The organism is Staphylococcus arlettae, assembly GCF_002902345.1.
Taxonomy (GTDB): domain Bacteria; phylum Bacillota; class Bacilli; order Staphylococcales; family Staphylococcaceae; genus Staphylococcus; species Staphylococcus arlettae.
On the sequence record NZ_PPQB01000015.1, the window covers coordinates 1 to 40507 of the forward strand.

40 protein-coding genes are annotated in these 40507 nt (G+C 33.4%); 18 read left to right on the forward strand and 22 right to left on the reverse strand.

Annotation, left to right across the window (positions count from 1 at the left end; all coding sequences use genetic code 11):
* Positions 1-345 precede the first annotated feature (345 nt).
* The 9 genes from ilvA to ilvD all read right to left on the reverse strand — a co-directional run bounded on the left by ilvA (position 346) and on the right by ilvD (position 11297).
* Positions 346-1614 (reverse strand): threonine ammonia-lyase IlvA, encoded by a 1269-nt coding sequence (ilvA, locus tag CD036_RS07655; protein ID WP_002509093.1) that lies wholly within the window; start codon positions 1612-1614, stop codon positions 346-348.
* Positions 1615-1649: 35 nt separating this feature from the next.
* Positions 1650-2225, reverse strand: coding sequence for a 3-isopropylmalate dehydratase small subunit (leuD, locus tag CD036_RS07660; protein WP_103388372.1), 576 nt, complete (start codon positions 2223-2225; stop codon positions 1650-1652).
* Position 2226: 1 nt separating this feature from the next.
* Positions 2227-3597: a 3-isopropylmalate dehydratase large subunit gene (gene leuC / locus CD036_RS07665; protein WP_103388373.1), complete on the reverse strand. Its 1371-nt coding sequence runs from the start codon at positions 3595-3597 to the stop codon at positions 2227-2229.
* Between the two features lie 15 nt (positions 3598-3612).
* Positions 3613-4653, reverse strand: coding sequence for a 3-isopropylmalate dehydrogenase (leuB, locus tag CD036_RS07670; protein ID WP_103388374.1), 1041 nt, complete (start codon positions 4651-4653; stop codon positions 3613-3615).
* The gene (locus tag CD036_RS07675; protein ID WP_002509097.1) at positions 4650-6185 is read right to left on the reverse strand and encodes a 2-isopropylmalate synthase; all 1536 of its coding nucleotides are present in this window, start codon (positions 6183-6185) and stop codon (positions 4650-4652) included. Before CD036_RS07675 ends, leuB begins: the two co-directional genes overlap by 4 nt.
* A 101-nt stretch (positions 6186-6286) precedes the next feature.
* On the reverse strand, positions 6287-7291 hold the full coding sequence (ilvC, locus tag CD036_RS07680) for a ketol-acid reductoisomerase (protein WP_002509098.1): 1005 nt from the start codon (positions 7289-7291) through the stop codon (positions 6287-6289).
* 49 nt (positions 7292-7340) lie between these two features.
* The gene (gene ilvN / locus CD036_RS07685; RefSeq protein WP_002509099.1) at positions 7341-7814 is read right to left on the reverse strand and encodes an acetolactate synthase small subunit; all 474 of its coding nucleotides are present in this window, start codon (positions 7812-7814) and stop codon (positions 7341-7343) included.
* The gene (gene ilvB, locus CD036_RS07690) at positions 7811-9574 is read right to left on the reverse strand and encodes a biosynthetic-type acetolactate synthase large subunit (RefSeq protein ID WP_002509100.1); all 1764 of its coding nucleotides are present in this window, start codon (positions 9572-9574) and stop codon (positions 7811-7813) included. The genes ilvN and ilvB overlap by 4 nt, the downstream gene beginning before the upstream one ends.
* A 34-nt stretch (positions 9575-9608) precedes the next feature.
* Entirely contained in the window at positions 9609-11297 is a 1689-nt protein-coding gene (gene ilvD / locus CD036_RS07695; RefSeq protein ID WP_103388375.1) for a dihydroxy-acid dehydratase, read from the reverse strand.
* 475 nt (positions 11298-11772) lie between these two features.
* Between ilvD and tsaE the strand changes: the two genes are divergently transcribed.
* The 5 genes from tsaE to CD036_RS07720 all read left to right on the forward strand — a co-directional run bounded on the left by tsaE (position 11773) and on the right by CD036_RS07720 (position 14882).
* Positions 11773-12234 carry a tRNA (adenosine(37)-N6)-threonylcarbamoyltransferase complex ATPase subunit type 1 TsaE gene (tsaE, locus tag CD036_RS07700; RefSeq protein WP_002509102.1) on the forward strand — a complete coding sequence of 154 codons (462 nt, stop codon included), beginning with the start codon at positions 11773-11775 and terminating at the stop codon, positions 12232-12234.
* Complete coding sequence (gene tsaB / locus CD036_RS07705) at positions 12215-12880, forward strand: tRNA (adenosine(37)-N6)-threonylcarbamoyltransferase complex dimerization subunit type 1 TsaB (protein WP_021459242.1); 666 nt, start codon at positions 12215-12217, stop codon at positions 12878-12880. Before tsaE ends, tsaB begins: the two co-directional genes overlap by 20 nt.
* Before the next feature lie 11 nt (positions 12881-12891).
* Positions 12892-13317, forward strand: a complete 426-nt coding sequence (gene rimI / locus CD036_RS07710; RefSeq protein WP_489337028.1) for a ribosomal protein S18-alanine N-acetyltransferase — start codon at positions 12892-12894, stop codon at positions 13315-13317.
* Positions 13310-14335, forward strand: a complete 1026-nt coding sequence (gene tsaD / locus CD036_RS07715; RefSeq protein WP_021459243.1) for a tRNA (adenosine(37)-N6)-threonylcarbamoyltransferase complex transferase subunit TsaD — start codon at positions 13310-13312, stop codon at positions 14333-14335. Before rimI ends, tsaD begins: the two co-directional genes overlap by 8 nt.
* Before the next feature lie 121 nt (positions 14336-14456).
* Positions 14457-14882, forward strand: coding sequence for a VOC family protein (locus tag CD036_RS07720; protein ID WP_002509106.1), 426 nt, complete (start codon positions 14457-14459; stop codon positions 14880-14882).
* Positions 14883-14945: 63 nt separating this feature from the next.
* Here the strand turns inward: CD036_RS07720 and CD036_RS07725 are convergent, their stop codons facing one another.
* Positions 14946-16544, reverse strand: coding sequence for a MutS-related protein (locus CD036_RS07725; protein WP_002509107.1), 1599 nt, complete (start codon positions 16542-16544; stop codon positions 14946-14948).
* Positions 16545-16862: 318 nt separating this feature from the next.
* Positions 16863-18782 carry an ABC-F family ATP-binding cassette domain-containing protein gene (locus CD036_RS07730; RefSeq protein WP_103388376.1) on the reverse strand — a complete coding sequence of 640 codons (1920 nt, stop codon included), beginning with the start codon at positions 18780-18782 and terminating at the stop codon, positions 16863-16865.
* A gap of 157 nt (positions 18783-18939) precedes the next feature.
* Here CD036_RS07730 and CD036_RS07735 point away from each other — a divergent pair, with 157 nt between their 5' ends.
* The 6 genes from CD036_RS07735 to CD036_RS07760 all read left to right on the forward strand — a co-directional run bounded on the left by CD036_RS07735 (position 18940) and on the right by CD036_RS07760 (position 25164).
* Complete coding sequence (locus CD036_RS07735; RefSeq protein ID WP_021459247.1) at positions 18940-19581, forward strand: redox-sensing transcriptional repressor Rex; 642 nt, start codon at positions 18940-18942, stop codon at positions 19579-19581.
* A 279-nt stretch (positions 19582-19860) separates the two neighbouring features.
* Positions 19861-20955 (forward strand): YeeE/YedE family protein, encoded by a 1095-nt coding sequence (locus tag CD036_RS07740; RefSeq protein ID WP_002509110.1) that lies wholly within the window; start codon positions 19861-19863, stop codon positions 20953-20955.
* A gap of 20 nt (positions 20956-20975) precedes the next feature.
* A complete protein-coding gene (locus tag CD036_RS07745; protein WP_002509111.1) occupies positions 20976-21200 on the forward strand; it encodes a sulfurtransferase TusA family protein in 225 nt (74 codons plus the stop codon).
* Between the two features lie 478 nt (positions 21201-21678).
* Positions 21679-22638, forward strand: a complete 960-nt coding sequence (locus tag CD036_RS07750; protein ID WP_103388377.1) for a LacI family DNA-binding transcriptional regulator — start codon at positions 21679-21681, stop codon at positions 22636-22638.
* An 82-nt stretch (positions 22639-22720) separates the two neighbouring features.
* On the forward strand, positions 22721-24205 hold the full coding sequence (locus CD036_RS07755; protein WP_103388378.1) for a sucrose-6-phosphate hydrolase: 1485 nt from the start codon (positions 22721-22723) through the stop codon (positions 24203-24205).
* The gene (locus CD036_RS07760) at positions 24202-25164 is read left to right on the forward strand and encodes a carbohydrate kinase family protein (protein WP_021459257.1); all 963 of its coding nucleotides are present in this window, start codon (positions 24202-24204) and stop codon (positions 25162-25164) included. Before CD036_RS07755 ends, CD036_RS07760 begins: the two co-directional genes overlap by 4 nt.
* A gap of 68 nt (positions 25165-25232) precedes the next feature.
* Here CD036_RS07760 and agrA read toward each other — a convergent pair whose 3' ends face one another.
* The 6 genes from agrA to CD036_RS07790 form a co-directional block, all read right to left on the reverse strand.
* A complete protein-coding gene (agrA, locus tag CD036_RS07765) occupies positions 25233-25949 on the reverse strand; it encodes a quorum-sensing response regulator AgrA (protein WP_103388379.1) in 717 nt (238 codons plus the stop codon).
* Positions 25950-25961: 12 nt separating this feature from the next.
* On the reverse strand, positions 25962-27257 hold the full coding sequence (gene agrC, locus CD036_RS07770) for a quorum-sensing sensor histidine kinase AgrC (RefSeq protein ID WP_103388380.1): 1296 nt from the start codon (positions 27255-27257) through the stop codon (positions 25962-25964).
* Positions 27258-27289: 32 nt separating this feature from the next.
* Complete coding sequence (gene agrD / locus CD036_RS07775) at positions 27290-27427, reverse strand: cyclic lactone autoinducer peptide AgrD (protein ID WP_103388381.1); 138 nt, start codon at positions 27425-27427, stop codon at positions 27290-27292.
* Positions 27424-27999, reverse strand: a complete 576-nt coding sequence (locus tag CD036_RS07780; protein ID WP_002509118.1) for an accessory gene regulator AgrB — start codon at positions 27997-27999, stop codon at positions 27424-27426. The genes agrD and CD036_RS07780 overlap by 4 nt, the downstream gene beginning before the upstream one ends.
* A 742-nt stretch (positions 28000-28741) precedes the next feature.
* Complete coding sequence (locus CD036_RS07785; RefSeq protein WP_002509119.1) at positions 28742-29527, reverse strand: carbon-nitrogen family hydrolase; 786 nt, start codon at positions 29525-29527, stop codon at positions 28742-28744.
* Between the two features lie 256 nt (positions 29528-29783).
* On the reverse strand, positions 29784-30413 hold the full coding sequence (locus CD036_RS07790) for a nitroreductase family protein (protein ID WP_021459259.1): 630 nt from the start codon (positions 30411-30413) through the stop codon (positions 29784-29786).
* Between the two features lie 194 nt (positions 30414-30607).
* Here CD036_RS07790 and CD036_RS07795 point away from each other — a divergent pair, with 194 nt between their 5' ends.
* Positions 30608-32548: an SdrH family protein gene (locus CD036_RS07795; protein WP_103388382.1), complete on the forward strand. Its 1941-nt coding sequence runs from the start codon at positions 30608-30610 to the stop codon at positions 32546-32548.
* A 170-nt stretch (positions 32549-32718) separates the two neighbouring features.
* Here CD036_RS07795 and CD036_RS07800 read toward each other — a convergent pair whose 3' ends face one another.
* Together CD036_RS07800 and mroQ are read right to left on the reverse strand one after the other, a co-directional pair.
* Positions 32719-33027 carry a hypothetical protein gene (locus CD036_RS07800; protein ID WP_103388383.1) on the reverse strand — a complete coding sequence of 103 codons (309 nt, stop codon included), beginning with the start codon at positions 33025-33027 and terminating at the stop codon, positions 32719-32721.
* Between the two features lie 273 nt (positions 33028-33300).
* On the reverse strand, positions 33301-34044 hold the full coding sequence (gene mroQ / locus CD036_RS07805) for an intramembrane glutamic endopeptidase MroQ (protein WP_103388384.1): 744 nt from the start codon (positions 34042-34044) through the stop codon (positions 33301-33303).
* Between the two features lie 179 nt (positions 34045-34223).
* Between mroQ and groES the strand changes: the two genes are divergently transcribed.
* The 3 genes from groES to CD036_RS13170 all read left to right on the forward strand — a co-directional run bounded on the left by groES (position 34224) and on the right by CD036_RS13170 (position 36916).
* Positions 34224-34508, forward strand: coding sequence for a co-chaperone GroES (gene groES / locus CD036_RS07810; RefSeq protein ID WP_002509124.1), 285 nt, complete (start codon positions 34224-34226; stop codon positions 34506-34508).
* Positions 34509-34554: 46 nt separating this feature from the next.
* A complete protein-coding gene (groL, locus tag CD036_RS07815; protein WP_021459238.1) occupies positions 34555-36177 on the forward strand; it encodes a chaperonin GroEL in 1623 nt (540 codons plus the stop codon).
* Between the two features lie 568 nt (positions 36178-36745).
* On the forward strand, positions 36746-36916 hold the full coding sequence (locus tag CD036_RS13170; protein WP_157950643.1) for a hypothetical protein: 171 nt from the start codon (positions 36746-36748) through the stop codon (positions 36914-36916).
* A gap of 149 nt (positions 36917-37065) precedes the next feature.
* Here CD036_RS13170 and CD036_RS07820 read toward each other — a convergent pair whose 3' ends face one another.
* Both CD036_RS07820 and CD036_RS07825 read right to left on the reverse strand, forming a co-directional pair.
* Positions 37066-37353, reverse strand: coding sequence for a hypothetical protein (locus CD036_RS07820; protein ID WP_103388385.1), 288 nt, complete (start codon positions 37351-37353; stop codon positions 37066-37068).
* 55 nt (positions 37354-37408) lie between these two features.
* Positions 37409-37675 (reverse strand): zinc ribbon domain-containing protein, encoded by a 267-nt coding sequence (locus CD036_RS07825; protein ID WP_002509130.1) that lies wholly within the window; start codon positions 37673-37675, stop codon positions 37409-37411.
* A 280-nt stretch (positions 37676-37955) separates the two neighbouring features.
* On the opposite strand from CD036_RS07825, the gene CD036_RS07830 reads away from it, so the two are divergent.
* On the forward strand, positions 37956-38423 hold the full coding sequence (locus CD036_RS07830) for a bacillithiol transferase BstA (RefSeq protein ID WP_002509131.1): 468 nt from the start codon (positions 37956-37958) through the stop codon (positions 38421-38423).
* Between the two features lie 43 nt (positions 38424-38466).
* On the opposite strand, the gene CD036_RS07835 is transcribed toward CD036_RS07830, so the two are convergent.
* Positions 38467-39756, reverse strand: a complete 1290-nt coding sequence (locus tag CD036_RS07835; protein ID WP_002509132.1) for an aminotransferase class I/II-fold pyridoxal phosphate-dependent enzyme — start codon at positions 39754-39756, stop codon at positions 38467-38469.
* Between the two features lie 209 nt (positions 39757-39965).
* Between CD036_RS07835 and CD036_RS13415 the strand changes: the two genes are divergently transcribed.
* Together CD036_RS13415 and CD036_RS07840 are read left to right on the forward strand one after the other, a co-directional pair.
* Positions 39966-40058, forward strand: a complete 93-nt coding sequence (locus CD036_RS13415; RefSeq protein WP_002509133.1) for a Trp-rich small protein — start codon at positions 39966-39968, stop codon at positions 40056-40058.
* A gap of 227 nt (positions 40059-40285) precedes the next feature.
* Positions 40286-40465 (forward strand): SE1626 family protein, encoded by a 180-nt coding sequence (locus CD036_RS07840; RefSeq protein WP_002509134.1) that lies wholly within the window; start codon positions 40286-40288, stop codon positions 40463-40465.
* The last annotated feature ends 42 nt before the right edge of the window (positions 40466-40507 follow it).

Below are 40507 nucleotides of genomic sequence, written 5' to 3' on the forward strand. Positions count from 1 at the left end.
TGCCAGGCAATTATAGGATGCGATGAGCCGAGACCGAGAGGTCTCTTTTTTTATATGAAAAATATACTATCTAGACCGCAAGGTCTTTATTATAAAAGTAGAAACGAGGCGAAGTGAAAGCGATTGAAGCTGACGAATGAAACTTGTGACGCAACGCGCTTACGAGAGGTAAGCAAGTCAGGACAAAAGGTATACAATTGCTGGAGCAATTGCATAAGTAGTACTAGTGCATTTCATGCAAAGTACTACTTTATATGAAAAAGAAAATGGTACTACTATTTTGAATAATAGTAGTACCATTTTCTTCTATGTTTATCAAAGATATTTATTTTGAAATTTTTAATCTTATATCAGTAAGGAATATAACATTTTATTTTCATTAATATAAATGTTTGATGGATCAAATTCTGTTACATTTTCTTTTAATTGTTCTAGATCACTATGATGATATAATTGAATACCGATAATAACTGTTCCTGTATTTTGTGATGATTTTTTCAAATACTCAAATTTTGTAATATCATCTTTTGGTCCTAAAACATCATTTACAAATTCACGTAATGCTCCTGGGCGTTGTGGGAAGTTTAGGATAAAGTAATGTTTCATTTCTTCGAACAGTAAAGAACGTTCTTCAATTTCTTTCATTCTATTAATATCATTATTACCGCCACTTACGATGCAAACGACATTTTTTCCTTTAATGTGTGATTTATATTGTTCTAATGCTGTGACACTAAGGGCACCAGCAGGTTCAGCAATAATTGCTTGTTTGGAATACATATCTAAAATAGTTGAACATACTGCACCTTCATGTACTTGGACGTAATCGTCGACTACATTTTTAGAAATGTCATATGTGATTTCACCGACACGAGCGACTGATGCACCATCAACAAACTTGTCAATTTCAGGTAATGTAACAATTTGGTTTTCTAATACTACTGAAGCATACATACTACTGGCACCAGCAGGTTCTACACCTACAATAGAAGTATTAGGTGAGTGATCTTTAAAATATGTGCCTACACCTGAAATTAAACCGCCACCACCAATTGCAGCAAATAAATAATCAAATTCGACATCATCTTGTTGTGCTTGATTGATAATCTCTTTTGCCAAAGTGCCTTGACCGGCAATTGTGTAAATATTATTAAAAGGATCAATAAAATTCATTTTGTTGTCTTGAGTATAAGTTAAAGCTTCTTTAAGACAATCATCAAATGTATCACCAGTTAATACGACTTCAACATTTGAAGCACCAAAAAATTTAACTTGGTTAATTTTTTGAAGTGGTGTTGTGACTGGCATAAAGATAACTGCTTTAAGATTTAATTTACTCGCGGTATAGGCTACGCCTTGTGCATGGTTACCAGCACTAGCACAAGTTATACCGTTTTGTCGTTCTTGATCACTTAACGCAGCAATTGCATTATATGCGCCTCGCAATTTAAATGAACGTACCCACTGCAAATCTTCACGTTTTAAATAAACGTTACAATCATATTTAAGAGATAAATAATGATCTTTTTGAAGAGGGGTTTCTTTAGCGATATCTTTCAATTGTAAAAATGCTTCATCTATATCCTTTGATGACACTGTAGTTTTTACTGTCATAATTTTCACACCTTTGATTTAAAATTAGTAGCTGCTTAATAAGCTTTTGATTCTTCATATGATTTGATTTGTTGCTCATATTGCAATGTTACTGCAATGTCATCTAATCCTTTAACCAATTTGTTTTTCCATGTTGAATCAATGTCAAAGTGGAAGATTTGTTCTGGTGATGTAACTGTTTGGTTTGGTAAATCTATAGTAATTTCTTGGAATTGAGCTAAATGTTTACGTGCTGCTTCATCTAACGTAATAGGGAGCATACCATTTTTTGTACAATTCATATAGAAAATATCACTATAACTTCCTGCAATAATAATATCAAAGCCATAATCTTTTATAGCCCACGCTGCATGCTCTCTACTAGAGCCACAACCAAAGTTATCTCCAGTAATCAGAATGGAAGCGTCACGATATTCTGGTTTATTGGGGTTAAAATCTGGATTGTCTGAACCATCTTCTAAATAACGCCATTCATCGAAAGCAAACGGACCAAATCCCGTTTTGGAAATACGTTTCAAATGAACTTTTGGAATGATTTGATCTGTATCTATATTATCGTGAAAGAGTGGTACAATTTTACCACTATATGTTGTAATTGGTTTTACTTCCATCTTAAACAACCACCTTTCTTACATCTACAAATCTACCATTAATTGCTGCCGCTGCGGCCATTGCTGGTGATACTAAATGTGTACGTGCACCTTTACCTTGGCGACCTTCAAAATTTCTATTACTTGTAGAAGCACAATGAACACCATTAGGAACTTGGTCAGGATTCATGCCTAAGCACATTGAACAACCAGGCTCTCTCCAATCAAAACCAGCCTCTTTAAAGATTTGATCAATGCCTAATTTTTCAGCTTCATTTTTTACAGAACGTGAACCTGGAACAACAATTGCTGTAATTTTAGGATGTACTTTATTGCCTTTCACGATTTGACTTGCTTCAATTAAATCGGAAAGTCTGGCATTGGTACATGAGCCTAAAAAGACATAGCCTAAGTCAATATCTTCAGCTTTTTGGCCGGGTTTAAGTCCCATATAGTTATAGGCACGTTCATCATTAACATCAGTTATTTCAGGGAATGGTGTGTTAAAATTGACACCCATTTCAGGACTTGTACCCCAAGTAACTTGTGGCTCTAAGTCAGAAACATTTAATTCAATGACTTTATCAAATTCAGCATCTTCATCAGTATAAAGTTCACGCCATGCATCTATATCATACTTATAATTCGTTGCGTAAGGGCGTCCTTTAACATATTCAAATGTTGTGTCATCTGGTTGCATCATGCCGTATTTTGCACCGGCTTCTATAGCCATATTACAAATAGTCATACGTGCTTCCATTGAGAGTGCGCGAATGGCTTCACCTGTAAATTCTAAAGCGTAACCTGTACCAAAATCTACACCATGTTGATTAATTAGATGTAGAATAATATCTTTAGCATAGACACCAGGAGGCAAAGTACCATTTACATCAATTTTTAAATTTTTCGGTTTTGTTTGCCATAAACTTTGAGTTGCAAAGACATGTTCAACCTCACTTGTACCAATACCGAATGCAATGGCACCAAAAGCGCCATGAGTGGCAGTGTGGGAGTCGCCACACACAATTGTTTTTCCTGGTTGAGTTAATCCTGTTTCTGGTCCTACCATATGCACTATACCTTGTTCATCTGAACCCATATCAAAGATGTGAACACCAAATTCTTTAGCATTCTTTTGCAATGTAGTTATTTGTTTATTCGCAATCTCATCTTTAATATTAAAAATATCAATTGTAGGTACGTTATGATCCAAAGTAGCATATGTTAAATCAGGGCGACGTAGTGTTCTATTTTGTAGCCTCAAACCTTCAAATGCTTGAGGAGATGTAACTTCGTGAATAAGATGCAAATCAATATATAATAATTGAGGTTCACCTTCTTTACCCGTTAACACATGTTTATTCCATACTTTATCAAAAAGTGTTTTACCCATACGACATCTCCTCCTTTAAAGATTTTCTTTTACAAAATTAAATATGTCAGAAGTAGTATACTGACCTCCAAGGTCTGTTGTTGTTTTACCAGTTTTAATCAAAGTATAAATGATATTTTCTAAGTGTGTTGCTGCATCATCTTGGTTTAAACTTTCACGTAAACACATAGCCACTGAAAGTAACATACCGAATGGATTGGCTTTATCTTGACCTGCAATATCAGGTGCTGAACCATGGATAGGTTCATAAAGACGTGTGCCTTGTTCACTAAAACTAGCTGATGGTGATAATCCTAAAGAGCCAGGAATAACAGATGCTTCATCACTTAAAATATCACCAAATAAGTTTTCAGTAACGATGACATCGAATTGTGACGGATTTACTATTAGGTGCATAGCGCAAGCATCAACGAGTAAATGGTTTACTTCAACATCAGGATAGTCTGCTGCTACTTTATTAACGACTTGGCGCCATAATTTACTAGATGATAAAACATTTTCTTTATCGACTGAAGTTAACTTTTTGTTTCTTTTTTGAGCTAACTCAAAACCAACACGAGCGATACGTTCAATTTCGGCTTTAGTGTATGTTAGTGAATCGACGGCTTGATTGTTATCCCAATGTTTAGGTTCGCCAAAATAAATACCGCCAGTTAATTCACGCACAATTACAAAGTCTGTACCTGCTACTTTACTTTCTTTAAGTGGTGATAAATGGCTAGTCTCACTTGTCACTGTAGTAGGGCGAATATTAGCAAATAAGCCTAATGCTTTACGGATACCTAATAAACCTTGTTCAGGTCTATTAGCTGGATCTGTCCACTTAGGACCACCAACTGCACCTAATAATACAGCATCAGCTTGTTGGCACGCAGATAATGTATTATCTGGAAGGGGTGTACCATGATTATCGATAGCAATTCCACCAAAGTCATGACTTTCAAGTTCATAACTAAAATTAAATTGTTGACTTAACTGTGATAAGATTTCTAATGAACCTGACATAATTTCTGGACCAATACCATCACCAGGCAATGCTATGATTTTATAACTCATGAATGAATACCTTCTTCCTTAGAAATATCTGCAATATATTTGGCTTGTGCTTCGACGTATGATTTACATGACGCTAATAAAATATCATGATCGATACCAACGCCAGATACAATTTGATTACCGATTTTTAATTGTACATGTACTTCAGCTTGAGCATCAGAACCTTCAGTAACTGAATCAATAGAATAATCTAGTAGTTCAGTTTCTCTGTCGAAGATGCGATCAACGGCATTATAAACAGCTAAGATAGAACCTGTACCGATACTTGAATCTTGGTAAATATTGCCATCTTTATCTTTAATGACGACGACGGCGCTTTGTAAACCATTAGAAACAAATTGTAGTTGTAATGTTTCTACTTGATAAATAGCACTTTGTTCATGTGATGTACCTTGAATTAAAGCGTGAATATCTCTGTCAGTTACTGCTTTCTTTTTATCAGCGATTTCTTTAAATTGCTTAAATAATACTTTTTGTTCATCTACATCGATATCGTAGCCAAGGTTTACAAGTTTTTCAGCAAATGCATGTTTACCAGATAATTTACCTAGTGGTAATTCAGTTGTTTTAACACCAACGAGTTGTGGTGTCATAATTTCATATGTTTCAGGGTTTTTTAACACGCCATCTTGATGGATACCTGATTCGTGACTAAACGCATTTTGACCAACAATTGCTTTATTTTTTGGAACTCTAATACCAGCATAACGAGAAATCAAATCGGATGTTTGTTTGGTCTCTGCTAAATTAATTTTGGATTGATTGTTATAATGATCTTGGCGAACGTAAAGGCCAAGAGCAACTTCTTCAAGAGCTGTATTACCTGCACGTTCTCCAATACCATTAATAGTACCTTCGATACGCTTGGCGCCATTTTCAATTGCAGCCATACTGTTGGCAACGGCTAATCCTAAATCATCATGACAATGTGCACTGTAAATGACTTCATGATCTGTTTTAATTGTTTCAAGAAGTGTTTTGAAAATTTTTCCATATTCTGATGGATAGCTAAAACCTACAGTATCAGGAATGTTAATAACACTAGCACCGGCATCTACAGCTGTTTGAACACAATCAATTAAAAATGGTAATTCTGTTCGTGTTGCATCTTCTGGTGAAAATTGAACTACATCGAAAAAGTCTTTGGCATATGCAACATGCTCTTTAATTGAAGCTAATACTTCATCTTGTGTCATTTTTAATTTTGATTCTAAATGTATTTGACTTGTTGCAACAAATACATGAATACGTGGTAACGCAGCTTTTTTGGTTGCTTCATATACAGCATCAATATCTGATTTTACACAACGCGCTAAACCACATACAGCAGTAGTTGATAATGCTTCAGATATTGCTTCAACTGATTGAAAACTACCTGTGCTTGAGGCAGGGAACCCTGCTTCAATTATATCGACTCCCCATTTTTCTAATTGCTTTGCTATCTTTAACCTCTCATCGAATGAAAAACTAACCCCCGGCGTTTGTTCTCCATCTCTAAGTGTAGTATCAAAAATTTGAATATGGTTACTCATTTTCAACATCTCCTAACAATATATTATCCCGTTAATCTAACTAATTCGTAACATCTGAGATAAGAATTGATATCTCAGATGCTATGAAGTTAATTAGTCATTTATTTTTGAATGCTTTTAGATTTAATGAAAGGCATCATTTCACGTAAATCTTTACCAACTTTTTCAATTTGATGACCGTGTTGTTCTTCTCTTAATTTATGGAATTCATTAAAGTTATTTTCGTTATCTTTGATGAAGCGGTCACTGAAGTTTCCTGCTTGGATATCAGTTAATACTGCTTTCATATTATCTTTAACATCTGGTGTAATAACACGTGGTCCAGATACGTAATCTCCAAATTCAGCTGTATTGGAAATTGAATAACGCATGTTTTCCATACCACCTTCATACATTAAATCAACGATTAATTTCATTTCATGTAATACTTCGAAATAAGCAATTTCAGGTTGATAACCAGCTTCTACTAATGTTTCGAAACCTGATTGAATTAATTTAGTTACACCACCACATAGTACAGCTTGTTCACCAAATAAATCAGTTTCAGTTTCTTCTTTAAATGTAGTTTCTAATACACCCGCACGTGTAGCGCCAATTCCTTTAGCATAACTTAAAGCAATATCTTTAGCTTCACCACTAGCATCTTGTTCGATACCGATTAGGGCAGGGACTGCACTGCCTTCAGCAAATGTACGTCGTACTAAATGACCAGGCCCTTTAGGTGCAACTAAAAATACGTCAACATCTGCAGGTGGTTGAATTACGTTAAAATGAATATTGAAGCCATGTGCAAATACTAGTGCATTATTTGGTTCCAAGTTAGGTGCGATTTCTTCCTCATAGACTTTACCTTGAATTTCATCAGGTAATAAAATCATAATGACTTCAGCTTGTTTTGCTGCTTCAGCTACAGGAAATACTTCAAAACCATCATCTTTCGCTTTATTAAATGAGTTACCTGGGCGAATTCCAATGATCACGTCATAACCATTATCTTTTAAATTTTGTGCATGTGCATGACCTTGTGAACCGTAGCCGATAACTGCAATTCTTTTACCTTGTAGTGCATCTTTTGTTACTGATTGATCATAATAAACTGTTGTCATAATAAAATCCTCCATGTGTAATTAAAATAAATTCGAAATTTTCCGAAAATTAAATGATTCCTGCTGAACCTGTTCTTGCAATCTGTTCAATACTATATGATGATAGATCATCTAATAAATTGTCCATCGTATATTGAGGACCTGAAGCTTGAAGGTAAGTATAATCCGCTTCTTGCTTCAATATAGATACTAGCGCATCATATGGTTGAATTACTTTGTATAATTCTGACTGATCAGAAGGGGTTTGTAACTTTACTAATACTAACTCTCTATTGTAGGTGTTAGTATCGGTAATGTCTTCCACACTAATGATGTTAATTTGTTTTTCGAGTTGTGTTAGTAAGTTTCTTAAAACGTCTCTGTCTGGCACTTCTGCTACAAATGTAATATCTGATATACCTTCTTGTAAGGTTGGTGTTGCAGATAGGTTGACGATATTGAATTGACGTCTTACAAAAATACTAGTTAAGCGGTTTAATGTACCAGCTTTGTCTCTTACTCTTGTGCGAAATGTTCTTCTCATTCTAAGCCCTCCATTTCATGATTCGGTTTACCAGAAGGAACCATTGGTGTTACAGGTTCAATAGGTGAAATTCTAACTTCAATTAATGCTGGACCTTCATGTGCAAAGGCTTCATCTAATTGAGATTCCAATTTTGTAGGATCATCTATCATAAACCCTTTAACATTATAGGCTTCAGCCATTTTTATAAAGTCAGGTTGGCCATTAAATACCGAATGAGAAAAACGTTTATTAAAGAACTTATCTTGCCATTGTTTAACCATACCTAAAGTCCCGTTATTGATAATAACAATTTTTATATCTAGACCATATTCTTCAAGAATGGCCATTTCTTGATTTGTCATTTGGAATCCACCATCGCCCACAAAAGCTACTACTGGTTTTTGTGGTTCAGCTAACTTAGCCCCGATAGCAGCTGGAATGCCAAAGCCCATCGTACCTAAGCCACCACTCGTTACCAATTGGCCATGTGTTTTAAATGGATAATATTGAGCAACCCACATTTGATGTTGACCAACATCTGTAGTTACTATGGCATCACCATTTGTGATCTCACCGATATACTGAATTGTACGTTGTGGCTTAGAGAAATTATCTTGATCATTTTTATAGCTGAAAGGATATTGAGCCTTATTATTAGAACATGTAGTAAGCCACTCATCATGTTTAATTGAATAACTCTCAAATGCAAGTAAAGCTTCGATTGTTGCTTTACAATCAGCAACAATACCTAAGTCTGTTTTAATGATTTTATTGATCTCTGATGGATCAATATCGATATGCACGATTTTGGCATTAGGTGCGAATTCATCTGGCTTACTTGCGAGTCGGTCGTCAAAACGACTACCGAAGTTTATCAATAAATCACATTCTGTTAATGCTATATTACTGGCGTATGAGCCATGCATGCCTCCCATACCTAAAAATAGGGGGTGTTCATATGGTATTGAACCAAGACCTAATAATGTTGTTACGACTGGTAACTGATGTCGGTTAACAAATTCTGTGAATACGTCATTAGCTTGTGCATGATTAATACCAGCACCACCTAAAACTAGTGGTTTTTTAGCTGTTTTAAGGTAATCACGTAATTTTTGAATTTCATCAAATTTAGGTTCATTAGCTACCTTATAACCTGGCAAGTCTAAGTTTTCGCTGACTTGAGCATTAGTAGAAAGGATACCCATATCTTTAGGGAAGTCTATAACAACTGGTCCTTTTCTACCTGTATTAGCAATATGGAATGCTTCATGAATAATGGTAGGAATATCATTAACATTTTTTACTTGATAGTTATGTTTAGTTATAGGTGTAGTCATAGATAATAAATCTGCTTCTTGGAATGCATCTTTACCAATACCAGCTGTTGCTACTTGTCCAGTAAAGACTACTAATGGTAATGAGTCACTGTAAGCATCAGCTATACCAGTAATTGCATTAGTTGCTCCAGGTCCACTTGTTACTACTACTACGCCAGTTTTACCGGACACACGAGCATAACCTTCAGCTGCATGTGTTGCACCTTGCTCATGTCGTGCCAAAATATGTTGGATTTTTCCATCATAAAATGTGTCGTATAAAGGTAGAACGGCACCACCTGGATAACCAAAGATAAAATCTACATCTTCATGTACAAGTGAGTCAACTAACAGTTCAGAACCTGTTTTCATTTCATCAAGTGTTTCTGTTTCCAGTTCTGTTTGTTCATATTCTTCATTGGGTTCATATTGTTCTATTGCTTCAGGTTGGTCTTTATACATCGTTTCAACATTTTTAGCCATTTTCATCCACTCCTTAAATGAGATTTTCGGGCACTTGCATTACGCCACCTGTATTTGCACTAGTTACTAAAGCTGTATATCGTGCTAAATAACCTGTTTTTACTTTTGCTTTGAATTGTGGGACATCTTGCTTACGTGCTTCTAAAATTTCTGTTGAGACATCGACGTCTAATGTTCTTTCGGTTAAATCGATAACGATGTCGTCGCCATCTCTAATTAACCCAATAGGTCCACCTGAAGCTGCTTCTGGTGAAATATGACCAACAGCAATGCCTCGTGTTGCACCTGAAAAGCGACCATCTGTAATTAGTGCTACATCTTTACCTAAGCCACGACCTACTATAGAAGAGGTTGGTGCTAACATTTCTGGCATTCCTGGACCGCCTTTTGGACCTTCATATCTTATAACTACGACATGACCTTCGCGAACTGTGTGGTTATCAATAGCTTCTACAGCTTCGTCATGTGAATTGAAACAAATCGCTTTCCCTTTAAATACTTTAATAGAAGGGTCGACGCCACCAACTTTGATGACTGCTCCATTTGGTGCTAAGTTACCGTAAAGTATTGATAAACCACCTTGTTTATCATAAGGATTGTCTAAGCGTCTAATAACATCAGCGTTTGTTATTTCTTTTCCTTCATTATTTTCACGTAATGTCTGACCAGTTACGGTAATACGATCTGGATGTAATGTACCTTCTTTTTTAAATAATTCATTGATGATGGCTGGAACGCCACCAGCTTCGTGTACATCATGCATTGAATAAGATGAGCTTGGTGCGATTTTAGATAAATAAGGTGTTTGTTTTGCTATTTCATTAATACGTGTTAAATCGTAATCAATACCTGCTTCATTAGCAATTGCTAATGTGTGAAGTACAGTGTTTGTTGAACCACCCATTGCCATATCTAAGGCGAAAGCATCATCAATTGCTTCTTTAGTAACAATGTCACGAGGTTTAATATCATTTTTTATATTGTCTACAAGTTTAAATGCTGCTTCTCTAATCATTTCTCTACGTTGATCACTTACTGCTAATGCAGTTCCGTTATATGGGAGAGCTAAACCGAGAACTTCCATTAAGCAATTCATCGAATTTGCTGTAAACATGCCGGAACAAGATCCGCATGTAGGACAAGCATTTTGTTCCATATCTAAAAACTCATCCTTTGTAATTGAACCATCTTTAAATGCGCCAACCGCTTCAAACATTGATGATAATGTAAGAGCTTTACCTTGTGATGATAAACCTGCTTTCATAGGTCCACCTGAACAAAATACAGCTGGTACATTCGTTCTAACTGATGCGAGTAACATACCAGGGGTGATTTTGTCACAGTTTGGTATGTAAAAGACGCCGTCAAACCAATGTGCATTTATGACTGTTTCTGCAGCATCAGCAATGACTTCACGTGATGGTAGGGAATATCTCATTCCAATATGTCCCATAGCAATACCATCATCGACACCGATTGAATTAAATTCAAATGGTATAGCACCGGCTTCTCTAATGGCTTCTTTGGCTATGTCGCCAAGTTCTCTAAGGTGTACATGCCCTGGAACAATATCGATATATGAATTACAAATCGCCACGAAAGGCTTGTTCATATCTGTTGGTTGTTGTAAAGCACCTGTTGCATGTAAAAGACTTCGTGCTGGAGCTTGGTGATCTCCTTTTTTAATCATGTCACTTCTCATTGTGAATTCCCCCATAAAATTGAAAATAAAAAAGCGTCCCAATAAATTATTGGGACGCTTTCAAGTCCCATTCAACTAGAAATAGGACTTAAACTTTTAGTAAATTGATACTAAAGCTCCAGTCCTATAAGCATAATAAAATGACTAAAATATTTGAAGTTGTTGGTTTATTTACTGTTGTATTATAGGTCATCTTATTATGCTCCTTTCCGTTTGAATGGTTAATATATTAGTTGTTTGAATTATCTAAAAATTTGATAAATTAAATTTACTACATCGCCGGAATGATGTCAATGATTATTTTGAATTTTCTTTCAATTCTTACAATTATCTTTTTTTAATTAAACGGTTTACATTAAAGTAAAAGTAGTAAAAATTTGTTAGAATATAAGAGTTAATTATCAAAATAGCAAATATAAGATATGATACAGCTAAATATGTATTTTATATTCTGACAAATAGTAGGTGTAAGTGAATGATTAAAATAACAAATTTGGAAGCAATGGAAGCTTTTGGTAATGCTGTAGCTAAACATCTCATTGCAGGAGATGTTGTATTGTTAAATGGCGATTTAGGAGCAGGGAAAACTACTTTGAGTCAATTTATTGGTAGGGCATTAGGCGTTAAACGCACTATTAATTCACCGACTTTTAATATTATCAAGTCGTACAAAGGCAAGGACTTAAACTTTCATCATATGGATTGTTATAGACTAGAAAACGCTGAAGAAGACTTAGGTTTCGATGAGTATTTTGAAGATGAAGCAGTAATACTAATTGAGTGGAGCCAGTTTATAAAGCCGTATTTACCTGAACAACATTTAACAATCAATATAGATGTAGACAATGAATATGAACGTACAATTCAACTCGTTGGTACAGGAAAACATTATATTCAAATTAAGGAGGAGGTAGAACATGAATTATCTGTTGATTGATACTTCAAATCAACCACTTTCTGTAGCGGTTATGCAAGATGATCAAGTATTAAGTGAACTTAATTCTAATGAAAAAAAGAATCATTCGGTGCAATTAATGCCAGCTATTATCAAAGTATTACAAAGTGCACATGTAGATAAAAAAGACTTAGATGCTATTGTCGTCGCTGAAGGTCCAGGTTCATATACTGGATTACGTATAGGTGTTACAGTAGCTAAAACATTAGCTTATGCCTTAAATATAAAGCTCTATGGAGTATCATCTCTAAAAGCTTTAGCCGCAACAGTTTCAAAGACAAATCAATTGATAGTTCCTATTTTTGATGCTCGACGCGAAGCAGTTTATGCTGGAGTATACTATTATGATGATAATCAGTTACATTGTGCTATGAATGATCAATATATAACGATTGAAGCGTTATTAAACCATTTACATGATCTGCAGCAATCATATATTTTTGTCGGAGAAGATAGCGAAAAATTACAAGATTTACTAGATGCAGAATTTATCGCGAATTTACCGCAAGCTAAAACAATGTATTCATTAATAGATACCGTACCTAATGATGTATATACATTTAAACCTAATTACTTAAAAATATCAGAGGCTGAACGTAATTGGCTAAACCAACAAAACAAGAATTAACAATCAGACCTATGGTCAAAGCTGACGTACCTCAAGTGTTCGATATTGAACGACATAGTTTTAATGATAGCTCATGGACGATTGATGCTTTTTATCATGAACTTGAAGCAAATGAATTCGCTCATTATTTTGTAATTGAATACAACCAACATATATTAGGTTATGTTGGAAGTTGGATTGTGATAGATCAAGCACAAATTACAACAATTGCCATAACAAGTGACTATCGTGGTTATGGGTTTGGACAATTGTTATTAAATTATGTCATTCAATTTTCACGCAACAAATGTGACACATTGAGTTTAGAAGTCAGGGTCGAAAATGCAGTGGCACAGCATGTTTATCAAAAATTAGGTTTTCAGTACGGTGGCAAGCGGAAAAATTATTATGGTGAAGGTGAGGATGCATTAGTCATGTGGGTGAATTTAAATGAATAATGAAACGTTAATATTAGCAGTAGAATCTAGTTGTGACGAAACAAGTATTAGCGTCATTCAAAATGGTACTACTATTTTAAGTAATATTGTATTGAGTCAAATAGACAGTCATAAACGATTTGGTGGGGTTGTTCCAGAAGTTGCTAGCAGGCATCATGTAGAAGGAATAACTACTACTATTGATGAAGCATTGAAGGACGCTGATGTAACAATGGAAGATATTCATGCAGTTGCTGTGACACAAGGACCTGGCTTGATAGGCGCATTACTTGTAGGTATCAATGCGGCAAAAGCGTTAGCATTTGCATATGACAAACCATTGATACCAGTGCATCATATTGCAGGACATATTTATGCCAATCATCTTGAAGAACCATTACAATTTCCTTTAATCGCACTTATTGTATCAGGTGGCCACACAGAATTAATATATATGAAAGACCATTTGAATTTTGAAATTATTGGAGAAACACGTGATGATGCAGTAGGTGAAGCCTATGATAAAGTAGCACGAACGATAGGTTTAAGTTATCCAGGCGGCCCGCAAGTTGATAAATTGGCTGCAACAGGTAACGATACGTATGATTTTCCACGCGTATGGTTAGATAAAGAAAGTTATGATTTTAGCTTTAGTGGTTTGAAGAGTGCAGTGATTAATAAGTTGCATAATCAACGTCAAAAACAACAAGAAATTAATATTGCCGATGTTGCTACAAGTTTTCAAAATAGTGTTGTAGAAGTATTAGTAGGTAAAGCACTTCAAGCATGTGCAGATTATAATGTCTCGGATTTAATTGTCGCAGGAGGCGTTGCCAGTAATAAAGGTCTCAGAACTGCGTTGACTGAGCAATGTGAACAACAAGACATTAAATTATCTATTCCAAGCGTCAAGCTATGTACAGATAATGCCGCAATGATAGGTGCGGCTGGCCATTATTTATATCTTGAAAATAAATATGCTGATATGACACTTAATGGTAATAGTAGTTTAGATATCGAAATGTTTTCAATAGAATAGCGTCAACAAACCTTGTAATGTCATTGATATATGACTTACAAGGTTTTTTATAAATGAATAGATAAAATTTGGGTATTTATAGTACTAGATATACTACTAATAATATAAGGGGAAATGTAAAATGAAAACAATACAATATTTTAATTTTAAAAATAGTTTAGCAGCATTGAACTTTTATGAGCAACATTTAGGCGCGGCAAATATTCATCGTGTAGGTGGCGATGATGAAATGTTTAAAGATATGCCAGAAGAATATCAAGTTGATGGAGATTTTACTATGCATGCAACTTTTGAAATCTTAGGACAAACATTTTATTGCAGTGATACTTGGAAGAATAAAAAAATTGATAACAGTGGTGCGATAGTAACATTTACCTTTGACTATAATAATGAAGATGAACGTCAACAAGCAGTAACATTTTTCGAAAATGCAATTAACGGTGGTTGCGTGGCTACAATGGAATTGGGACAAACAGAGTGGTCACCACTATATGGGATGTTTAATGATCCATTTGGTGTCACTTGGATGATTAGTGCAGAAGAATAATAAATTAAAAGAACCGCTTCTGATCTTTATTTTATCAGAAACGGTTCTTTTAATTTGGGGTTGTTAGCGATGCTCAACGTTGTTTTTAGCGCGTTCATAAATTGGAGTAGGGAAGTCGGTGATACGTAAAAGTTCTATCGCGTTACGAGTATTAGCTTTACCTGACTTAATAATAAAATCAAAGTGTATTTCATTATCACTAATAGTTTCGTTAAAATGATAATTTTTATAATCGGGTTGTAATAATGACGCTAATTCAATATCATGTGTTGCTGCCATTATCCGAGTATTAGGTTGTTGATTTAAATAACGTAATACTGATTCTGAAGCGGCAATACGTTCAGAAGTATTTGTACCTTTGAAAATTTCATCAATAAAATAATATCGATAATTGTTATTTTGACCATTAAAAAGACGACGAATTGCTTTTAATTCAGTCATAAAATAACTTTCTCCAGAAATAACGTCATCTTGGTTAGCCATTGAAGTAAATACCGAACCAGGTTTGTACTTAAATTTATTAGCTGTAACGGTTTGCACTGTTTGAGCAAGTATTAAATTTAATGCAATTGCCTTCATATAGGTTGATTTGCCAGAAGCATTGGAACCTGTTAATAGCATTTGAAAATCAATCGTTAACGTATTAGGTACGGCATTGGTCAGTAATGGATGGGTTACATCTTTAGACTCGATCATAAAGTTATCAGTAATTTCAGGTGTTGCATAATAATCTAATGTCTCACGCCACAATGCGACTGAATAATGATTATCTAAAGTTGCAATATAGTCATAGCAAGCTAAAACTTCAGCTTCATATCGTTTATAACTATGTTGAATTAAGTGGAAAATATGATAATCCACCATAAAGGCGAGTTTAAATAATAACATAATAGAAAATGCGTCATTATTAGAATTTGCACGGCCTAACAACCAACTAAGCTTACGTGATGCTGTAAAATGTTTGAAGTTAACATCGAGAGGTGGCAAGCCTTCTAATTTATGTAGTTTATAGGCTTTTTGAATTACCGATGCTGTATAATACATAGAATTTAAATTTTGTTCGAATGTTTTGCGTAATGAACCACTTAATACAAAATTGAGTACAATAAACATCAATGTAACAATCGTGCCAATTTTAAAATCAATAAAGAGTAATAACAAACCAACAAAGGGTAGATAAGTACAATACATAAAGACAGTTTGACGTTTAACCGGCGCTAATTGGTCTGGGTAAATAGGATAGATTGACTTTCCAATTAAAGCAAGATGGTAACTTACAGTTTCTCTAATATATGAATTGGACTTAAACAATTGGATTAATGACTCATTATCAACAGTTGTCATATTTCTTAATGTACTATACAACCGCATTTCGCCAATAGCAGTAAAATTAAAATTCATACGTTTAAATAATTTAGGTAGATCTAAATCGAACCATGTTTTATCATCGATAATCCTATCTTGGAGCTGTGATGTTTGGTACGTTTCAAAGTAATATGCATATCGATGATATGGACGAATAAATGTTTCTAAAGATTTTTGTAATTTCCATAATAGTGAGATTTGTTGTTTCAGCTTATATCTGTAAATGATATCACTCATAATAATAACGATAATACTAAAACAAACAACCGCTAAAGCGGCCCATAAAAATGATGGCATAAAGAAACTCCTCCAGCGTTATGATAATGCATTAATTGAAGTTTATCATAGTGAATTTAGGTATGCATTGACCGTTTTTGTCAATAGAGAACGTGCGTACTTATCAACAATTAGTGTATAAGTTGTGTATAACTAGTGGTTAAAGCTGTGCATTGTTAAAAAATGTATGGGATAATCCTAAGTAGAATTTACATTTTACTTGTGGATAACTAGGATAACTCTGTGGATAGCTTTTGTTATAAGGTTTTAAATGTGAATAAAAAATAGAGGAAGTAATGTGGATTACTTCCTCAGAAAATAAAACTATATAGAAACAAATCACTTTTCTTGTAATTCTTCCCATAACTCTAAAGCCTGTTCTAATTGCTGTTCGGTTTGTTGTTTTTCAATTGCAAGAGCATTTGCTTTTTCAGGATCGCTATATACTTCTGGTTGTGTTAACTGTACATCAATGTCGTCAATTTGCGCCTCATAGGTTTCAATATCTTGTTCGCATTGTTCAATTTGACGTGTGATTTGACGTTGTAACTTTTTTTGTTCTTTTTGTGACGTATAGTTATTTGTTGTAGTATCGTGTTGTTCAGTAGCACTGTCATTGGTTGCTTGATGTTGTGCTAAAGCTTGTTGTTCTTCAACTTTATCTAAAAAGTATTGATAGTCACCTAAATACAATTGCCCACCTGATTCATCAATATTCAAAACTTTATTGGCAAGTTGATTGATGAAATAACGGTCATGTGAAACAAAGAGTATAGTGCCTTGGAATTGACTTAAGGCTTGTTCTAACATTTCTTTTGAATCTATATCTAAGTGGTTAGTAGGTTCGTCGAGTATTAAAACATTGTTTCTTTCTAACATTAGAAGAGCAAGTTGAAGACGCGCTTTTTCTCCACCAGATAAATCATTAATGATTTTTTTGACATCTTCTTGTACGAATAAAAATCGCCCAAGCACTGCTCGTATATCTTTTTCATTCATAGAAGGATATTGATCCCACACGTAGTCGAGAATAGTAGCAGTTGATTTGAATTCAGCTTGCTTTTGATCATAGTAACCTATTTTAAGGTTTGCACCAGTTGTTATCTTTCCTCCTAATGCAGGTTGTCGTTCGGCAATCGTTTTAATTAATGTTGATTTACCGATACCATTAGGACCAATAATTGCTACATGGTCTCCTTTAGTTATTTCCAAATCAATAGGTTGCGTAATGGGTTGTTCATAGCCAATGGTTAAATGCTTAATATGGAAAACATCATTGCCTGTATTACGGTCAAAATCAAATTGAATGTTAGCACTACGTGCATCAAGTAAGGGTTTATCAATACGTTCGATTTTTTCTAACATTTTACGACGACTTTTGGCCATTCCTGAAGTAGAGGCACGAGCAATATTTTTATCTACAAAAGTTTCGAGCTTTTTAATTTCAGCTTGTTGATTTTCATACTCTTGCATGCGTTTTTCATAATATTTATCACGTTGAGTGATAAATTGACCATAATTTCCGACGTAATGTTGCACGTCGCCTAACGCTACATCGTATATTTGTGTTACGATTTTATCTAAAAAGTAACGATCGTGACTAATTATAATGATGGCGCCTTTAAAATAATTCAAATAACTTTCTAGCCATTGTGTTGTTTCCATATCTAGATGGTTAGTAGGCTCATCAAGTAATAATAAATCAGGATCTTCAAGAAGCATTTGAGCTAAAGAAAGACGTGTTTTTTGACCACCACTAAAATCATTGATAGGACGATTAAAATCCTCATCAGTAAAATGTAAACCATGTAGCACTGTTTTGATTTTACTTTCATATTGATAACCTTCTAATTGTTCAAATCTATTTGATAAATTTTCATATTTTTCAATATGTGCTTTATAGTCATCACTCTCATATTCAGTTGCATGTTGTGCCAACCAATGCGTTTCTTGTTGCATTTGTTGTTCAATTTCCATTACCTGTTTAAATGGTTTTGACATTTCCTCAAAAACTGTCTCATTTGTGTCTAGTGTCATTTGTTGTGTCAAATAGCCTAGTTTTAAATTTTTGATTTTGGAAATATGTCCAGAATCATAACCATCAACACCAGCAATTATTTTCATTAATGTAGATTTTCCCGCACCATTTCGTCCAACAATACCAATACGTTCACCTGTTTTTACTTCGAAATTTACATCATTGAAAATATCTTTTCCATCGAATGATTTTGACACATTGTTTAATTGTAATAATATCATTTGATTCGCACCTCTCTAATACTTTATATTCTACCGTATAACGGCTATTGAGAAAACAAGGATTGTTTATTTTTAAATATTTATCATGTATAATATTGTAGTAATTGTACATACAAAATTAAGGATATAATCCAAGTATTATTAGGGGGACAAGGTTTTGGCTAATCATAGCGATAGAATTCCTCGAGCGACGTTAAAACGTTTACCGTTATACTATAGATTTGTTAATACATTAAAGTCAAAAGGTATAGACAGGGTGAACTCTAAAACAATTAGCGAAGGATTAAATATCGATTCAGCGACGATTCGTAGAGACTTTTCGTATTTTGGAGAATTGGGTAAAAAAGGATATGGTTATAATATAGACAGCCTGTTGCATTTCTTTAAAAATGAGATAAGTAAAAATAATGAAATTAAAATTGCCATTGTAGGTGTAGGTAATTTAGGTAAAGCGTTATTGACGTATAATTTTTCTATACATGATGAAATGACCATAACAGAAGCTTTTGATATTCGTGATGAAATAGTGGGTCAACAAGTAGGTAATATTGTTGTTAAACATTTTGATGAGATGCAAGAGACATTACAAAATGAAGCTATCGATGTAGTGATTTTAACGACACCTGAAACAGTAGCCCAACGAGTCGCTGATCAACTTGTAGAAGCAGGTGTTAAAGGTATTTTAAACTTCACGCCAAATCGCGTTAGCACTCCGAATGATGTGCAAGTTCATCATATTGATTTAGGTATTGAACTACAATCATTACTATTCTTTATGAAAAATTATGGTAATAAATAACTGTTTTAAGAGGCTGGGACAATATTGATTGTCCTAGTCTCTTTTCATTTTGGTAGTAGCTGACTGCATTGAAAATGCGCTTTAAATCAAGCTTTTTTCAACGCTAGTCATCCTTGCCGGGGTGGGACGACGAAATCATTTTTTCAAAATCGGATTTCTGTCCCACTCCCTTTATATTTTAGAGTTACAAAATTATTACAATTTGCGCAAACTATTGAAATTTATAGTGAAATTTTATATTATTAATCTTATTGACTTAATCGGAAAAGAGGAGATAAAGTGATTTGGTTAATTGTTAGTGGACTAATAGTAGGAGCATTATTAGGATTTGTAATGCAAAGAACACGCTTTTGTCTAGCCGGTGGCTTTAGAGATATGTATATACAAAAAAGTAATAAGATGTTTTATGCATTACTAATTGCTATTTCAATACAAAGTATTGGGCTACTTATTTTGACATCTACAGGAGTAGTCCAAATACCTGAATCAAGTTATCCAATTATAGGAACAATTATTGGTTCATTTATATTTGGAATTGGCATGGTATTGTCAGGTGGCTGTGCTACAGGTACTTGGTATCGTGCAGGTGAAGGATTGATAGGCAGTTGGATTGCCTTAGCATTATACGCTGTAACGGCAGCAGTAACTAAATTTGGTTTGTTATTACCTGTAATGAATGGCATTAACAAACCAACTACGGTTAGTACAAGTATGTCTCAAACAACAGGTATTCCAACTTGGGTTTGGGTAGTTTTATTAGTTGCAATTACTATCTTTTTTGTAGTGAAAACATTGCGTAAACCTAAATCAAAAGTAGCAGTACCAAAATTAAAACAAAAATTTACAGGTGTACGTTACTATCTATTTGAAAAGAAATACCATCCATTTATTGCAGCAATTGTTGTCGGATTGATTGCATTGCTAGCATGGCCTGTCAGTGAATCTACAGGACGTATGTATGGTTTAGGTATAACAACACCATCAGCTAACATTGTGCAATTTTTTATGACTGGTGATGTAAACCTGTTAGACTGGGGAGTGTTCCTAGTATTAGGTATTTTCTTTGGTTCGTATATCGCAGCTAAAGGTTCAAGAGAGTTTAAATGGAGACTACCAGATAAAAAAACCATTAGAAATAGTGTCATTGGGGGCGCTTGTATGGGATTTGGTGCGTCAGTAGCCGGTGGCTGTTCAATAGGGAATGGCTTAGTAGAAACTGCGACTATGTCATGGAAGGGCTGGATAGCACTAGCTTCTATGATTTTAGGTGCATGGTTTATGAGTTATTTCATCTTTATCAGACCAATGAAAAAAGCACAGCGAGCAACAACACAAAGTAATGCTCAAGTAACGACTCAAACTCAAACAACATAATTATTAAGGAGGATTGTTTTATGGTACATGAACTTGGAACAGTAGGAATGGTTTGTCCATTTCCATTAATTGAAGCTCAAAAGAAAATGGAAACATTAACAACTGGTGATGAATTGAAAATTGATTTTGATTGTACACAAGCAACAGAAGCATTGCCAAACTGGGCTGCTGAACAAGGTTATCCAGTAACAAACTATGAACAATTAGATGATGCTTCTTGGACAATTACAGTTCAAAAAGCATAATAATATAAGAGACTAGGACAAAATTGATTCGTCCTAGTCTCTTTTCATATTGGCAGTAGCTGACTGCATTGAAAATGCGCTTCAAATCAAGCTTTTTTCAAAATCGGATTTCTGTCCTACTCCATGTTTTAGTCGAAACCTTTTTCATATTGGCAGTAGCTGACTACATTGAAAATGCGCTTCAAACCAAGCTTGTTTCAATGCTAGTCATCCTTGCCAGGGTGGGACGATGAAATCATTTTTTTCAAAATCAGATTTCTGTCCCACTCTCTTTTTATTGGCATTAGTGCATTGCTAGCTTGAAGCAATTATATTTAAAATAGTTCTCCAAGGTAATGAAGTTGAAGAGAGTCTACATAAATACTTTAAAGGTTCTGTTCTATTTATAAATCGATGTATTTTTATATTTTAAGCGATTACAATATGATAAAATATAGTTTAAAGTGCAAATACAGTACATAAATGAAAGTGAGTAAATATGAAGAACATAGCAGATATTGCAAAAATTGCAGGTGTATCTAAAAGTACAGTATCTAGATATTTAAACAATGGTTCTGTGAGTAGAAAAACTAAAGAGAAATTAGATGCTATTATTCGACAATATGATTATCAACCCAATCAATTTGCTCAAAGTTTAAGAGCACATAAAACAAACATGATAGGTGCTATTATACCGAGAATGAATTCATATGCAGTAGATGAGACCATTAAAGGTGTGAAAAATTTATGTGATAGTTTGAATTATAGATTATTACTTAATTATACTAATTTAGATCCAGCATTAGAAATCGATGCATTAGAAACATTTTATCGCAGTAAGGTTGATGGCATTATCTTTATGGCTACTGATTTAACCGATAAACATTTAGAGGTCATTAATAAAATTAATGTCCCTGTCGTTATTGTAGGCCAACATTTTGAATCATTCCATTGCATTGTACACGATGATTACCATGCAGGATATCTTGTTGGTGATTTAATTGGTCAACGAGGTTATCGTCACATTAAGTATTTTAGTGTTACTGAACACGATACTGCTGTGGGAATAAAAAGAAAAAATGGATTAATTGATGGTTTGAAGCAATACCATGTAACGCCTGATGTTACAACGACATCATTTAATTTTAATGAAGCCATGATTGACGTGCAATCTGAATTACATAAAGATCATTCTTACGATGTTATTATTGGCGCCACAGATGCTATTGGCCTTGCAGTTCATAAATTTTGCACTGAACATCAATTATCATTTGATCAGCGTATGATAGTTGGTTTTGGGGGCGATCCAATGACCCAATTAGTATCACCGGTGATTAATACTGTAATTTATCATTTTGAAGCCGCTGGTGAAGTAGCGATGTCTCAATTAGATAAACTCATAAAACAACAATCAGTTGAAGAAAAAATTCTTATAGATGTAGAACTTAGTTTTAAATAAAGTTATTAAATGGAACCGGTACCACAAAATGTGAAAAACATGCTAAAATGAATATGTATTAAGATGAGGAGGAATATTAACAATGAGTGAGTGGAGTCGAGAAGACCGTTATCAGCGATATGAAGATGTTTCACATGAAGAATTACATCAATTACAAGAGCAAGTCAGTGCTTCTAAATATAGACAAATATTCCATATTCAACCCCAAACAGGTTTATTGAATGATCCCAATGGTTTAATTTACTTTAATGGGATGTACTACTTATCTCATCAATGGTTTCCATTAGGTGCTGTACATGGATTAAAATATTGGTTCAACTTTACAAGTAAAGATTTAGTACATTTTGAACCTCAAGGTCCGATATTAAAACCAGATACTATCGCGGATAGCCATGGTGTGTATAGTGGTAGTGCCTTTGAATACAACCAACAACTTTATTACATGTATACCGGAAACCATCGTGATGATGAGTGGAATCGTCATTCAAGCCAAATGATTGCCAAAATGAATGAAGATGGGACTATAACAAAATTTCCAAAACCAGTTATAAGTCAGCCACCACAGGGTTATACTCAACACTTCAGAGATCCTAAAGTCTTTAAACACAATGAAAGTTATTATGCGATTATAGGTGCACAAAATGAAGTATTAAATGCTAGAGCATTAATCTATAAATCTAATGATATCGTCAATTGGGAACTTTTAGGTGACTTAACTACACAATTAACTGAGTTTGGTTATATGTGGGAATGTCCCGACTATTTTAATTTAGACGGTTTTGACATGTTACTTTTTTGCCCACAAGGTATTGAAGCACAAGGAGAAAAATTTAACAACATCTATCAATCAGGCTATATAATGGGTCAATTAGATTTGACTACTATGACGATGAATCATGGTGATTTTATTGAATTAGATCACGGATTTGATTTTTATGCACCACAAACATTTATAGATGAACACGGTCAACGTATTTTAATAGGTTGGATGGGCTTACCAGAGATCAATTATCCAACTGATGAAGACGGTTGGGCACATTGTTTTACACTACCTCGTGAATTGACAATTGAACAAGGTGAACTTAAGCAACGACCAATTAAAGCTTTACAGCAATTAAGATTTAATAAAGAAACGGCATTAGGTTATGCCAACAAATTCACAAGACAATTGCAACCATATGATGGGACTCAATACGAGTTAATAATTGATATTTTAGAAAATGAAGCAACAGAAATATATTTTGAATTACGCAAAAACAAAAATTGTAGTACTTTAATCAGTTATAATACGAAAACGCACAAACTTACTTTAGATCGTACTGACAGTGGTTTATTACCAGAGCCAGTTATGGGTACTACGCGCAGTACTACGTTAGATACGCCTTTGCGTCAACTACAAATTTTTGTAGATACTTCTAGTATTGAAATTTTTTGTAATGATGGTGAACGAGTATTAACATCACGTATATTTCCAACAGAACAAGCAGATGGTATTAAGGTATCAACAGAATCGGGTCAAGTTTATCTGCAACTTACAAAATATGATTTGAAAGTAGGGGAACAATGAGAAAATTATATGCTATTGGAGAAGCGTTAATCGACTTTATACCGGGCACAACAGATACAAAATTAAAAGATGTTGAAACCTTTTCACGTCAAGTGGGAGGTGCACCTTGTAATGTTGCAAGTACAGTACAGAAGTTGGGCGGACATGCTGAAATGGTAACACAATTAGGCGATGATGCTTTTGGTGATATTATTGTTGAAACATTAGATGATATAGGTGTAGGCACATCATTTATACGACGTACAGATGAAGCGAATACAGCATTAGCATTTGTGAGCTTAACTCAAGACGGAGAAAGAGAATTTTCTTTTTATCGTAAACCTTCAGCAGATATGTTATACAAATCTGAATATTTAACAGATCTTACAGTAACTGAGGAAGATATATTACATTTTTGCTCTGTTGATTTAGTACAAAGTGATATGAAAATCGCACATGAAACATTGATTAACCAATTTCATCAAGCAGGGGGGACAATAGTTTTTGACCCTAATGTTCGCTTGCCATTGTGGGATAGTGCAGAAGAATGTCAACAAGCTATTCGTCAATTTATACCACGTGCACACATTGTAAAAATTTCAGATGAAGAGTTAACTTTTATTACGGGATATACTGATGAACAAGCTGCACTTAAGTGGCTATTTCAAGGTAATGTAGAAGCGGTTATCTATACTAAAGGTGCAGCTGGTTCTGAAATACATTTAAAAGATGGTTCAGTACAAAGTCATGAAGGATTTGAAGTCACACCAATTGATACAACAGGTGCAGGAGATGCATTTATTGGTGCAGCAATTAGTAAGTTATTAACATATGATGCTAAAAATCTAGCAGATGCTTTACAACAACATGGAGCGAGTATTTTGAAATTCAGTAATTTTGTAGCAGCACAAGTAACTACTAAATATGGTGCTATTGAGAGTATTCCAACTTTAACAGAAGTGGAAAAAGGACTTCAATAGTTGTTATTGGCAATCTAATCAACTTTAATATAAAAAATGCTGGAACTTCATTGATGTTCCAGCATTTTTTATATTTTTTTTATATTTCGAACTGATGCATAGCAATATTCTTGATTATTAAAATAAACGATACGTTCTTTAGAATCAATGGATTCAATATTATGGCGATTCACTACGAAACTATTGTGACACCTGAAAAATCGATCATCTAACTGACTGAGTTCTTTTAAGTTACCGTAGAATTCAATTTGCCGATTGTCTAAATGCGCAATTAAGCGGTGTGATTTAGATGAAGATTCAAAAAACATAATGTCATCATAGCGAACATACACCGAATTACTGCCTTGTTTAAGTTCTATCGTTTCAACGCTACTATCTTTCGATAAAAGATTTAAGCGTGTTTCAGACGTTTCTATACAATCGATAATGCGAGCTTTTAGTTCTTCAGGATCATCTTTAAAGATAAAATCCATCGCAGCAATTTTATAGACGAAAGTTAAATAAGTGAGCTCACTATGGCTTGTAACAAATATGATATTTCCCACTGGGTCATGCTTTCGAATTTCGCTTGCTAATTTAATGCCATTGATATCTGCATCGAGTTGGATATCTAAAAAGTAACAACCAACGCCCTGCTGATTTTTGGCTTCCTCTAAAATTGCGTAAGGATCTCCAGTGGCCAATGCAATTTCCATTGGCTTTTCTTCAATCATAATATAGTTATCAATAATAGACACCATACTGTCTCGCTGCCTCACATCATCTTCGCATATGAAAATTTTCAAGTTATCACATCCTTATGACTGAGAATTTAGTATTTCTACTTTTTGAACGAAGTAGCCATTTTCAATTGTAGTGTCTAATAGAACATTAGCATTTGAGTCTGTGATTTCTTTTAACGTAAATAAGCCCAAACCACGATTTCCGCGTTTAGTCGAAAAGTTTTCTTGAAATAATGTATGTACACGTGGAATATCATCTTCACACTTATTCATAACGATAAAAGTAACTGAGATATCTGAGTTTTTAATAAATGCGACACGTATTAATGCGTCCTCAGTGATCGTTTCAGATGCTTCAATCGCATTATCTAATATGATACCAATCACTCTACTTAAATCTATAATAGGCATATTGATTTTGTCGATAGGCTCAGGTACTTCAATACTGATACTAATATTTTTTTCTTGAGCTTGTAAAATCTTTGTAGTCAATAAGCCTTTGATTTCTCTTACACGTAAGTTTTCAGTCCCATTGATTTTGACTGTATTCATTTGCATGCTATCTTGCATTGGCAATATTTCATCATTAAAATAACGTCGTAAGCCTGCCATGTCATTTTCCCTAATATAATCTGACATAGTGGTTAAGATATTAACATAATCATGTCGGAATTTACGCATGTCATTATTAATTTTTTCGATTTGTAGCGTGTATTTATAGTAGTTTTCTACTTCTTTCACATTACGTTTATATTGAATTTCACGTATAATGCTGAAAGAAACTGTAACTATCAATATTGCTATCGTAATAATAAAAATTACATAAATGACCGCTAAATATTTAAAATCACCGTATGAAATTATGTTTTTCGGCATGTACATATATAGAATTGTGAATGTAGCTAACAATATTATGCCAATGAGAGTTAGATAAACTTTATTAAGTGATAAAATCGATGCAGATAATTTAATTACAAAATATCTTGTAGCAAATCCTAATATTATTGAAAATATTACGAATGATAAGCCATATATAGTTAAAATTAAATAACTATTATTAACGTAGTCATTCATTAAAGTAGTTATCCACATTGCAAAGAAATTTGATATGTATAATAATAAAAAACCAAGTGTTGCTAAAACAAGGCCAAGCATTTTATTTCTAATATACATTAATATTAATGTAGCGATTACGAGTATTAAAATAGTTTTTGTCCCAAAAAAACTATACAAAAATGTTGAAGGGATTATAATCCCTAGCATAGAAATATAATCCCATTTAGTATATTGTAAATTGCTAATAATTTTCAAGACAATAAATAATACGATAATTTGAAAAGTAGAAATATAAATTGAATTTAAAATGTCCATTTTTTACACACTCACTTACTTTATACTAATATTTATTCGGATAATTTTGTTAATTCTTCTGGAACTTCAGGTTCGTCAAACCAACCACCACAAGGATTAACACCTGCGACTGTACCGATTAACTCGAAAAACTTGGCGAAAAAACTGAAAAATGAATTTAATAAGTTCATGTAGAAACATCCTCCTTAGGGAAAAATATAGGTAATTGTGTTACAGCGATAATAATAATGCCTAACAAAATCAATTGTTGATAAGGTGCATTGAACAATAATGAGCCTATAATTAATAACAAAGTTACAACTATAGTTTTCACTTTTTTCTTCTTGTGTAATCTTTTTGGAATAGGTTGTTTTTTAGTTGCAGAAGGGGCATATATACTTAATATTATAAAACCTAATATTGCTAGTATATACATAAGCCCAATATCAACTTTAGTATAAACAATAATCCAAGGTAAAAAAACAAATAATAATAAGTTTTGAACATGACACAGTAGTGACGATTTTGCATGTGCACCATGCGCAAATGTTCGAATAATTACGTAAGTTAGATGAACAGTCAGTGTGTAAAAAAATAAGTGGCACAGGATTGAAACACCATAAGCTACAACAGTCTTAAAAATATTGCCCACAAAAACTTGCATACCTAAACGTATTTTCAAGTAAGAAATGTGATCTAAATTGTTGCGTTGCTGTAAATATTTAGCTAAATGGTCAATACGTTTTTCTATTGCATTTAACATGTGTTTCGCTCCTTACTGACATTATACAATTTAAATTAAATTTTAGGCGTCTTATTGCCTATCTGTATAATTTGAGTCCTTAACTGTTTGCTGTTTACTATATATTTAATTTTAACATATTTGCACTACAGTTAAGCACTAAAATGAACGACTTGGGCATTATTAAACATTTTTTCAAAAAAACATGGTTAAATGTATTTGTATCACAAAGAAGTGATTTGAGTACTCAATAGCAAGACTACTAGTGTCTTAGTCATTTATTATTCTTAATGAGCAGAAGATTAATAAATGTTGAAATCTAAATACGTAATTGTTTCTTCGTATAGTTATAACAATACTTATATTAGAGAGTAATCATTTCTTTGTAATATAAACAAAGGAGGTTGTTGTTGTGACAAAAGACATCACTAACACTCTTGGTGGTTTAGTGAACTAATTTTGAAGACAGTTTGAAATTCGCTTAATTATTAAGCTTTCCCTATAAGAACTGTATTCATAATTTGAGTTTGATTCAATCTATACTAGTGTCATTAATAAATTACCTATAACAGAGGTAATTTAAGTATTAACATGTAAGCTATCGTAAACATCATTCAATTTATCATTTTAATAATCGGTAAATTCACTAAATTTTTTCATAATTAATAACATCCCCAAAAATAGATAGAGAAATAACTGTAAAAACATTCCCTTAATAATAAGTTACAAAACCGTGAGTCCCTCCCAAGCTCACGGTTTTATTTTATTTATATAAATCTAGTCTAAGATTATCAAAGACTGGGATATTTTGACGTTGCTGGTTAACTTCAGAAATATTTAATGTAACACTTACTCGTTTTTCTAAATTACTCGCCTCTGCAATAATTTCTCCATTAGGACTTATAACCATAGAATGTCCTGCGTATTCAGTGTTTCCATCGTCTCCACAAGAATTACAAGCAACAATAAAAATATCATTTTCAATGGCACGTGCTTGGAGTAGGGCACGCCAATGATCTAAGCGTACTGCTGGCCATTGTGCTACATAAAATGCAATTTTAGCTCCTGTACGTGCAGGATAACGTAATAGTTCTGGAAATCTTAAGTCATAGCAAATTATTTGTGTAACAGCAACACCTGATGATAATTGGAAATTTTCAGGCACTGTTGAACCTGCAGTTAGATAAGTAGGTTCATCTAACATCGGAACTAAGTGTGTTTTGTCGTAACTGTTGATTAAGGTTTGGTCTTTTAACACAGTAAAAGCTGTATTAAAGATTTTGCCATCTTTTTTATTAGCTACAGAACCAGCGACAATATCTACTTGATACATTTTTGCAAGTTGAGCAATAAAGTTATAGCTGCGCTGTAAATCATTATCTGCAAGAATATCTAGCTGTGATAATGCATAGCCTTGATTCCACATCTCAGGTAAGACTACGACATCTGTTTCACTATTTAGGTTTTGTTCAAACCAATGTTGAATTTTTTTTTCGTTGGTTGACACATTGGCAGGTTCTATTTGTAATTGAAAAATTTGGATATTCATAGTTTCACCTCTAGTAATCTAGTTTTATTAAATGTACTAAATATTCCGACAAATTTCAAAGTTTACTATGACTAGGTAAAATACAAGTTAAATAAGATTGTGACTTAGTAAATCATGTTCATTAAATTTAAATCGTGCGTTAAAAACTGACAAAATTTAAGAAAAACAAAAATGACAAGAACTATTTTTGCAATAGAACTTGTCATTTTTGTTAGGTCAAGTTATGTAGGTACTTGACTTTAGTTAAATTTCAATTTTATTTTTTAATTAAAAATCTATCTTCAATTGAATTAAATGCTTTATCGCCAGCTTCTTCACGAATATTACCAAATGGCATTTGTGCCATCAATTTCCATGTTTTTGGAATGTCGAATGTTTCAGTTACAGCTGCGTCAACTAGTGGGTTATAGTGTTGTAATGAAGCACCAATACCTTCAGTACTTAAAGCAGTCCAAATTGCAAATTGATGCATTGCATTTGTTTGTGATGACCAAATTGCAAAGTTTTCAGCATAATTTGGCATTTGATTTTGTAAACCTTCAACGACAGTTTCATCTTCAAAGTACAAAATAGTACCGTAAGAATGTTTGAAGTTGTCTATTTTATCAGATGTTGGTTGGAAATCACGATCTTCACCCATAGCTTTTTTCAATTCATCTTTCGTGATATCCCAGAATTTATCGTGATTGTCATTTAATAATAAAACAATACGTGTAGATTGAGAATTGAAAGATGATGGAACATGTTTAACTGCATGCTCGATAATCGCTTCTAATTTATCATCAGAAATTGAAATTTCCTTTTCTAAACTATAAATTGTACGTCTGTTTTCTAATATTTGTTGGAATGTTTCTAATTCACTTTTTTTACTTTTAAAGATACCCATGATTTTAATGCACCTCTCAGTTAATTTATAATATATACCTAGTATAATAAATATACTTTTGTTTGTAAACTATAATTTACATTTATTTTCAAAGATATTAATATTCCTTTTCATTGTCTTAATTTTAATGAAAAATAAACAGTTTTCTAATATACTAAGTATAATAACTTTTAGTAATTTAGGAGGTGGCCTTAGTGCAAAATAAAACTATATTAAAATATACACTTTCTAGTGCGGTAGTATCGTTAAGTGTCCCTTTTATAGTAGCATCACCTATAAATGCCGAGACAGGCTACACAACTGATTACACTGACAAGCAAGCTATATCAGATACTAATACTTTAAATAATAATGATAATAATCAAGTGGATAAGGCAATAAATGATAATAGTTCACAACCATATAGTGAAGGTACGGCTTTAGCTCAACCTGACAATAGTAAGACAGGATCTTCAGAAGTACCTAATATAAGAACAGCTCCAATATCATCGTCTGACATAGATGAGAATCAATTGCCAGTTTCAACTGAATATACAACTGATAATGATGCAGTAGAGCAGTCAACACAGAATACTGATATGAATGACAGTGAATCGACATTACAAGATGACACAACATCACAAGATGGGAAGTCAACAGAAGGTGAAAATACAACAGATACTTCTGGAAATGTATCCAATGAAGAACCGAGTTCACAGCTAGATAACAATACCCAAACAGAGCCATCACAAACTGGAGACTCAACAGGGAGTGAATATCCGGGTGATGCAACAGGAGATGGGACAGGACAAACAGAACTACCACAAACAGGTGATACGATGGGAGAACAACCAAGCACACAACCCGATGACAATGTAGAGCCTCAGCCGCCACAAGATGGAGGCACAACAGGAACTGAGTATCCAAGCGATACAACAGGAGATGGGACAGGACAAACAGAGCCACCACAAACAGGTGATACGACGGGAGAACAACCAAGCACACAACCCGATGACAGTGTAGAGCCTCAGCCGCCACAAGATGGAGGTACCACAGGAACTGAGTATCCAAACGATGCACCAGGAAATGGAGGTGGACAAACAGAACCACCGCAAACAGGTGATACAGATGGAGACCAGTCAAACAATACGCAACCCGATGACAATGTAGAGCCAGAACCGCCGCAAGATGGAGGCACAGCAGGAAATGGATATCCAAATGATACACCGACAAGTGGGGGCGGACAAACAGAACCACCGCAAACTGGAGGAAGTGGACAATCAAACCCGACCCATAACGATGGGGTGAATGGTGGAAACACAACTTATCCAACTGGTGGTCCATCTTCACAAACATCAGGCAATGCATCAAACGTAAATGATAATAGAGTGGCAACTTCCGACGATAGTAATTATGGTGATTTATCTCAGTCTTCTAATAAGGTTAAACAAAATAGCAACAGCATAAATAATTCAACTGATGTAAATTCTAATAGTGGTAGAGATAGTAATCCATCAAATTATCAAAATGATAGTTTATCCTATAATTATGAGCAAAATAAAAATGCTACTAGTTCAGGTGCTAAGCCAGCTTCAGCACAAACATTTGGTGATTTGGCGAATCAACAGAAAGATTCAAATGAAGATTCCGATAGTAATGTGATGAATCGCTTCCGTCAACTTTCTCCGGGTTCATTTAAATATAATCCTTATGTTTTAAAACAAGTTAAAGCATTGAATAATGATGACAGTAATGTTTCGGATAGTGATATAAATGCTATTTTTTCAAAACAGAAATTTACCGATAATTCTTATTTAAGAGAGTTACAAAAAAGTACAAACTATTTTAAGTTTCAGTATTTTAATCCTATTAAATTTGATGATTACTATAAAAATTTAGATAATCAAGTATTGTCATTAATTACAGGAGAAATCGGTTCAATGCCTGATTTAAAAGCGCCAAAAACTAAAAAGACTCAAGGTGCATATGAATATGAAGAAAGTGATGATACAGAAACGACTCAAACACGCCAAGAAGCTGAGAAAGCAGATAAAGGCTTGAAATTTGAACGTGTATTATTTACTTTAATAGCTGGTATAATAGTGATATTTATCGGTGTTGTTACTACCTATTTCATTCATAGAAGAAAAAAATAAATGCATGTTATCAAAAATAGGCTACTCATTCCTAGAATTCATCTGGGTATAAGTAGCCTATTTTTTATTTAGTTCTAAGTTAATTTAGAGATTGTTCTTATTATGCAGTTAACTTAAGTGTGATGTGGGTTGGTTTAAATGTACGTGACAAGGTATTAGAACAACATTTTTCATTTTATGGTATTAAAAAGGTCAACAAATTTCTTCGCATCTTGACGAGGGACTTGATCGAAAATCCAATTCTCCTCACTTTTTTCAGTAATAACTATTCTAAAAGGACTAAAAGAAATACCTGATTTAATATTTTTAATGTCGCTAAATAAAAATGTATCCTTAATTTCAGAACCTTCTATGACTCCTGCTGCTTGAAATTGAATTCTATCTCTTAAAAGAGTCAAAGTTCCTGGTACTGCTTGTGATCGAAATATTTTCATAGATGCATATACTGATATTATAGGATTGGTTAAATCATTTTCCATAATGTTGACCACCTTTTTTAATAATTTAAATTATAACACACTAGATAGTTTTCACTGGTTAAACAATATAAGTAAAGTGGTGAAAACTAGATTGTAAGTGAAATGTTTTTTACTATTTTCTAGGCTTCTAATTTTTTACATTTTAACTTTATTATAGTATTCAATTGAATATGCTTTAGTCATAGAAAACCACCTCCAAATAAATTCATTTGTAATGAGAAGTTACTTGGAGGTGGTTTTATTTTACTCTTAGTAATTGATAAGATGCTTATTTTAAATAAAGAAATTTATAATAAATGATGTAGATTGTTGAAGTTCTTTAATTTTATCTGGACCAATTAAAATTTGTACTACAACAACAAATCCATTTTGAAATACATGAATCAGTATTGGAACCCAAATCCGTTTAGTATATACATAGAAAGCTGAAAAAATCATGCCCATACCAAAATAAATAATGAAGAAAGAAGGATCGCCATGTGCGACACTAAACAATATCGAGCTGACTATACTAGCAATTAAAAACTTAACTAACTTGTTACCTTTCAAGATATTGTACAGTTCACCGAAAATAACTTTACGGAATATATATTCTTCTAATATAGGGCCAATAACAGCGATTAAAACTATAAATATTGGAAACGCATTGGCAATTTGTAATATACGTTCTGTATTAGGGCTCTTTTGAGGGGCACCTAGAATATGTATATTTATCAAACTTGCAATGATTTGATAAATCATAACAATAAAATAGCCGACGAATGCCCATAAAATAATATAGCGTTTTTTTTCTTTAGGTTGACGCTCTAACTCTGTGGGATTTGATATTTTAAGATGTAACACTGCTATAATAATGAAAGCAATGAAAAATAGCACCACTTGAGTAGCAATTCCAGTAATTCTAAGATTTTCCCTGCTTAAGTTACCGAGTATACCAGTTGATAAGATAAGCGCTGGACCAAATTGTGCAAGTCCATAAATCAATAATGTAAGTATGGACACCCATAAACGTGACATTTTCTACCTCCAAAAATAATAATATACTTTATTTTATCGTAAAACTGAGATTACTACAAAATAAACCCCCGATAGTTTTTGCTTGAATTATTGACCAACTTTGATTATTATTAAAATTGTATTAGCACTCTATATATATAAGTGCTAAAAGTTTTTGAATTTTTAAGGAGGAACAATACATGTTAAAACCATTAGGTAACCGAGTAATTATTGAAAAAGTAGAGCAAGAACAAACAACTAAAAGTGGTATCGTGTTAACGGATAGTGCTAAAGAAAAATCAAATGAAGGTAAAATAATTGCAGTTGGTGCAGGACGTCTGTTAGATGATGGTACTCGTGTTGCTCCTGAGGTCAAAGAAGGCGATAGTGTGGTTTTCCAACAATATGCTGGAACTGAAATTAAACACGGTGAAGAAACATATTTAATTTTAAATGAAGATGACATTTTAGCAGTCATTCAATAATAAAAGTAACGGTAAAATAATTAAACAACATGGAGGTTAATTAATTATGGCAAAAGATTTAAGATTCTCAGAAGATGCGCGTCAATCAATGTTACGTGGTGTAGATAAATTAGCAAATGCTGTTAAAGTTACAATCGGACCAAAAGGACGTAACGTTGTTTTAGATAAAGAATATACATCACCTTTAATTACTAATGATGGTGTTACGATTGCAAAAGAAATCGAACTAGAAGATCCATATGAAAATATGGGTGCAAAATTAGTACAAGAGGTAGCAAATAAAACAAATGAAATTGCTGGTGATGGTACGACTACTGCAACTGTATTAGCACAAGCAATGATTCAAGAAGGATTGAAAAACGTAACGAGTGGTGCTAACCCTGTTGGTATTCGACAAGGTATAGACAAAGCTGTAGATGTTGCGATTACAGCATTACATGATATTTCACAAAAAGTTGAAAATAAAAATGAAATTGCACAAGTTGGTTCTATTTCAGCAGCGGATGAAGAAATTGGTAAATATATTTCTGAAGCGATGGAAAAAGTTGGTAATGATGGTGTAATTACAATAGAAGAATCAAGTGGTTTCAATACAGAATTAGAAGTAGTTGAAGGTATGCAATTTGATAGAGGATATCAATCACCATATATGGTTACTGATTCTGACAAAATGGTTGCAGAACTAGAAAAACCTTATATCTTAATTACAGATAAAAAGATTTCTTCATTCCAAGATATTTTACCGCTATTAGAGCAAGTGGTTCAATCTAATCGACCAATTTTAATCGTAGCGGATGAAGTAGAAGGCGATGCATTAACAAATATCGTCTTAAACCGTATGCGTGGAACATTTACAGCAGTAGCTGTGAAAGCACCTGGTTTTGGTGATCGTCGTAAAGCAATGTTAGAAGATTTAGCTATCTTAACTGGTGCACAAGTTATTACAGATGATTTAGGCTTAGAATTAAAAGATGCATCTTTAGATATGTTAGGTACTGCGAACAAAGCAGAAGTAACAAAAGATAATACTACTGTTGTCGATGGTGATGGCGACCAAAATAGTATTGATGCACGCGTTAGTCAAATTAAAGCACAAGTAGAAGAAACAGATTCTGACTTTGACAGAGAAAAATTACAAGAACGCTTAGCAAAATTAGCAGGTGGCGTTGCAGTAATTAAAGTAGGTGCAGCAAGTGAAACAGAATTAAAAGAACGTAAATTACGTATTGAAGATGCATTAAACTCAACACGTGCAGCAGTTGAAGAAGGTATTGTTGCTGGTGGTGGTACAGCATTAATGAACATTTACGACAAAGTAAATGCTATCGAAGCTGAAGGCGACGTAGCAACTGGTGTTAATATTGTACTTAAAGCGTTAGAATCTCCAGTACGTCAAATTGCTGAAAATGCTGGTTTAGAAGGTTCAATTATCGTTGAACGTCTTAAAAATGCAGAAGTAGGTGTAGGTTTTAATGCAGCTACAAATGAATGGGTAAATATGCTTGATGCTGGTATTGTAGACCCTACAAAAGTAACACGTTCATCATTACAACACGCAGCAAGTGTTGCAGCAATGTTCTTAACAACTGAAGCGGTTGTAGCTAACCTACCAGAAAAAGAAGATAATGAACCACAACCAGGTATGGGCGGCATGCCAGGTATGATGTAAAATGACCACTAAACATTGATTTTATAGTAAATCAACTGTTCATCGGTCATAGCAATAATAAAATAATTAATGCAAGACGTTTTCCAAGAGGTTACTTAGCCTTTTGGAAAGCGTCTTTTTTATGGTTTTGTAATTTTCAGTAGTTTAATAATGTTAGGATTTATTCATAAAGTTGAGCGATATACACGAGATTTATATTTATATGAAAACAAGAGAATAACTAAGTTGGATTTGAGGCAGTGTGGAGATAAAAATAATTAAAAAGATTAAATAAAGTAGTTGATTACTTACGTTTTGTGTAGTGTAATTATATATGTAAGGTTGAGATACACCTTACTAACACTCTTGAAAAGGGGGTGTTATTAGTGGATGATATAGAAAAATTCCTAGCAATCGCAACTATAATGCGAACGCCAGGAATTTTAAAACAACTTAGATTGTGGCATTTCGGCGTCCTAGACCGAAAGCGGAACAACAAAGAAGATAAGTAATTCACTTTACAAAGCCCGTTAATTCGGGCTACCCTTTTCAACTATTATAATATTACAATTTGGGAGGTAATGCAAACATGAATATCTATATAATTATAGGATTAATCGCATTTATACTTTTAATACCCGAATTCATTAGAATAGCTAGAATTTTACATTTGAAACACTTAGGAATTAAACACATAGGTAACGGTAAATATGAAGAAATAGGTAATAAGAAATATAAATGGTACGAATGGTTGAGATAATATGAGTGAATACAAACAAACGATACTAGATTAAGCCCAACGGTAATGTCTACATTGAGAATAGGTAAACGTGATGTTGATCATTTAAACTTGGTACTACTGAAAAATATAAGAAAACACAAAAGCCCACCTTGCTTAGGTGGGTTATTTTATTTATTTAACCTCATTCTTGCATCTGTTGTTTCTTCTGCTTCAATTACATCATGATATTGTAGTTTAGTTTCTTCTCTTACTACTTCATCTGATGGTAATTCAATTTGACCGATTGGAATATCACTCATAGCATCATCATTAGGTATGCCAGTATAACCATGTTCTTTGCCCAACTTAGCATAAGATTCCATTTTTTCTTGGTCGGTAGATTCTTGTTGTACAGGTTGCTCTACATTTGGTGTTTGTTGTGATTCATCAGTGTTAGAATCATCTTTTTTATACAATTTTGTGACCTTTGTGTCGTTAGTCATGGTGCGAGTCAAATTAGAATATTATGTGTTATTTCCAACGGTCTAACTTACGCATGAATTTTTTTGTATACATTTTAGATAGAATCATTTTTTGAAATTTATTCATGTCTGACTCTTGAAATCTTTTTAAGTTGTAATCATACATCTCATCAAAACTTAAATCCAATGTCCATTGACCATTTTGATAACAGTGTATACAGTATTTGAGTGATAAACTGCCATCTTCTTCAGTACCCTGTGGCGTATTTTTATCTAGAGGGATTCCGCAACTTTGACATTGTTTTTCTTTTTTCATCATATAGTGCTCCTTTTTTCTTTTGATTATAGCATGATTTTAAATGTAGTTTTGATACGCAATATTTATTTAATTTGAACGTTGCTTTGGGATTATTTTTCATATTATTTAAATATATGGAGCGTGTTATTTGTTAATAATTATTAATTTAAAATGTTAACTTTTCGCTTATTATAATTCTTTATAAGAGTAAAAAAAGGAGAATTAATGTAGAATTGACACAGACACAAATTTATCATGGTTTTGTGTTGTGATAGAAATAAAAGAAAGGATGGATTCTATGACAAATAAAACAGTATTCGATGTCATTGACTTAGGGGTCAATTATTTACTCTCAGGCTACGAGAAGTGGGGGGTTGATGAAGTCATTGATAATAAAGCTGAAGTATTTCCAAACACAATACTTTGGCAGTATGGTCATGTTTTATCTGTATTTGAATCAGCCTTATCACTTTGTGAACAAAATGTTGTTGACGTTCCTTATTATTCAAGTATATTTGGTTATGGGTCTAGCCCAGAAAATTGGGGTGACCAAGAAATTCCAAGTTTAGATGAAATTTTTTCACATATCAAAACATTGCCAGAACGCGCTCGTACGTTAACGGACGTACAATTATCCCAAGAATTAACAGAAACTATTGCAGGCTGTGATACACTAGACGAATTGTTAACTTTAAATGCAGTACATATTCCACTGCATGCAGGTAAAATTGAAGAAATGACACGAGTGTTAAAGGCGCATAGATAAATAAAAAGCATTTGGTGAACAACGTATTCACCAAATGCTTTTTTTATTCTTGTAAATCATCAATACCTTGCGCAATAGAATCAAAAACGTGTGGAATATCATCTTTTTCTACACAACTGAATGCAATACGAATATCTGTATCATTTAATGCAATAATACCTATAGAGTAATTATCAATTAAATGGATTCTTAATGCTTCAGGATCTACACCTTTGACTTGTAAGGCCATAAAGTAACCTGAATTGAAATCGTATGGTTGCCAGAATTTTGTATATTTATCAGCATAAACCACTTCTTTAGTAACTTCATAACGTGCTTGTAATGTTTCCATGTTATGTTGAATTTCTTTATCAAAAGTTTCGTGGTTTTCTAAAACATATTTAATCGCACTCTGTGATGGCAGAGGTCCACTAGAAATATTACTACGAATAAGACCTTTAACCTTTGCTTCTAACACATTTTTAGTTGCATCGTCATTAATACCAAATGTGAGGAATCCTACACGTAAGCCCCAAGCGAAAAATTCTTTTGTAGCACCATCTAAACGGATAGGTAATAAGTTATTCAAGTGTAAGTTTGTTAATGCTGTAAATATTGATTGTGTATAAACATCTTCATAAAATAAACCATAATATGCATCATCTACTACTGCTATAACGTTTGTTCCACGTTCAGCTAATCCTTTAATTGCTTCAACAATTTGAGCGACTTCTTCTTTTGTAGGAGTGTAGCCAGTTGGGTTATTAGGGTAGTTTAAGATTAAGATAACTTTATCTTTGTCATAGCTTTCTAAAGTGCGAACAAGTGCTTCTGTTGTATAATGACCGTCTTCATCAAAGATTGAATATGTTTGAATTTCTGCGTTATGACGCGTAGAATAGACTAATTTATAATTTCCCCAATTGTGTTCAGGTAATAAAATAGTATCTTGACTGTTTACAAATAAGTCTCCTACTAATGATAAACCATGTGTTAATGCATTTGTCACGATTGGACGTGAAATATCTTTTTCAGCTAGGTCTGGATTGTCTTTTAAGATTTTTTGAGTCCATAATTGACGTAATGATTCGATTCCTTGAGGTGGTGCATAAGGGAAGATATCATCAGGTTCAAGATGATTAAATACTTCATTTAATGTATCAGCGTACATTTTACTGTCTTTATATGTAGCCATACCAATAGTAGCATTATATTGTGTTGTTTTAGCTTCAGCAGATTGTGACAGTATACCTTTTGGATAGTACATTAGTTTTCCTAAATCGGAAAGCATGTCAGCAACTTCTGGTTTTGCGTTAGATAATTTTTCATTCAAATCTAAGGCTAAAGGGTTCATATTTAATTCAACCTCTCTTTACTTTTCATTTCTTTGTACATTCTTATATTATCTTGAAATGAAATAAAGATAAAGTGTTCTTTATATTATATTTTAAATTTTTAAAATTCACAGATAAAATAGCGAACATACGTTCTGTATTTATGTTAGAATATGGATAGGCCATCAATTCCTACATGCCAAACTGATTGTGGGAGGTGTAGTATATTATGTGGTGGCAAGATGCCGTAACAACTTTATTGTCAGGTAGCTTACTTGTTATTTTTCGCGTTTGGTTAGAAAACAAATGGAAAGATAAGTAGTGGCCTTACACAAAAAAACCCCCATGTCTGCTGGTACCAGACTGGGGGTTTGTGTAGTATATTCTGTGGATACACTTATAGTTTAGCATTACTTATAATGAACTGCAAACAATATATTTAAGAATATATTTATATAATCATTAACAGTATTATTTAAGTACTTTAATAATAAGATTGTTAATTTTACTAGATGTTTGGTAGAATAAACGTGTTCGAGGTGAAAAAATTTGAAGCATTTAACAAAAATATTTGTGACGATTGCGATAATTTTATTTATCGTAGGATATTATTTACAAGCTACTGGCAACGAAGGCTCAGGAATAAAGCTATTGCTAGCAGCAATTTTGTTTATGATATGTGCATTTATTAATAGAAGAAACGATCGATTGAAAAACAAAAAGAAATAACAATCGCATGCTACTAAAAGTAAATTATATTATTTTTAGTAG

Bases quoted from the DNA above. Each gene is read 5' to 3' on its own strand.
- ilvA (WP_002509093.1), bottom strand. From the start codon at position 1,614: ATGACAGTAAAAACTACAGTGTCATCAAAGGATATAGATGAAGCATTT.
- leuD (WP_103388372.1), bottom strand. From the start codon at position 2,225: ATGGAAGTAAAACCAATTACAACATATAGTGGTAAAATTGTACCACTC.
- leuC (WP_103388373.1), bottom strand. From the start codon at position 3,597: ATGGGTAAAACACTTTTTGATAAAGTATGGAATAAACATGTGTTAACG.
- leuB (WP_103388374.1), bottom strand. From the start codon at position 4,653: ATGAGTTATAAAATCATAGCATTGCCTGGTGATGGTATTGGTCCAGAA.
- CD036_RS07675 (WP_002509097.1), bottom strand. From the start codon at position 6,185: ATGAGTAACCATATTCAAATTTTTGATACTACACTTAGAGATGGAGAA.
- ilvC (WP_002509098.1), bottom strand. From the start codon at position 7,291: ATGACAACAGTTTATTATGATCAATCAGTAACAAAAGATGCACTACAA.
- ilvN (WP_002509099.1), bottom strand. From the start codon at position 7,814: ATGAGAAGAACATTTCGCACAAGAGTAAGAGACAAAGCTGGTACATTA.
- ilvB (WP_002509100.1), bottom strand. From the start codon at position 9,574: ATGTATAAAGACCAACCTGAAGCAATAGAACAATATGAACCCAATGAA.
- ilvD (WP_103388375.1), bottom strand. From the start codon at position 11,297: ATGAGAAGTGACATGATTAAAAAAGGAGATCACCAAGCTCCAGCACGA.
- tsaE (WP_002509102.1), top strand. From the start codon at position 11,773: ATGATTAAAATAACAAATTTGGAAGCAATGGAAGCTTTTGGTAATGCT.
- tsaB (WP_021459242.1), top strand. From the start codon at position 12,215: ATGAATTATCTGTTGATTGATACTTCAAATCAACCACTTTCTGTAGCG.
- rimI (WP_489337028.1), top strand. From the start codon at position 12,892: ATGGTCAAAGCTGACGTACCTCAAGTGTTCGATATTGAACGACATAGT.
- tsaD (WP_021459243.1), top strand. From the start codon at position 13,310: ATGAATAATGAAACGTTAATATTAGCAGTAGAATCTAGTTGTGACGAA.
- CD036_RS07720 (WP_002509106.1), top strand. From the start codon at position 14,457: ATGAAAACAATACAATATTTTAATTTTAAAAATAGTTTAGCAGCATTG.
- CD036_RS07725 (WP_002509107.1), bottom strand. From the start codon at position 16,544: ATGCCATCATTTTTATGGGCCGCTTTAGCGGTTGTTTGTTTTAGTATT.
- CD036_RS07730 (WP_103388376.1), bottom strand. From the start codon at position 18,782: ATGATATTATTACAATTAAACAATGTGTCAAAATCATTCGATGGAAAA.
- CD036_RS07745 (WP_002509111.1), top strand. From the start codon at position 20,976: ATGGTACATGAACTTGGAACAGTAGGAATGGTTTGTCCATTTCCATTA.
- CD036_RS07750 (WP_103388377.1), top strand. From the start codon at position 21,679: ATGAAGAACATAGCAGATATTGCAAAAATTGCAGGTGTATCTAAAAGT.
- CD036_RS07755 (WP_103388378.1), top strand. From the start codon at position 22,721: ATGAGTGAGTGGAGTCGAGAAGACCGTTATCAGCGATATGAAGATGTT.
- CD036_RS07760 (WP_021459257.1), top strand. From the start codon at position 24,202: ATGAGAAAATTATATGCTATTGGAGAAGCGTTAATCGACTTTATACCG.
- agrC (WP_103388380.1), bottom strand. From the start codon at position 27,257: ATGGACATTTTAAATTCAATTTATATTTCTACTTTTCAAATTATCGTA.
- agrD (WP_103388381.1), bottom strand. From the start codon at position 27,427: ATGAACTTATTAAATTCATTTTTCAGTTTTTTCGCCAAGTTTTTCGAG.
- CD036_RS07780 (WP_002509118.1), bottom strand. From the start codon at position 27,999: ATGTTAAATGCAATAGAAAAACGTATTGACCATTTAGCTAAATATTTA.
- CD036_RS07785 (WP_002509119.1), bottom strand. From the start codon at position 29,527: ATGAATATCCAAATTTTTCAATTACAAATAGAACCTGCCAATGTGTCA.
- CD036_RS07790 (WP_021459259.1), bottom strand. From the start codon at position 30,413: ATGGGTATCTTTAAAAGTAAAAAAAGTGAATTAGAAACATTCCAACAA.
- CD036_RS07800 (WP_103388383.1), bottom strand. From the start codon at position 33,027: ATGGAAAATGATTTAACCAATCCTATAATATCAGTATATGCATCTATG.
- mroQ (WP_103388384.1), bottom strand. From the start codon at position 34,044: ATGTCACGTTTATGGGTGTCCATACTTACATTATTGATTTATGGACTT.
- groES (WP_002509124.1), top strand. From the start codon at position 34,224: ATGTTAAAACCATTAGGTAACCGAGTAATTATTGAAAAAGTAGAGCAA.
- groL (WP_021459238.1), top strand. From the start codon at position 34,555: ATGGCAAAAGATTTAAGATTCTCAGAAGATGCGCGTCAATCAATGTTA.
- CD036_RS13170 (WP_157950643.1), top strand. From the start codon at position 36,746: ATGAATATCTATATAATTATAGGATTAATCGCATTTATACTTTTAATA.
- CD036_RS07825 (WP_002509130.1), bottom strand. From the start codon at position 37,675: ATGAAAAAAGAAAAACAATGTCAAAGTTGCGGAATCCCTCTAGATAAA.
- CD036_RS07830 (WP_002509131.1), top strand. From the start codon at position 37,956: ATGACAAATAAAACAGTATTCGATGTCATTGACTTAGGGGTCAATTAT.
- CD036_RS07835 (WP_002509132.1), bottom strand. From the start codon at position 39,756: ATGAACCCTTTAGCCTTAGATTTGAATGAAAAATTATCTAACGCAAAA.
- CD036_RS13415 (WP_002509133.1), top strand. From the start codon at position 39,966: ATGTGGTGGCAAGATGCCGTAACAACTTTATTGTCAGGTAGCTTACTT.